The following is a 57,671-nucleotide window of genomic DNA, read 5'->3' as shown; positions in this document are numbered from 1 at the left end:
GTGTGAGAGTAGAAATCCGCGCCATAGCAACGTTTTCTCGGGGTCTCCCGAAGCTACTCTAAAGCTACTCTAACAATGTTAGAGTAGCTGGCCGGGTGCCAGAGTGCGGCTGCGCCGTCGTACCTTCTGCAAGAATAGAGCCATGGCAACAATCCCGCTCCTTCCCCTCAATTCCGGCCATTGGATTCCGCAACTGGGAATCGGAACCTACCGTATGGACGAGGCCACCGCGCGCCTGGCCGTGCGCGAGGCGCTCGCCATGGGCTACCGGCATATCGACACCGCGCAAATGTACGGCAACGAAGCCGCGGTCGGCCAGGCAATCGCGGAATCCGGCGTGGATCGCGAGGATATTTTCCTCGTCACGAAACTCGATAACCCCAATCACGCCCCGCGCGCCGTGCGGGAGACTTTCGCGCGTTCACTCGCGCAGCTCGGAACCGATTACGTTGATCTGTTCCTCATTCACTGGCCCATGCTCAGTGGAGATTACGTGGAGGCGTACCAGGTCATGGAGGAATTCGTGGCTGACGGCCGCGCTCGCGCGATCGGCGTGTCCAATTTCGAGCGCCACCATCTTGAGGCGCTGCGTTTCGCCGCTCATATCCAGCCCGCCGTCAACCAAATCGAAGCGCACCCCTATTTCCAGAACGCCGAGGTCACGCAGTACTGCATCGCCGCCGGGATTCGCGTGGAAGCGTGGGCGCCGCTGGCGCGCGGCGCTGTGAACGACGACGCCGTGCTTGCCGAGCTGGCGGCCGCTAAGGGATGTACCGTTGCCCAATTGGTATTGCTCTGGCACCTTTCGCGCGGGAGGATCGTCTTCCCCGGCGCCTCCTCCACCGCGCACCTGGCCGAAAACCTGGCCTGCCTAGATTTCACTCTTCTCAAAGAAGAAGCGGAGGAAATCGACAATATGGATCGTTTCGAAGCCGGGCGTACCGGGCGCCACCCCGATACCTTCCGCCGCAATGGGGAATAGCGGCTGAGCTGGGCTAATTGCCGAGACTTTGATGTCCAGCGCATAAAACGCCCCATAAATATGGCGTAGCCCTTCGCTAGCATAGAAGTGGTGAAAGGCAGGTCACGCCCCGGTGGGTTGGGGCGCAATATCAGGTGAACGTCACCGTGCCAGGAACCCGTAAGGAAAAGGAGCGGAATGTATTTTGCATACACCATCGCCGGGTCTGAAGCTACCGGCGGTGCTGGATTCCAAGTTGATTTGAAGACCTTCCAGCAGCTCGGGGTGTACGGCATGGGCACGCTCACGTGTATCGTGTCCTTCGACCCGAACAATAACTGGAACCATCGCTTCGTGCCCGTCCCTCCGGAAGTGATTAGCGCCCAGATGGAAGCGGCGCTGCGCTCCCAGAACATTCGCACCGCGAAGGTCGGCATGCTCGGCCACCCGGATACTATTGAGGCGGTGCGCGCCGGGCTCGCTTCCCAGGAATGGGACAATGTGGTGGTGGATCCGGTCCTCATCTGCAAGGGTCAGGAACCGGGCCAGGCACTGGATACCGATAATGCGCTGCGCACTAAGATTCTTCCCTTCGCCACCGTCACCACCCCAAATAATTTTGAGGCTCGTACCCTCTCCGGCTTGGATACGCTGGAAACTGAGGAGGATCTCATCGAAGCTGCCAAGCGCATCGGTGAGCTCGGCCCCAAGTACGTGGTGGTCAAGGGTGGGATTGATTTCCCGGGACCGGATGCCGTGGATGTGCTCTGGGATGGTGAGAAAGCCACCGTGTACCGCGCCCCGAAGATCGGTGAAGAGCGCGTATCGGGTGCCGGCTGCACCCTGGCCGCCGCCATCACCGCGGAACTGGCTAAGGGTGTGGAGATCCACGAAGCCGTGCAGCGTGCCAAGGATATGGTGACCGCCGGTATCAAGGCTCGCGTAGAAGCTAATACTCCCTTTGCCACCGTGTGGCAGGGTGCTTACCGGGATCAGGACTAGGCCATGTCCGGCATCGATCCGGCCGTTCCGGTCATTATTGTGCTGGGCGGCCGGATCGTGCACACCCGCCTGGGGTATCTACCCAGCGGTAGTTTGAAACGCCGCCTTGCACGGGCCCTGGCTGAATATCGCTACGCGTACTCGCGCGGGGCACGCCCCGCCCTCATCTGCTCGGGTGGGCGGGCCTCACCCGGAGTGCCCAGCGAAGCCCAGGTCATGGCCTCCTGGCTTGCCTCTCGTGGAGTGCCGCGCAGCGCGATCTTGGCAGAAAGCCACTCGCGCACCACCGAAGAAAATATGGGAGACTGCGCAGCGCTGCTCCGCCGGTACGATCCGGTTCCCGGGCTACTGCCCGATGGCACCATCGCCGCGGTCATCGTGACCTCCTGGCAGCACGTGCCCCGCGCCCGGTACTTCGCGGTGAAATTCGGATTTACCCCGGTCATGCGCGGGGCCAGCCTCGCGCCTTCCACCACCCCGAAAGCCCTTTTCTGGGAATTGGGCGCGGTGGGGATTTACCTGGCGCGGGTAGTGACGCGCCGGGTGCGTAAACGGCGTCGTCGTAGCACTTAAGTACGGAAGGGAGCTGGCACGGCGTGCCACAATAGAAACGTGACAACGAATCCGTATCTGCGCCCCGCCCTCGCGTTCCTGCGTCAGCACCTGGAAGGTGCCCCGGCCAGCCCGCGCGCCCGCCGCTATCGCTATGAACACTGTTTGCGGGTGGCGGCCATCGGGCGCGGAGTCGCGATGTCCGAAGGCCTCGCGGTAGATACCCTCGAAATTGCCTGCCTGCTGCACGATATCGGGAAATTTGATTCCACGCGGCCGGTGGATCACGGCCGGGCCGGCGCGCGAATCGTGCGCCCCTTTTTGGAAAGCCTGGGCATGCCGGAAGCGGAGGTCACGGAGATCTGCCAGGGCATCGCTATGCACACCGATGGCCGCAGTGAATATCCGGAAGATTCTCCCGAATATCGCGGCCAGCGCGAATATCCGGCGGAGGCCAGCGTGCTCGCGCGATCGGTCGGGGACTGCGATAACGTGGACCGTTTCAGCGTCTACCGCATCCACGACACCCTGCTGTATCACAATATGGACGCCATGCCACTGCCCGAGCAACTCGATTTTATTGACGGATACCTGGCGCGCCTGGGGCGCGAACGTAACTACCACTGCGCCACCCGCAGCGCGCAACGCCTCTGGATTGAAGCACTGGAATTTCAGGAGTATTACTTTTCCCGGATGCGTGAGCAGCTAGCCACCGCGCACCCGTATATGGACCTTGCCGAGGGAAAATCACTACCCTCGGCGCACTCAAGGAGGAATCCATGACAACATTCACGCAGGCGCGCGATTCCATTCACGGCTCCTACGCCCCGGAATTTGCACGGGTGGTGGACGCTTTCGCCGCCTCCATCGCCACCAACCAAGATCGCGGCGGGCAAATCGCGGTCCTCTGGCACGGCGAACCCGTGGTCAATATTTACGGGGGCTGGAACCCGCCCGCCGGTGCAAATACCGGGGGCGGCGTGGCCGATGGCGCCGTCGTTGAAGATCCGATCACAGAGCGCATACCCTACCCGGATAACGCGGTGCAGCTTATTTTCTCCCAAACGAAAGGCCTGACCGGGATTTGCTTCGCGGATTGCGTGGCACGCGGGCTTATCGATCCGGATGCCCGGGTAGCAGACTATTGGCCCGAATTTGCCGCCAATGGCAAAGAAGATATTCGGGTGAGTCAGCTGGCCAGCCACTCCGCCGGCCTGCCCGGTTTTGACCATATTCTGCCCGCGAGCGCGCTTTTCGACTGGGATCTTATTACGTCCGAGCTCGCCGCACAGGCCCCGCGCTGGGAGCCCGGAACGAAACACGGCTACCACGCACTCTCCATGGGCTATCTGGCCGGGGAGCTGGTGCGGCGGGTTTCTGGCCTCACCCCGAAGCACTACCTGGAAGAAAACTTCCGCGCGCCCCTCAACCTTTCTGTGTGGATCGGTTGCCCCGAATCTGAGCGGTCGCGCATCGCCAAGCATTTCTGGGGGCCTCGCACCCAGGGCTGGGGCGGGGCGCTGCGCCAGGCCCAGGCCGATCCGAAGTCCACAACCTCCTACGCCTACCAATCCCCGAAGGATACCGATTCGGCCATCACCGACCCGCATTTCCTCGATGCGGAAATGCCCTCTATTAACGGGCATGCTGATGCGCTCTCCTTGGCAACCCTCTACGCGATGTTCTGCGATGGGCGCTATGCGCGCTACGATGCCGAGCTCATTACCGCGGTATCGGCCACCCGTGCCGAAGGCTTCGACGAAGTCCTCTGCGATTCGACCTCCCGCTACGGGCTGGTCTTCCAGCTGGGTAGCCAGCGCGAACCCATGCTCTCCCGCGGCAGCTTCGGGCACAACGGGCGCGGCGGCTGCCTTTCCTTCGCGGACCCGGGCACCGGGATCTCCTTCTCCTACGTGGAAAACCAGCTTTCCTCCGAGCCACTGCCGCAGGCGCGCGTCTGCCGGCTCCTGGCCGCGGTACGGGACAGCCTCGAGTTAGCTTAGCTAACCCAGCGGCAGAGTGCCGATGGTAGAAAAAGTATTTTACGCGGGGGTGCGTTGCAGATCGGCAGCGGTACCCCCGCGATTTTGCTCCACAGGCTTAGTTTTCCGCGAGGTTCGCGAAACGCGCGTAATGGCCCTGGAAAGCCACTTCCACGGTGCCGGTAGGTCCGGAACGCTGCTTGCCAATAATGACTTCCGCCAGGCCGGCCTTCTCAGAATCCTGATGGTACATATCATCGCGGTGGATAAGAAGGACGACGTCGGCATCCTGCTCCAACGAACCCGATTCACGCAGGTCAGCCACCTGAGGGCGCTTATCATTACGCTTTTCCGAATCACGGTTGAGCTGCGCCACCGCAATAATAGGAATTTCCAATTCCTTAGCGAGCAACTTAATCGAACGTGAAAACTCCGAGACTTCCTGCTGGCGCGATTCGGGAACCTTCCCGGCCGAAGCCAAAAGCTGGAGGTAGTCAATCACGATCATCTGAATATCGTGCTGCTGCTTAAGCCGGCGTGATTTCGCGCGGATTTCCGGCAAGGTGAGATTCGGAGAATCATCCACAATGAGCGGCGCGGTAGAAATACGTTCGACGGCGCCGGCGACTTTGTCCCAATCCTGCTGTGTCATCTCACCTTTAATCATGCGATCTTGGAACACTCCCGCTTCGGCAGCGAGCAAACGCATCGACAACTCCGTACGGTTCATTTCCAGGGAGAAGTAGACCACCGGTTGGTGATTGTGGATGGCTGCCTGCCGGCAAAAATCCATCGCCAGAGTGGACTTACCCGCACCCGGGCGGGCCGCCACAATAATCATCTGCCCGGCGCGCAGGCCGTTGAGCTTGGCATCCAGGTCAATAAACCCGGTGGCCACACCTTCTAATTGACCCGCGCGTTCCGCGTTCTTCTCCAGCTCATCCAAAAGCCCGGGAACGATTTCCGCCATCGTGGCGTAATCCGTGGCCTCACGCGATTGCCCGAGGGAAAACACCTCCGATTGCGCCATATTAATGAGGCCCATAACATCCGCGCCGTCGGTAGTGTAGCCGAGCTGGGCGATGCGGGTGCCCACTTCCACCAAGCCGCGCAGCTGGGATTGTTCGCGCACAATATTCGCGTAATATCCGGCATTCGCAGCCGTGGGCACCGAAGCAACCAGGGTGTGCAGATACGGCAGCCCGCCGATACGCTCAAGATCCCCGCGTTTTTTGAGTTCCGCGCCCACGGTAATGGCATCTGCCGGCTCCCCGCGCCCGAAAAGCTCCAGGATGACCGTGAAGACCGTGGCGTTTGAGGGATGGTAAAAATCATCGGCGGTCAGTACGGTCACCACATCGGCAATGGCATCTTTGGAGAGCAGCATTCCACCCAACACAGATTGTTCCGCCGAGAGGTTTTGGGGAGGGGTACGTTCGAAAGATGACCCCTGCATCTTTGCACCGTTATTGACGACGGACATAGCTTCCCTTTCTCGGCGATAGATCTCCACTGGCTTTCGTAACCCGTTTACGAGGTGAATTTCAAGTTAATTCTCCTGCGCGGATGTGTAAACACGCCGGTGGATCCGTGCATAACCGGTGGACAAACTGTGGATAGCTTGGGGATTGTTCACCATTTGTACCCACAACTATCCACAACTGTGGATGGAGTGGGGGAAATCCCCGGTATCCCGTCCCCAAGTTTGTCCACAACTGTGGAAAGATATGACTTCGAGTTCTCCACACACATATGCGGTGATGTCGATCACGTTGAGGCTTTCCTCAAGTACTCATCGCCTTTGGTTGGTAGCACCGGTTCCGGACGACCCTCCCGGGCTCGGCTAAGCTTGCGGACGTGACGACACCCGAGAAGCATCCTGACGGCCCCGTTGGGGACCGCACAAACAGTGCCAACAAAGACGAGTCCTACACCACTGACTCCGGTACGACCAGCTCCAAGACCCCCACCACCAAGCACGCTATCGACCGCGAGATCGCGCGCCTGGCCCTACCCTCCCTCGGTTCTCTCCTGGTCGAACCACTCCTCGTCGCCACGGATACCGTTATGGTCGGCCACCTGGGTACCGGGCCGCTTGCCGGCCTCGCCCTCGCCTCCACAATTCTCACCACCCTCGTGGGGCTGTGCATTTTCCTGGCCTACGCCACCACCTCCGCCACCGCCCGCTACGTGGGAGCTGGCCGCATGAGAGCCGCCCTGTCCCAGGGCATGGATGGGCTCTGGCTGGCCGGTACCCTGGGCGTGCTGCTCGGAGCGATCCTGGCTATTTGGGCACCCCAGATTCTGGCGGTCTTCGGGGCGGAGGGAGTCGTTATCACCGAGGGGGCACGCTATTTGCGTTTCTCCGCCGCGGGGCTCCCCGGTATGCTCGTCGTCCTCGCCGCCACCGGAACCCTGCGCGGGCTCGGGAACACCACCACCCCCTTCAAGGTTTCGGTACTCGGCGCACTCGTCAATATTCCCCTCAACTTCGTTTTCATCTACCCGGCCGGGCTGGGCCTGGCCGGCGCCGGAATCGGTACCGCGGCGGCACAAACGGTCATGGGCGTGGTCCTTACCGGCGTCGTCGTACATCATGCGCGCGAGCACCACGCGCCGCTCGCACCGCGTGGAGTGGGTGTGCTCCGCGCCCTCCACGATTCCGTGCCCCTCATCGTGCGTTCCGCGGTGCTACGCGTGCTGATCCTGCTGCAAATAACCGGGGCGACCCAACTCGGCACCGAAGCGCTGGCCGCGAACCAGATCACCATGACCATCTGGAATTTCGCCTCCTACGGGCTGGACGCCCTCGCCATGGCCGCGCAAATCCTCGTGGGCCAAGCCTCCGGGGCCGGTGATGAATCGCGCCTGCGGGTAGTGCTCGGGCGCTGCCTGAGCCGCGGTATGAGCGTCGGTGCTGTACTGGGGGCCGCCACCGTTCTCACCTCACCTCTTATCGTGCGGATTATGAGCACCGCGGGGGACGTGCGCTGGCTGGCTTTCTGGGGCCTCCTCGTGATTGCGGTATTTTTCCCCATCGCCTCGGTGGCATTTATTCTCGACGGCGTCCTCATTGGCGCGGGTGATCTGACGACCCTGGCGTGGATGATGTTTATTCCCCTTGCCCTGTACGGGCCTATGGTGCTCGCTCTGCTGGAATGGACATCCGGACAGCCGGGATTCATCTGGCTGTGGATCGGCTATGCCGGGGTGTGCATGAGCGCCCGGGCCCTGCCCATGTACCTGCGGGTACGCGGGGAAAAGTGGGTGCAGCTCGGGAGCTCGAGCTAGGCCATGGCCCAGGGCCGGGGAGGTAGGGCGCCGGACCCGGTATGTGTTTTCCGGGGTGTACTGCGGATGTCGTACATACGAAGTACACCTCCGAAAAGACCTAGCACCCTCGCAGGTGCTGGTGTGATTTCTGAGGTTCGTGTGGACGGTGACTCGGGGCCCGTGATTCGTAGAGCCCGTGACGCGTGGCCCGTGACTCGTACTCGTGGAGACCGTGGGAGTGCGGACAGGTGTTGTACGGCAAGTGGCACGGTAGCAGCGGCGGCACGAAACTTGCCCGGGCAGCACAAAGGCGGGGGAGACCACATCCGGTTCTCCCCCGCCTTCGCGTGCTGATCAGCTAGCTATCAGCTATTACTTCTTGGGTGCGCGCAGCACATCCACCTGAAGGGATGCCGTGACATCCTCATGCACCCGCACCTTGGCGGTGTAGCTGCCCAGGGACTTGATCGGGGAAGCAAGCGTGATCCAACGCTTGTCCACCGGCTTGCCCACGGTTTCGGTGGCGGCTTCGGCGATGTCCTTGGAGGTCACCGCACCGAAGAGGCGGCCGTTTTCGCCGGCGGCCTTCTTCACCTGCACCACGGCTTCGTTAAGCGCATCGCGCAGCGCGTGCGCGGCTTCCAGATCGGTGATGGAGCGCTTGCGGCGCGCTTCGGCCATCTGGTCGATCTGCTTCTGGGCACCCTTGGTCCACGGAGTGGCGTAGCCGCGCGGCAGCAGGTAGTTACGGCCGTAGCCGTCCTTGACGGTGACAACGTCACCGGCGGTGCCGAGGCGTTCGACGTCGTGCGTAAGAATGAGCTTCATTATGTGCCTCCTTAGCGAGCGTTGCTCGAGTAGGGAAGCAGAGCCATCTCACGGGCGTTCTTAATCGCCTTGGCGATCTTGCGCTGCTCCTGAACGTTGACACCGGTCACGCGGCGGGCGCGGATCTTGCCGCGGTCCGAAATGAACTTGCGCAGCGTAGCGGTGTCCTTGTAGTCAATATTGCCAACCTTGATGGCCTTCACCGGAGCGGTCTTCCGCTTCAACGGCTTGCGAAGATGTCCCTTCGCCATAGTTTTCTCCTAATGTTGCTGCGACCCGGGCCTAGCGCAATTCCCGCGAATCCCGCGAATCCCGCGTGTCACACTGTGCGGCGCGCTGCGGGGCGGTAGCCCGAGTCAAAATGTCAATAACTGGTGTGTGCGTAGTCCCGAAAATCTAGAACGGAAATCTAGACGAAAATTTAGAACGGGGGCATATCGTCAAAGGCGGAACCGCCCTGCGGGGCTTGCGGCTGCTGGCTCCACGGATCGTAAGCCGAGCCGCCCTGCGGGGCGTTGTAGCTGGCCTGACCCCCGTAGGAGCCCTGCCCGCCCTGGCCGCTTGGCGCACCCTGACCGCCCGGGTTCTGGCCGTAGCCACCCTGGTTGCCGCGGTTGTAATTACCGCCGCCACTGGTTTTCGTGACCTGGGCCTTGGCGTAGCGCAGCGAGGGCCCGATTTCATCAACCTGAAGTTCCAGACCTTCGCGCTGTTCTCCGTTCTGGGTCTGGTAACGGTTGACCGTAAGTCGGCCCGTTACCAGCACGCGCATGCCCTTCGACAGCGATTCGGCGACGTTCTCCGCGTAGTCCCGCCACGCCGAGCACCGCACGAACATTGGTTCGCCATCTTCCCACTGGTCTGTTTGGGCATTGCGCTTGCGCGGGGTGGAAGCAACCGTGAAGCTCGCGACCGCCACACCACCTGACGTGAAACGCATTTCCGGATCGGCGGTGAGGTTACCGACGATCGTAATGACCGGTTCGTTTGCCATAATCGCTCCTATTACCCCGTTGTTTTCTCAGATTCGGTTCTTACGCTGGCGGTACGTTTACTTTGCTTCGCGACGCAGGAGCTTGATGCGGAGCACGTCCTCATTGAGGCCGAGCTGGCGGTCAAGTTCGCTTGCGGTTGCGGGAGTCGCCTTCATATCGACGACGACGTAAATGCCCTCCGAGTGCTTGTTAATGTCATAAGCAAGCTTCCGGCGGCCCCAAATATCGACCTTTTCCAGTTCGCCGCCCTCATTGGGGACAACCTGGAGCAGCTTCTGAACGTTGGTCGACAAATTACGTTCGTCAACGTTCGGAGAAAGGATGATCATCATCTCGTATTCACGCATGTCTACCCACCTCCTCTGGTCTAAACGGCCGCGGTCCGTCCGCGGCAGAAGGGTTATGCGTTGACCCGCCCATTCGCATGCTTAGGCCCGCGAACAGATAGGTCAGTCCCTCAGTCTAGCCGGTGCCAGCACTCTTTTCCAGATGGTTAAATATGGAGCGGCCCACGCCTTTTCGCCTGTATTTCCATGAGAATCCCGGCCCTGAACGCAGGGGGAACGGTAGACTTTCCCTAGGTCGCTCCACCGCGATTGTGGCGGCCTACCGGGCACAAAAACAGGAGCGAGCTATGAGTGAAGGTGAAGCACCCACCATGCAGGAAAAGCTGCTGGATGCGGCCCGTGCGCAGCTTGACCGCGCCGGTGCCGAACAGCTTTCTATGCGCGCGATTGCTCGCTCCCTTGAGCTTTCCCCGGGTGCTCCCTACCGCCACGTACGCTCTCGCGAAGAACTCCTCACCACCCTGGCGGCCGAAGCCTACCGCGACCTGGCCGGGTCAATGCGCCAGGCGGTGGACCAGAAGATGTCGGGGCGGGAACGCTGGGTGGCGGCCTGGCGTGCCGCCCACACCTGGGCCCTTGCTTACCCGAATCGTTTCTCGCTTATTTACGGTGCCAGCGCCATTGATTTTTCCAATCCGGAAATGACCACGGCCGCGGCCCTGCGCGTCCCCCTCGAATTGGCTCGCATCGCGAAAGGTGGGCGCAATAAGGCCCTGACCGGCCCGGAAACCCGCGCGCTCGGTGTGGATTTATGGCGAATTCGCATGACCTTCGGTTCCCTCGATGCGGAGCTGGCCGAGCTCCCGGACGGCCTCATCGTCTCCGTGATCCGCGCGTGGACGGAACTGGTAGGAACCATCACCCTGGAGATGACCGAAAGATACGCCGGCCTGTTCGACGACCACCTCGGCTACCTTGATACGGTCGCCAACCAGTGGGCGGGAACCCTTCAGCTCTAGGTCACCGTGCAGGAAGCCGAAAGGCCCAACTTGAGGCGCCCGGCGAGCTAGCTCTAGGCGAGTGGCAGTCCGGACTCCGCTCCGGTCACGCGCGCGTGCAGCTCGACCACCTCCGCGGCTCGCCCGGTGGGAGCGGGCCCGAACGCAGCAATGAAGCGCGTGGTGGCGTGGCCGGTGCGGGCGGCGTCGTACTGCGTCAACCACCGGAGCATTTCCTCGTGCGCAACCGGATCGCAGAGCGCCGACGACGCATCGTACTCGGGCCAGCGCACGCTGGGCGCCGCGATCCCAACTCGCCAAGGTTTGGCGGTGAGGCGCGCCCGGTACGATTCGTACACCCGGCACAGGCGCATATAGAGCGGGTCGGAACCGAGCTGGTTGAGGATCATCTGCGCTTCCCCGGAGTCCGCGGCAATACCTTCGACCGCCACGATGACGCGGAAACCTTTGAAGGTGCGGTAGACGAAAATCGGCCATGCTGCATTGAGCCGCGCGAAATGTTCAATCCGGTCAAAGGCAATGAGTTCAGCTTCGATCATGTACTGGCGTACCGGCGCCGTTTCGGTGATGAGCCCCGGGATGGAGGCGGGATCGGAGGCGGTGTTCGACACGGTAGTCGATGCCGGTTCCGGTGCGGGATCAAAAGCCGATCCGGCGGGCCGCTCCTGTTTCTGCGCGCCGAACCCGAAAAGTCGAGCGAAGAAACCGGGCTTCTTGGGGGATCCTGCCGCATGTTCCCCGGCTCGCCTACCGGCTCGTTTGCGGCCGCGGGCGCGGGCTGCTTCTTCTAATTCGGGAACGTCCACATCCGCGATGAGGATATCCGACGTATTGAGAACTTCGGCTCCGTAGCGGTTCCGCGTGACCGCACAGGTAGGAGTGCCGTTCTCCGTGCTGAGAACAGAAAGAATCTCTTCGCGCAGCGGGGTGCCCGGATAGTATTCCGCGCGCGCTTGGCGTTCGCGCGGAAAATGACCGAGTTCAGCAATGCGATCAACGAGGCGCTGCAGCCGCACCCTCGCGACTTTTTGCGCTTCTTCTTCCGAATTCGCGGACCAGCCCCATTGCGCCACCGTGGCCGGCCCCGAGGTGGTAGATACCGGGGCGCTCTCCCGCGCCCAGAAGGGATAGATCTTCATGACTCCAGTCTAAAACGCGGGTGGCTCACACTTCGAGAGCGTGGAGCGCACTAGCCCGCGCTTAACCAACCGCACCGGGAACGCCCTCACGTTCGGCCGGCTCTGTAGGCAGCGGGATCGTTTCCGTGGGCGGGGCGGGCATCCGGGTGGGCTGCAGCTCCGGGGGCACGGTCGCGCTCGGTTCAGGCTCCGGCGCCTCGGTGGCCGGCGCGGGCTGCTCGGTAGGCTCCGCGCTCGGTTCGGGCGTCGTCGTTACTTCTTCCACCGGTTCGGGGCGCGTGGGGCGGTAGCTGGGGCGCTTATCCCCAATAAGCTCCGGTTCGGGGAATTTCGGCAAATCCATACCGCCCGTAACGGCCTTCATGAAGTCCACCCACATATCCACCGGGTAGCCGTTCCCGCCGATACCCCACGGGTAAGCACCCCAGCCGCCCAGCGATTCTTCCTCACCGTTCGGCCCGATCTGGAACATATTCACCGTGGTAATAATCTTCGGGTTGTAGCCCACGAACCACGCGGATTTCAAATCCGTGGAAGTCCCGGTTTTCCCGGCCACCTGGAAGCCGAGCCGCCCGGCCCGATCCGCGGTCCCGCGCGGGCCGGTGGGCTCCTGGAGCAGTTCGTTGAGATTATCGGCAACACGCTGGTCGAGCACCCGCTTACCGGCCGTATCCGCGCGGTACACCACGGTTCCCTGCGCGTCACGCACCTCGCTGACCAGGTGGAGGGGCACACTCACCCCGCGGTTGGCGAACCCTGCGAAAGCCTGGGTGAGTTCCTTATTGGTGGGCGAAGCCGAACCGAGCACATTGGTGAGGGAATTATCCAGGCCCGGCGTGGTCTCCGGGATCCCGGCCTCAATCGCGGCGGCGCGGGTATTGCGCGGCCCCACTTCCTCGTTGAGCTGCGCATAGTACGTATTCACCGAGTTCGCGGTAGCTGTGCGCATATTGATATTGCCCATATTGGCGTCGTCGAAATTACTGATCGTGATATCGCCAATTTTTAGTTCCGCGGGGGAATTGTAATAGGTGCCGTCGATGGATTTGCCCTGCTTGAGGGCCGCGAGCGCGCCGAAGGGTTTGAATGTTGATCCGGCCTGAGCGCGATCCTGCGTGACGGTATTGCGCTGGCGTTCCTGATAGTCCGCGCCGGCGTACATCGCGTAAATACCGCCGGTGGAGGGGTCCGCGGAAAGCATGCCCACGTAGTTGTTCTCCGGGCGGTCCTTGGGGAGCGCATTGACGACATCGACCGCGGCCTGCTGCATGGTCGAGTCAAGTGTGGTGACAATCGTATAGCCACCCCGGTTGAGGCTGTCCTCGGTGAACTTTTCCGTGGCGATAAGTTCCTGCTGGGCGGCGGCCAGCAGGTAGCCGTTCGTTCCGCTGAATTGCTTGGCTGCAACATACTCGATGGTCGCGGGCATGGTGGCACCCGCGGCCTGGTCAGCGGTGATATAGCCGTCTTCGAGCATGCGGTTAATGACCCGGTCGAAACGTTGGGCAGCTCGCTCCGGATCAACCGCCGGGTCCCAGGCGGAGGGCGCCGGAATAACCGCGGTGAGGAGCGCGGCCTGGTCCAGGCTCAGCTGCGCGGCGGGAATCCCGAAGTAGTTCTGGGCCGCGCTTTCGATGCCGTAGGCGCCGCGCCCGAAGTAAATCGTATTGAGATAGTTTTCCAGAATGTCCTGCTTGGAGGAATTGCGATCCACCTTGACCGCGAGTACGGCTTCTTTCACTTTGCCGATGTAATCGGTGGTGGTGCCCAGGTAGTAGTTTTCCACGTACTGCTGGGTGAGGGTGGAGCCGCCCTGGCGCGCCCCGCCGCGGATATTATTGACGACGGCGCGCGCAATGCCACCCAGGTCAATCCCGGAATTGGAGTAGAAGGTGCGGTCTTCGGAAGCAACCACCGCATTCCCCACGTAATCCGGTAGGGATTCCAGGGGGACCGGGGTGCGGTTCACCTCGTACATGCTGCCCAATTCGGTGCTGCCATCGCGGTAGTAGAGAGTGGTTTTTTCCGCGGTCGCAATATCATCGGGGCTGGGGACAGGTAGGAAAATGTAGAGGGTCACCAGGGCAACCAGCCCGCCGAAGCCCAGGGTGAAGAACAGCCCGAGCACGAAACGCCACGAGGGAATCCAACGGTGAATCGGCCCCTTACCACGGCGCGGATAATTCCATACGGAGCGCTTGCGGCGCGCGCCAGCGCCCGGTCCGCCCCGGCGCGCTCCGGCACGACCCGCGGGAACTGCGCCGCGCCCAGCTTGCGTGCGCGTGCGCTCCTTCTGTGTCCGACCCGTTCGCGTTCCAGCCATCGTTACTCCCTACCGGCGCGCGGTCGCGCCGCGTATCTAGTCTGCCTCAGGTCACGCGCTCGTGGCTAACCCGCGTGGCCCAAGCTACCCGCAACGCCTGCGACCCGCCGCCCCGCACTGAACCGGAGTTGCGCGGCGCCGCAACCGCAGCTACCCGCGGATCCCTTTCTTACGACGCCGCGAAATCTTCCGCAGGTCCCGCATCTTGGTTCGCACCTCCGAATCCCGCGAGGTGAAATCACGATAAATTTCCCGCACCGGTTCATCAAGATCGTAAACGCCGCGATCGGCGCGCGTTTCCGCATTCGATTCGGGCACGAGGAAAGCCTCCACCCAGCGCGAACGCGAAGAAGAATCCACGAAAATCGCCTTGATAAACAGGGTGAGCGGAACAGCAAGAATAGTTCCGAGTGGCCCGAGCACCACCGCCCAGAACAGCAGCGACAGGAACGTGACGGTAGTGGATAGTCCCACCGCATCTCCCACGATCTTCGGCTGCAGCACGCCCTGAATCGTGACATTAAGGAAGGTGAAAATCACCAGAATCCACAGCGCGGTGGCCGGCCCACTATCCACCAGGCCCATGAGCGCCGGAGGGATCACACCGAGGATGAAACCAATATTCGGGATGTAATTCGTAACAAAGGTCCACAGCGCCCAGGCCAGTGCCAGCGGAATCCCCAGCCACATCATGACGAAATAATTGAGGGTGGATACCAGCAACCCGAAGAGGGTGGCCACCAGCCAGTATTGGCGCACCCGCCCCTCGAAGGAGGCCAGGGCACGGTAGAGATCCGGATCGTGATCGCGCACGATCCGGGCGCGCGCCGGCACGGACAGCGTGTCGATCGTGATGAAGAAAATCGCGAGCGCCAGCACAAACATGAGACTCCCCACGCTCATGAGTGCCCCGGACGCCTGGCTGAGCAGCGAAATAATCGTGTCCATATTGAGCACGTCAGCCAGGCGCTGGCTGAGCTGATCGGTGCTGAGCCCCAGGCTTTCCAGCCAGGTCATGGTGTCCTGGAAGAGCTTGGTGAATTTATCTTCGTAGCTCATGAGGGTGCGTGGCAGCCCGGCCAGGGACCACGCCGTCAAACCCACCACCGCGAGGAGCACCACCACAATAATGGAGACGGTCAGCGTTCCGGACAGCCACCGCGGCACGCGGTGGCGCAGCAGCAGGCGGTGTATCGGGCGCACCGTCAGCACCAGGGTGAGGGCCAGGAACACCGGCCCCACAAAATCGTGAATGAGGTAGAGACCCACGCAGACGATGGTGAGGAGCGCCGCCGCGTGCAGCAGCTTCACCCCGAAATCCCCGCCGCTACTCCCGTCCGCGCCGCGGCCGGCCTCCGAGTTCCCGGAGCCGCTTTGTTCACCGCTGCCGGAATTCTCCGCATCGCCTGCCCGTACTAAGGTCGACGACGCTGCCCCTCCGGCGCTCTCCTCACCGCCACTATCGCTACCCGCCCGGGAGCCAGCAACCTGGGTGGGCAGGGTGTTAATAGCCTGAGCGATACGATCACGTGGAATATCACCTGGTCGAGTGGCGGCCATAGGATCCTCCGTCCTGGTGGGAGTCCCGGTGGCGGATGCGCGCCGGGTCATTTACTTCTTATCTTGCCAGTTTTCCGCGCCCCGCACGGAGGTCCCGCGCCCCCAGAAAAGTACCGCGCGGGCCGCGGTGGCGTCGTCGTACCGAAAATGTGGCGCCCAGGGTGGAACCGCCGCGGTGCAGCCGAAGCGCTCCGGCTAGAGCTCGACCGGGGTGGGCCGCCCGCCGCTGGAACGCATGAACAGCGCGTAAGAGCCGGCCACGCACCAGACCATGACGATGAGGGCGAGCTGCACCTCGCGCGACCACCCCATGGTCGGTAGCACCAGGATCGCCACCCCGGCGGCGATGCATTCCGAGATATTGAATAGGACGTCGTAAATGGAGAAGGCGCGGCCGCGGAAAGCATCCGCGGTATCGGATTGCACGATGGTATCGACGGCGATTTTGGCGCCCTGCACCCCGATCCCGAAAATAAACAGCCCGACCATCACCCAGGTCAGGTTCGTGGTGACCGCGATGATCGCCTGCCCGGCGGTGCCGCCCACCAAGGCGCACACCACCCACCAGCTTGGGCTCATGCGTTCGTGGGCGAGGGGCGTGAGGATAATCGACATCCCGTGCCCCAGCACCATCATGCCCAGCAGCATGCCGAAGTAGGCGATGCCGGCATCGGCATTGGCCGGGTCGGCGTAGAGATTACGGCCGGCCAGCACGATGGTGATGAACTGCATTCCGTAAACGAAACGGTGCAGGGACATGGTGGCAAGAGCCGCGGCCGGGGTGCGCCGGGCAATAAGGTAGCGCAGCGCCGCCACCAGGTCACGCGCCGCCGCCACAAGTGCGGTGCCGAAAGAACCGCGCGGGCGGGTGTGTGGACCCAGCTCATCGCGCCCCAGCAGACTCGCTACCCCCGATCCGCCCAGGTAGAGCACCAGTGCGCACACCAGCGCCCCCACTTTTTGCATCGCTTCCCCGGGTAGCGCCAAACGCAGGAAGAACGCCAGAATCGCGCCCAGCGCGGTAGAGGCACCCCCGAGGGTCGGCACCAGGGAATTCGCCACGAGGAGCCGCTCGCGCGATTCCACCACGTTCGGCAGCCCCGCGCTCATGCACGCCAGCAGAATCCGGTTGAGCCCGAGGGTGACAAGAGCTAGCACATAGGTGAGCCACACGATATTGGCCAGGGTGGTGACCACCAGCGCCACCGTGAGCCCAGCCCGGATCTGGTTGCCGTACACCAGGATCTGACGGCGGCGCCACCGATCAATAAAAGGGCCGGTAAAAGGCCCGACCAGGGAGAAAGGCAACAGTAGCACCACGAGGGAGAGCGCCACCCCGTGCACATCCGCGCTCGCGGCCGGGTTGAAGAAGAAGAGCGAGGCCAAGCCGATTTGGAACATGCCGTCCCCGCATTGGGTGACGAGCCGAACCGAGAGCAGTTTGAGAAATCCCCGCGAACGGGCCAGGGAGCGCAGATCGCCAACGAGTTTCACTGAGCGTCCCACCATTCCAGCAGGCGCTTTTCGGCTTCCTCCACGCCCAGCGGGCCTTCGTCCAGGCGTAGGGAGAGCAGGTACTGGCGGGCTTTGCCCACCTGCGGGCCGGGCTCGAGGCCGAGCAGCTCCATAATGCGGGTGCCGTCAATATCGGGGCGCACCGCCTCGAGTTCCTCGCGTTCGCGCAGCTCGATAATGCGGCGTTCCAGTTCGTCATTCGCGGCGTGCAGGCGCGCCACCCGCCGCCGGTTCTGGGAGGTGATATCCGCGCGGATGAGGCGCAGCAGGCGCGGGAGGAGCTCCCCGGCATCGCGCACGAACCGCCGCACCGCGCTATCGGTCCAGTCGTGTTCGCCAAATCCGAAAGCCCGCAGGTGCAGCTCGACCAGCCGCGCCACGGCTTTCGTCGTCGTTTTATCAAAACGCAGTTCACGCATGCGCGCGCGCGTCATTTTCGCGCCCACCACATCGTGGTGGCGGAACGTGACCGAACCATCGCTTTCGAAACGGCGGGTGGCCGGTTTACCGATATCGTGGAACAGCGCGGCCAGGCGCAAAATAAGATCCGGCCCGGGCACCTCCTCATCCTCCAGCGCGATCGCGTTATCGACCACCTGGAGGGTGTGCTGGTACACGTCCTTGTGGCGGTGCTGGGCGTCCACGGTATCGGTGAGCGCCGCGATTTCGGGCAGCACGCGCTCAGCCACCCCGGTGTAGACCAGCAGCTCAATGCCGCGGCGCGGGGCGGGCGCGGTCATGAGGCGTTCCAGTTCGGCGCGGATGCGTTCCTGGGAGACGATCTCCAAGCGCTCGGCGTAATCGGCCATGGCCCGCAGCACATCGGGAGCCACATCGAAACGCAGCTGCGCGGCGAAGCGCGCGGCCCGCATAATCCGCAGCGGATCATCATCGAAGGACTGCGCCGCGGTCACGGGCGTGCGCAGCTGCCCGGCGAGGAGGTCATCCACCCCGCCGCACGGATCCACCAATTCGAGGCTGGGCAGGCGCACCGCCATCGCGTTGACGGTGAAATCGCGCCGGGTGAGGTCACCTTCGAGGTTGTCACCAAAATCCACATCGGGTTTGCGTGAACCGATGGTGTACGTATCGGAGCGGTACGTTGTTACTTCGACGACGACGCCACCGCGCCGCGCCCCCACCGTGCCAAATTCCCGCCCGATATCCCAGGTGGTTCCCCACTGGGCGAGGAGTTTTTCGGTGGTTTCCGGGCGGGCGGAGGTGGTGAGATCGAAGTCGTGAATGGGGGCGCCGAGGAAGGCATCGCGAACCGGCCCGCCCACGAGGGCCAATTCTTCTCCGTGATCTGAGAAGATAGAAGCTAGTTGCAAGATGTCGCCCGGGATATTCGCCAGGGCGCGCTGGCCTGCCAGGAGCAGGAGGGCGCGGCGCTGGCCCGGAGGCATATCGTCCGTTGTTGGAGTCTTCGGAGTCTGTTGAGAAGTGGTCACCCTTAAAGGTTGCCACATCTGGGGGCCCTGACCGTTAGTTGTAGTGTTAGAGGTATGTCGAAGTCAGCACCGTTGCCCTCCAAGTTCGGGGGCCGTAGATCCTGGAGGCGCGCCGCTGCCGTGCACCAGGCTTCTGCGCGGCGCCACTCTCTTCCGGTGGTGAACGAAACGAGTGCCGGGGGAATTGTGATCGGGGTGCGCGGCGGGAAGGCCTACGTGGCGGTGATCGCGCGGCGCAACCGCGGCGGGCGGCTGGAGTGGTGCCTGCCCAAGGGGCACCTGGAAGGTAATGAAACACCCGAAGAAGCCGCCGTGCGGGAAATCGCGGAGGAAACCGGGATTACCGGGCGGGTGCTCATGCATTTGGCCACCATTGATTACTGGTTCTCCGGTACCAACCACCGCGTCCATAAAGTTGTGCACCACTTTTTATTGGAGGGGATGTCCGGGCATATCACCGTTGATAACGACCCGGATCACGAAGCGGAAAAAGCCGAGTGGGTACGCCTGGATCGGGTGGCTTCCCGCCTCGCCTATCCCAATGAACGCCGTATCGTGGCCTCGGCCCGCGCGATTCTCGCGGGGGAGGAATGATGTGGCGGGGCGCGCTGGCCGGGGCCGTGGCGGCCTGGGTGCCGCTGGGTGCTGTTGGGTTGGCGGGTGCGCAAGGTCTAGCCGCGCAGGTGGGGCCCGCGCAGGTGGGGCCCGCGCAAAATTCGCCCGCGCATGTTCTTCCCGCGCGTCCGGCGGCCGTACCTAGCGTAGACATCGTGGACGTGGGTGCCCCGGTGCTCGGTAAGGACGCCACCCTCACCCTCACCGCCACCGTGACGAATTCCACCACGGAAACCCGCCATCTCAATTCGGTGTCGCTCTATATCCAGCGCTACGTGCCCTCCTCGCGCAGCGCGGTGCTCAGCTTCATGCGCGCGGAACCCGCCGGCCTGGCCCTGTATGACACCCTCACCCCCGATGCGGATATTGCACCGGGCACCTCCACCCGCGTCACATTTTCGATTCCGAGGGAGCGGATTCCCGCCGAGTGGGGGCCGCGCGGGGTCCAGGTGAGTGCCGTGGTGGACGGGGAAACTGCCACCGACCGTAGTTTTATTGTCACTGCTCCTGGCGACGACGCCGCTCCTGCCCCCATCAGCGCGATTGTGCCGGTTACGCGCTCCCTGAGCGATGTGGGCAGCGCCCCGGCTCTCGAAGAGCAGGTCTACACCAGCCTCACCGCACCCTCGGCCAGCCCGCAGCCGCCGGCTCCTGCGCCGGCTCCGGCTTCAGCTTCGGCAAGCACGCCCACGCCGAGTACTCCGGTCGGCACGCTCGCTTCTCCGCCGGCCGCCTCCGCCACCGCGGGAAGTTCCGCCGCGCCGAGCGCCACATCCGATGCAGACCCGGCAGCGAGCGCCGCGCCTTCCGCGCCGTCAGTTTCGCAGGGGGCGAGTTCCCCAGCTGCGCCGTCGGCCCCAAGTAAAACGCCCACGGCTTCGGCTCCCTCTTCGCCTTCGGGTTCCGCGGCGGAGGCCGGGCAGTTGCCCCACCGCTTGCAGACTTTGAACTATTTTGCGCACCCGGGGGTGAGCGCCGCGGTTGATCCGCTGCTCATCGCGGGTGATCCGGAACGGGCCGCGTTGCAAACTTTTGCGTCCGCGGCCGGGACCAGCGTGTTCTTCGGTTTGGGCGCGGACGTGGATGCCGCGGCGCTCACCCATGCCGCGCGTGCGGATAAGCTCGCTCTGGCGCGGCAGGATGCGGTGCAGGCGGCGCAAACTTCCGGATTTGCGGCGCGGTCCGATATTGCGGTCACGGCGCTGGGGGTGGATCGGGCCACCGCGCGGGCGCTGCGCGATGCCGGGGCCGCGGCGCTTATCACCACGGATGTGGATGCGGAGCACGCCTCCTGGCTCAGCCCGAGCGGGCGGGTGAATATTCCGCTCGCCGCGGACGGGAGTGATACATGTTCGCTCAGTGATGCTCGCGGTGATGTGGAGGATTCCGGGGCGAGTGCCGCGGGCGGCGCGAGTGCGGGCGGCGCGGGCGATGCAAACGAAACCGCCGGTGCTGATGGCGCCGGTGCTAATGAAGCCGCGGCGCTGCGCGCGGACGGCGTGCTCTCCGCCGTGGTGCAGGGCTATTTACCCAGTTCAGACGAGGCAAATATGCTGGCCTCCGGGGGTGGGGAAGGTTTGCCGGAAGCGGCCGGGAGCCGGCTCTCCGCCATCGACGCCCGCCAAACTGCCCTCGCGCTGTCGGCCGCCACCTACCGGGAACTGCCGGCCGCGCCGCGCGCCCAGGTGGTGCTGGTGGATCGGCCGGAAAGTGGAGCGCTGGCGCGGGCCGGAGCGTTGCCGGATCGCGATATTGGGGCCGCACTCGGGGCACTCACGAGCGCGCCGTGGTTGGCGCCCACCGGAGCTGGCGATCTTCTTGATAAGCCGGCCGCCGGGTGTGCCCAGCTTCCCGAGGAGCGCGTGCTGCCTGGCGAGATTTCCGCGGCAATGCTGGCCCGCGGCGATGCGCATGTCACCACCATTTCCACCACCGCTGCTCTTACCCCGGTGCCAGCTAGTATCACCGGGCCGGTCACCCATCACGCCGCGCAATTGGCCGGGGTGGCGCTCCGCGACCACCACGCGCAGCGCGAGGAGCTATCCGCTCAGCTCACGCAACTCGCCGAGGAGATGGCCGGGGCCGTCACGGTCCAGCCCTCCTCCACGATTAACATCATTTCGGAAAACGCGGATTTACCCGTGCACGTGCATAATTCGCTGCCTGTTCCGGTGGGCGCGGTGGTGGAATTGCGCGCCGAAGATTTCCGCATTGTGCCCTCCGATCCCGTTGCGGCAACCATCCCGCCGGCCGCCTCCGTCACGGTGGCGGTGCCGGTGCAGGCTTCCGGCTCGGGGAATGTTACGGTCACGGCTGCGGTCACCGATCCGGTGGGCACCGCGATCGGCGCGGTTCAGGATATTAATGTGCGGGTGCGCGCCGGCTGGGAAACCACGGGGACGTATATTATTGGCGCGCTCCTCGGGGTGCTCTTGCTCGGTGGGATCGCACGCAGCCTGCGCAGCGGGCGGCGTTCGGGCGGCGTCGACCCTGAAAAACATCTCCACAATTTACGTGAGGCTAGCGCGGCGGAAGAAGCCGGGCCGCGCGCCGTCGATAAACTGCGCGAGGAACACGAAATACCATAGGAGTAATGTGGCCGCGAGGCACGGCAAGGAGGAACTGTGAGCGCCATCGGAACCAGGGGCATGACTCTCGCCGGTCGCTACCGCCTGGAGAATTTGTACGAGGAGCAACTCGATATTGCGGGTACCGAGCAGTGGTACGCCGTGGATGACGCGCTCGGCACCGCGGTGCGGGTGCTGCTCATCGGGGATATTCCCACGCGCGCGGATGCTTTGGACGCGGCGCGGCGCACCGGGTTGCTCGATGACGCGCATATCGTGCGCACGCTCTCTGTTGGCGAAAATTTCGTGGTGAGCGAGATTCCGCTAGGCACCTCGCTGACCGGGTACGTGCACGGTGAGGGTTTTGCGCCCGAGCAGGCCAAGGCCGTGGTGTGCGAGCTCGCCGCGATTCTCACCCAGGTTTCCGGGCGCGGTATGCGGCATTTGCGCATTACACCCTCGCGCGTGCGGGTGGGCGATGCCGGCGACGTGTACCTGGACGGCATCGGTATTGACGCAGCTCTGGCCGGTGCGCGCACGGATGAATACGATCCGGCCAGCCTCAATAACGCCGAGGCCGCGGACCTGGTGCTGTTCCTGGCGACCCTGCTCGAGGGCGCCCAGGCGGATGAGACCACCCTCGAAGCGCTGGCCCGCGATGATTCGCTGCCCGACGATATTCGGGAGGTTTTCCGGCGCACCCTTTCCCCGGAGCGCTTGCTTTCCCCCGGGGAGGTATTGCGCAGCCTTGTGCCCTTCAACCGGCCTGACCTGCGGGAATTCCCCGATCCGGTACTGGTGGCGCCACAGCTGCCCGGCGGCGGGGATTCCCGTTTCGGTTTCGACCCGCTGGGCGGACACGTGCGCGGGGGCGCGATTGGCCGCGTCACCTTGGGCTCCAGTCACGTTTCCTTCGGCGCCGAAGATTCTGAGAACGACGACGCCGCAGCTGCCACCAGTGCATCTGGCGAGGCTTCCGAAACCGGCGAGCGATCCGATGATCCTGGTGAGCCAGTCGAAGCCGGCGAACGATCCGAAGCCGATGAAACATTGGAAGCTGATGCGACTCCCGTGGCGCCCTCCGCAGCATCGGCCTCCTCCGCTATTGGATCCCAGGAATTGGATCCCGAGGGCGTATACGGGGCGAATTTCGAGGGCGACGTTGATACTGAATTGGGTATTACCGCAGCTCCGGAGGTGGAGCTCCACCCGCAGTGGGTATCGCCGGAGGAATTCCGCGATGAGGAGGAAACCGAGAGTGGTTCGGAGAGTAGTTCTGAACTTGACTCCGAGAGTGGTTCCGAGGGCGATGTTGAGCCTGGTTCCGAGGCTAGCTCCGTGGCTGGATCCACGACCGGCTCTGAGCTTCACGGCGAGCAACTTCCGGCACAGGATTCCCCCATCGAGGAAACCGAAGTAAACACTGTTTACGCCCATCGTGGTGAAACCAAGACTGAGGAAACTCACCCCATCAACATTGATAGCCACAGTGGTCATGCTGCCGGTGGCGGCGTCGTCGCTCAAGATGCTGCAACGCCGCGGTTCCAGCCGCATTTCCCCTCGCTGCGCGAAGCGGAACGTGAGCTGGAAGAATGCGAACGCGAGGCGGCGGAACACGAAGCCGCTGCGCGTGCCGCTGCTGAACGCGAAGCCGCTCGGCACGAAAACGCAGAACGCGAAGCTGCCGCAGCGGAACGCGAGCGCGATTCCGCTCCCACGGTTGCGATAAACAGTGTTCACAGCAAGGCGAGCCCGCAGCGGCGTTCCATTATGAACGTCGGCGATGAGGAGGATGCGGGCCAATCTGAGCGGGCGAATATAACCACCGCGGCGGCCGGAGCTGCCGTTCCCGCAACCGCCACACCTGCGTCCACCGCTCCTCAGGCGGCACCCCGGATTCACCCGGTTTCGGCAGCCGCGCGCGCGAGCGCAGCTCCGGCGAAAGTCGCTGCCCGCACCCGCGGGGATCGCAAGCCGGCCACCCGGCCGCCCGCTCCTTCGCGTCCGATTATCGCCGATGAAGAAAACGGGCGGGCTCTCGGCTCGCGCATTTTTGATTCCTCCAAGCTCATTGTTGCGGGCGCAATCGGCCTGGTCGCAGTCGCTTTGTACTTCGCCGTGACAACCTTCTTCCGGCCCACGGATGTGTCCACCCGCCCGCCGGTGATTTCCGCCGCGCCTTCTGCCTCGGCCGATGCGCAAGGTTCGGAGGTCCAGGGCGCCCAGCCGGGTGCCAGTGCCGCGCCCTCGCCCAGCTCCGCAACGCCGCAGATCGTTTCGGCGAATCTTCTCAATCCGCAGAAGAGTGAGGCGGATGAGGATTATCCGAAGACGCTCCCGCTGGCCATTGACAAGAATCCGGCAACGGAATGGGCCAGTTGGGAATACCTGCGCAATCCGAAGTTTGGCCTGCTCAAGGATGGAGTCGGGATTGAGTTGCGCTTGGCGAAGCCGTCCACCGTCAAGGAAGTGACCTTGCAGCTAAACGGCCAGGGCGGGAATGTGCAGTGGCGTGACACCACCGCGGATCAGCCTAGCGGTGGCACTGTGGTAACCGAGGGCCCGATGAGCGCGAAAACAACGCTTACTGCACCAACACCAGTAAACAGTGATCACGTGGTGTTGTGGTTCACTGAATTGCCAAAGAATGCGGCCGGGCAGTTCAAGTTGCAGATTTCTGAGATCACCGTGAAGTAAACGGTGTTTACAGAAGGTGTTTACAGCCGGCGTTTATAGGCAGTGTTTACATCCGGTATTTACGGCCGGCCGGGAATAGCCATGTACCCCGGGACGTTGTACCCAATGATGTGCCCGATGGGGAGCGGTGTGCTCGCGCAACGCGGCACGCTCACTCACAAGAACACAGGAGAAATATGACCGAGAGCGATATTCGTGACGTCATCATTGTCGGATCGGGGCCGGCGGGCTGGACCGCCGCGCTGTACACCGCACGCGCGGGCCTGAAACCGCTGGTGATCGGCGGCGCCATCGATGCCGGCGGCGCACTCATGACCACCACCGAGGTGGAAAACTACCCCGGCTTCCCGGATGGAATTTTCGGGCCCGACCTCATGGCCAATATGCAGCAGCAGGCAGAAAAATTCGGTGCCGAAATGGAGTACGACGACGCCCTCTCCATGGACCTGAGCGGCGATGTCAAGATCGTGCGCACCGATGAATCCGAATTCCGGGCCCGCACGGTCATCCTGGCTCTCGGGTCGGCCTACAAGAAGCTCGGTCTGGATGGCGAAACCATGTTCGCCTCCCGCGGGGTTTCCTACTGCGCCACCTGCGATGGCTTCTTCTTTAAGGATCAGGAAATCGCCGTGGTGGGCGGCGGGGATAGCGCCGTCACGGACGCCCTCTTCCTCACCCGCTTCGCGACTAAGGTACACGTGATCCACCGGCGCGACGAACTGCGCGCCTCGAAGATCATGGCGGACCGCCTCCTGGCCGACCCCAAGATCGTCATGCACTGGAACAGCGAAGTCACCGATATTCGCGGGGAAGACGGCGGCTCCATGAACGCGCTCACCCTCCACAACAACGTGACCGGGGAAGATTCGAACCTCGATGTGACCGGCCTTTTCGTGGCCATCGGTCACCTCCCGCGTACGGAAATTCTTGGGGGGCAGCTTAAATTGGACGACGGCGGCTATATCGTCGTGAACCACCCGCACACCGAAACCTCAATTCCCGGAGTTTTCGCCTGCGGGGATGTCGTGGATCGGTACTACCGTCAGGCCATTTCCGCAGCTGGCACCGGGTGCCGGGCGGCTCTCGATGCAGAACGCTACCTGGAGAACCTCGCGGCCCAGCAGGCTGCCGCAGGTGGGAGCGCAGCGTAACTCAGCGCGGGGTACCGCTCATTTATATATGTGGAACCGGCGAGGTGAATATCTGATCCGCCTCGCCGGTTCGCGTTTAGGATGGTGGCTAAGGTTCCCACCCGCCGGCCGGAAGAAGGTGCCATGCCCACGTATCGACCCGAGGTTCCAACCTTGCTGCTCTTTACAGCTTCGTGGGTTCCCTATGATGGGCCAATGCGCGTGATTTTCGAGGAGAGCGTCGTCGACCTTCATCGTTTAGTATCGGACGTAAGCTTCGACGCGTGGTGCGTCAATCTGAACGTTCTCACCCAGCCACCCGTAAGCCCACGGCGCGGCTCCGAAACCACTGCTGCTACCGGAGCGGATGCCGAGATGCAGCACATTCTGCCCGGCGGCGCTCCAGAACATCGGATCGACTTTTCCGAGCTCTCCGCGGAAGTAACCCGCGCAATTCAACATGCTCTGGGCTATGGAGGTATCGATCCCGCGGAAGATGAGCCGGCCGCTGGTGACTTCGCTGATAGTAACCCCGCGAATAGTGATCCCATCGTTAGCGACCCCGCACATACCGATTCCGGCGACACTTGCGCCACAGATACTGGCACTTCCGATTCTGGTGCTTCGGATTCTCGCCCTGCGAATGGTGGCGTTCCAGAAATTCGCTCGGCAAATCCGTGGGAGGAAGTCGCTTCTTTTATCCCGCGGCTCGAGTGGCTGCCGACCCTGCTCCTTGTCTACCAGGGCAAGGAATATGCGCGGTTTGCGGGGCTGGTTCCCAAACTTGAAATCCGCGCTGAACTTATGGCCCAGCTCCCCGGCCTCGCGAGACTTGCGAAAGTCGGGAAACTCGGGAAACTCGCGGCTTCCGAATAAACGCGGTGCTGACACGGGCCTTTCTTTGCGGGTACGCTACTACCCCATAGGACTCACACGTCCGGGCCGGCGATAGTTCCGCGGTCGCGCCGCGGGAGCGCCGCGGTGGTCCCGTGATTGTCTCGTGGCAATACTGTGGTGCCTCGCGATTGAGTGACGCGCGAAGCACACCGGCGGACATTGTTTTATCGCAGCCCCGAGCGTGGCACACTTAGTGTGTTAAAAGAGAAGGAGAACGTATGGGCGAGCAGCACGCCGGTCCCGGATTTACCAGACTTGATCCATGGTACAATGTCTATGCTGATCGAGCTTTAGGAATGAAGCAATCTGAGGTTCGTCAGCTTTTCGCAGTTGCAAATCGCCCCGAAGTTGTATCTCTTGCAGGGGGAATGCCTAATATTAGCGGGCTACCTTTAGACTTCCTCGCGGATATGACCGCGCGACTCATCCGGAACAATGGCGCTAAAATGCTACAGTACGGCGGCGGTCAGGGCACCGAAGAGCTTCGCGAGATGATCGTGGAGGTCATGCGGCCCGAAGGTATCCGCGCCCATCCGGACGACATCAATATTACGACCGGTAGCCAGCAAGCCCTCGATCTCGTTTCCCAAATCTTCATTAACCCGGGCGATGTTGTTATTGCCGAAGCGCCTTCCTATGTTGGGGCGCTGGGAACTTTCCGGGCGTACCAAGCCCATGTGGTCCACGTGGAAATGGATGCCAACGGCCTGATTCCCGAACAGCTTGAGGAAACCATCAAAGATCTGGAAGCCGTCGGGAAGCCGATCAAGTTCCTGTACACCATCCCCAATTTCCACAACCCGGCCGGTGTGAGCCAATCCGAGGAACGCCGCCGGCGCATTGCCGAGATCTGCGATGAGCACCATGTTCTTATCGTGGAAGATAATCCCTATGGTCTGCTTGGTTTCGACGGCGATCCGATTCCGGCCATCCAGACCTTCAACCCGGATGGTGTTGTGTACCTGGGATCCTTCTCCAAGACCTTCGCGCCGGGATTCCGGGTGGGCTGGGCGTTGGCCCCGGCTGCACTGAGCGCGCGTCTCACCCTCGCCGCGGAAAATGCGATTCTGTGCCCGACCACCTTCGGCCAGCTCGCTATCGCGGAATATCTGCGCACCTATGACTGGTATCAGCAGGTCAAGGAATACCGCGGCATGTACGCCGAGCGTGGGCAGGCCATGCAGGCCGCGCTCGAAAAGTACATGCCCATGTGCACGTGGAACAAACCGCGCGGTGGCTTCTATACCTGGGTCAAACTACCCGGCGGCCTCAATGCGCATGAGATGCTTCCCCGCGCGGTGAAGAACCTCGTCGCGTATGTTTCCGGCACTGCTTTCTTCGCCGATGGCCAGGGTACTGACCATATGCGGCTGTCCTTCTGCTACCCCACCCCGGAACGCATTACCGAGGGCGTGCGCAGGCTTGGCGAAGTTATTAGCCAAGAAAATGACCTGGTCCAGATGTTCGGCGTGGATGATTCCTCGCCACAGGCAACGAAATAATTCGATTGCTATCGGTTCTCATCAGTGATGAGTAGAGTGAAGTCCGGAGGGAAAATGGACAATATTCTTACCGTTGCTATTCTTGCCGGTGGTCTCACGCACGAACGCGATGTGTCGCTAAGTTCGGGGCGTCGGGTCGCCACGCTCCTGCGGGAGGCGGGCGCGCAGGTCAAGGTTCTCGATGTTGATGCAACCCTGCTCCAGCGCCTCAGCTCCATGAATCCCACGGTGGTGTGGCCTTTGGTACACGGTGCGACCGGAGAAGACGGAGCTCTTCAAGATCTGCTCTCTCTCAGCGGGTACCGTTTTGTAGGGTCGACGGCGAACGCCGCCCGAATCGCCTCTAATAAAACGGTCGCACAATCGCTTTTGCGCCACGCCGGGCTTGCGGTGCCGTGGTCGGTCAGCTTCCCGGAAGCTCTTTTCCGTGAAGTCGGAGTGGCGCCAATTCTTGATCTCCTCGGAGAACGCTATGAATTCCCGCTGGTCGTGAAGCCGAATTTAGGTGGGTCAGCACTGGGAGTGACCATCGTTGACAAGCCGGGGGACCTTCCCCGCGCGATGGTCGATTGCTTCGCCTACGGGGAAGAAGCGCATGTCGAAACCTTTATCGACGGAACAGAAGTTTCCGTTTCGGTTATTGACGGGGCCGACGGGCCTATCGCGCTTCCCCCGGTCGAAATTGAAACCGATGGTCCTTATGATTACGACGCGCGCTACTTCGCCGGCCGAGCTAAGTACTATGTGCCCGCTCGTCTTTCTGACGAGGAAAAGGCGCGGGTTACCGAAGCTGCACTTACGGCACATACCACCCTCCGACTTCGCGATGTTTCCCGGATTGACCTCATCGTGAAGGACGGTACTCCGTATGTCATCGATGTGAATATTGCACCGGGAATGACGGAGACCTCGCTGCTTCCCCAAGCCGTTGAAGCATATGCGCGGGAGAATGGGACAAGTCCCGAATCACTCTACCTGCAAATCCTGCACCGGGCAGCGAATCGGGATGTCAGCGAGCCGGAAGACCTCCCCGAAATGGCGAAGTAGCAGCATAGGAACTCCAGGCAAGTCTCCACCCGGCGGGCAATGTTTCACGTGAAACATTGCCCGCTTTCGTTTTCGTAATGCTAGGCGCACGTTCAATCTGCGCGATTAGCTCCGTGGGAATTACACATTACCGCCGGCAAAATGCAAATTCGACCTACCCTTCGCGCAATGCAGTATTCGCTGTAGTAGTCACTCAAGCCGCGAGGACTCGAGCTACGTAGATGTGTGCGCCAGGATGTTTCGCGTGAAACATCCTCCGCAAAACTTCACCTATCCGATTCTTCTGTGTAAGCAGCGGTCGAAAAGTAGCCTAATTTCTACTGTCGGTAACAGCACCGCGAACCGCCGCTCCGATCACTCCCCAAACCCCGAAAACCAAAAAACCGGGTCACTAAAATTGCACGAGTCATGCGTGGTTTCTCCGTTAGTTTCCAGCCACACCTGACGGCATCGATCCCGCATAAAGGATCTCTGTTTAAATAAGGAAGCGGGGCAATGTTTCACGTGAAACATTGCCCCGCAATCAAAGGACCCGCTGTCTACTCTTTGTTACTGCCCTCTTCGGGAATTTCTACACCTGTAACATCCGGCGCCAGCACGCTCAAAATACGATTGAGATCCTCAAGTGAACCGAAGTCAATGCGCATGGTTCCCTTGGTTCGGCCCATATCGACCTTCACACGAGTATTGAGCCGGTCGCCCAATTGCGTTGCTACCGAACTCAATTCGTTTTCATAGCGCTTCACGCGCACTCGGCGAACCGAAGCCGGGGTCGATTCATCGCCAAGAGCAACGATCTCCTCAACAGCGCGGACAGATAATCCTTCTGCCACGATCCGCTGTGCCAGCCGCTCCATTGCACCAGCGTCGGCAAGACCGAGAAGTGCACGCGCATGCCCGGAAGATAGCACGCCCGCTGCTACTCTGCGCTGCACCAACGCCGGAAGTTTCAGAAGTCGCAAAGTGTTAGTGATTTGCGGGCGCGACCGTGCAATCCTCTTCGCCAGTTCGTCTTGCGTACATTGGAAGTCCTCAAGTAACTGCTGATAGGCAGCCGCCTCTTCCAAGGGATTGAGGTCAGCGCGGTGCAGATTCTCAAGAAGTGCATCACGGAGCAAATCTTCATCAGAGGTGCGCCGAATAATGGCAGGAATACGCGTCAAGCCCGCCCGCTGGGTCGCCCGCCAGCGCCGCTCGCCCATAATGAGTTCGTATCGAGCATCCGGATGGTTATCCAAAGGCTCACTAAGTGGGCGAATAACAATAGGCTGAAGAACGCCCACTTCCTTAATGGACTGTGCGAGCTCTTCTAAATCGTCATCATCGAAATTCGTACGCGGCTGCGCTCGATTGGGTACGATGACATTGACATCAATCTCGCCGTAGGTGGCACCCGGTACTGCAACAAGGTCATCTTCCGATGTTTCACGTGAAACATTGATCGCCTGCGCTGCATCCGTTTCCGCGACACCCTTAGACTCCGTCGTACTATCAGTCGCTTCAACAACGGAAGTTCCCTCGGTTACCGTAGTGTCCTTAAGACCCTCAACTTCACCAGCCTTCGCCTCGCTTATCACGGCCGGTGATTCGACTACACTACCCGGGATCTCGACAGCTCCATTACTGGCCTGAGTCTTCTTGCTAGCCACCTTCTTCTTAGATGCAGCGGCCGACGGCTTAGAAGCCGTACGCTGAGAACCACCCGATGTTTCACGTGAAACATTCTCACCCGCCGAGCCATATCCAAGATCGAGGGGATTAGCATCATCCTGCTGAGAATCGTCGTGCTGCCGTGAGCTCGCAGCCTCCCGCGAACCCGCATCCTCCGGCGAACCCGAATCCTTCTTCTTCACCGTACCGAAAAAGATATCAATTGGACTCTCGGTATTCTCTGCCTGTTCCGGTGGAATGAGGGCACCGAGCCCACTGCCTAAACCACGCCGTTTACGAGTTGCCACGATGGCTCCTAACTATGAGAGAGCTGAAAATTCTTTTGCCGCCGCAAGATAGGCAATAGCCGCCCGATTCCGGGGATCGTGGGTGAGCACACTCTTCCCAAAGGACGGCGCTTCCGCAGCAGCCACCGACCGAGGAATCTCCGTATGGAGCACTCGGTCACCAAAGTGCGAACGCACTTCCTCAGATACGTCCTTCGCCAGATTTGTGCGGGTATCCACCATCGTCACAATGAACGCCGAGATATGTAGCTTGTCATTGCGAGACGAGCGCACATCCTCAACCGTCTGTACTAATTGAGCCACACCCTGGAGAGCATAAAACTCCGCCTGAATCGGTACCAGCACCTCATCAGCAGCCACCAGCGCACTCACCGGTAACAAAGCCATGCTCGGCGGGCAATCAATAAACACAAAGTCAAAAGCCTTGCCCTGCGCCGCGAAACTATCCATTGTTTCCCGGATCGCGTCGCGCAGAATAGAGTACCGCCCCGGCACCTGGCCTAACTCAAAATCAACGGCTGCCAAAGTAATACTCGAGGGAGCCACATAGAGATTCGGAATATCCTCGAGTTGAATAAGAACATCCTCGAGCCGTGCTTCACCCTTAAAAACTTCGTAAACGTCGTTGCGTTCTTCCTGTGGGCTAATACCCAAACCGGTAGAAGCATTACCCTGCGCATCCGCATCAACAAGCAAGACCCGCATCCCATTGAGTGCCAGCGCAGCCGCCATATTCACGGCAGTGGTGGTTTTGCCGACGCCGCCCTTTTGATTCGTCACTGCAACAACGCGGGTATGTTCCGGCTTCTGGAATTTACTCGCCTTCACCTTCTTGAGGCGCTTAAAATCCTCTCGAAGTTCGCGGGCGATCGGAGTGTCCCGATCCTGTGGTGCAGGCGAAGGTGCCGAACTCGGCGCAGCACGACGTCCAACTTTTTTACGGGGATCACTCATAAATAACGCCCTCCTTACCTCAGAACATTCTAGCCGGTATCAGGCCGTCTCTGTGCCGCCGTCATCTGCATCACGCACGTTATCCACAAGCACCACCCACTACGAACACATGTTCGATACACGCGGCCAAACCAGACTGCGTCCCTTATAAAACCGGCACACTTCCTTTATGAAACCCGACCACAAAGCCGCACAACTAAGTCATGGAAAACCAAGTCCCGAGCAACCAAGTTCCGAAGCCCAGTAACTCAGTAACCCAGCAACCCAGCAACACGCCCGCCTGACTTACGAAGCCTTCTTGAGCACCTCGACCACCCGAGTAGCCTCGTCTGTTCCAAAGGGCACCACAGTATGAACCGCAACCTCCGCAACACCGTAACGCTGCAACTGCGCTGCGGCGTCGTCAATTTCTTGGGCGGCTCGCTCGCCCTTGAGCGCAACCAGGCGTCCGCCGGGTTTGACCAGCGGCATCGTCCACGGCAGTAGTTTCTTGAGTGCAGCCACCGCGCGGGCGGTCACGATATCCGCCGCGAACCGGCCTTTGAGTTGCTCAGCGCGGGCGGTCCGCACCTTGACGTTCCGCAAACCCAGCTCGCCCACCACATAGCGCAGCCATTCGGTGCGCCGCTCCATGGACTCAATCAACGTCACGGTCACGTCCGGCCGCGCAATCGCCAGCACAATTCCGGGGAAACCAGCGCCGGAACCCACATCGCCCACCGTGGCATTCGCCGGGATGAATTCCTCAATAGCGAGGGAATTGAGTAGGTGCCGGGACCATAAACGGCCCAGTTCGCGCGGCCCCACAAGCCCGCGCACCTCGCCCTCTTCTTCGAGCAGGCACGCAAAATGAAGCAAGGTTCCCCATGTCGCCGTGCCGAAATGCTCGGCACCGGCGGCAGGAGGAACCTCGATCATCGGATGTTCTTCCGCCATATATGCGTATTAATCCTCGCCTTAGTCTTCATCCGCGGGCTTGATAACCACGTGACGCCCGGCGCCCACGCCTTCGGAATCGGAAACGAGCCCGGCGGCAGCAGCGGCGTCGTGCACAACCTTGCGCTCGAAGGGATTCATGGGATCCAGCTCGATTTCATCGCCGGTTTCCTGCACCTCGCGGATGGCTTCCGCGGCGATTTCCTCAATCTTGGCGCGGCGTTCATCGCGATAGCCCGCGATATCCAGCATGAGCCGCGAGCGTTCCCCGGTCTTTTCCTGAACCGCGAGGCGGGTCAGATCCTGGAGCGCGTTGAGAGTGGCACCGTGCCGGCCCACCAGGCGGCGCAGCCGCTCATCGGCTTCACCCTCGGTGACAATGGCGATCGTGGCACGATCTTCGTCAATCGAGATATCAATATCGCCGTCGAGATCAGCAATATCCAGCAGTTCTTCGAGGTAGTCAGCCGCAATATCGCCTTCGCGATCAAGCTTCTTAATATCCTCAGACGTTTCGCTCATTCTTTCTCCTGGTATCCGGGGGATCCCCTTCTGGGGCTGCCAAGATTTTGCGCAACCCGTCCGTTCCTTTTCTTTGACTAAGTTTAGCTTGTTCTACGCCGGTCGCCGGGTGTTATTTCCCGCGGTTTTTCTTGTTCTTCTTGGCGCGGGCCCGGGCCCGTTCTGCCTGGCGGCGTTCGTAGCGCTTGCGGGCGCGTTCTTCATCCGTCAAACCATCTTTGCCGACGGCGGGCTTATCGTCCTCATCCTCATCTTCCGGGCGCGGCATATAAGCATCCGGACTCAGCCCGGCTTTCTTCGCGCGTTCCTTGCTCATCGGCTGGTAGCGCTGGCCGCCCTTCTGCTCCTGCTCTTCCAGTTCCGCAATTTCCTCATCGGTGAGCCCCTTGCGCTTGCGCTTTTCCAGGATCCGCTTTTCCCGCTCAATATAGGCCCGCGAACCGGGAGTCGGATTATGGCGAATGAACCAGCTCTGCTGACCCATATTCCACAGGTTGCCGGCGCACCAGTAGATGAGCACGCCCACCGGGAACACCGCGCCGGAGAACACATAGATCAGTGGCATGCCGTAGAGCATCATGCGCTGCATGCGCAGAGCAGCGTTATTCGGATCCTTTTGTTCCGGCATATTCTTCGTCATGAGCTGACGCTGCGTCCAGAACATGCTGAGGATCATGATGATCACCAGAACGACGGCGACAATCCGCACCTGCGTGGCATTGGCAAATTGGCCCGCGGTTGAAATGGTGGCCGACATGGGGGCGCCGAAGAACGTGGTCTCCTCGAAGGACTGCGCCACCGGCTGGGTGATCGGCCCGATGGGGCCACGCTTGCCATTAGCGATGGAGGGGAAATTAATCAGCACCCGGTACAGGGAGAAGAGAATCGGCATCTGCACCAGCATCGGCCAGCAGGATGCCATGGGGGAGGCCCCGTGTTTGCGGTAGAGCGCCTGCAGTTCTTCCTGCTGGCGCTGCATGGACACCTGGTCCCGCTTCCCCTTGTACTTCTTCTGCAACTTCTGAATATCGGGTTGCAGCACCTGCATTGCCCGCGAAGCACGAATCTGCCGGTTATACAGCGGCAAGATGAGCAGACGAACCACAATGGTCAGCCCGATAATGGCGCAGACCCACGCCGGCCCGGCGCCCTGGTTCATTCCCAGGAGTACGAGTCCTTCGTGGATGCCGTACATCACCCACGAGACCGCCCACATAAACGGAGCGAGAATTGTATCCACTTAGTTTCTCCTCACGCTGCTGGGTGTTCCCGCTGGGGATTACCCGTAGCGTTGTTCGTATCGTCTAAGGCGTCTTCTTTGGCGTAAAGCTCGAGAAGCTCATCTTGGTCCAATGGTTTGCTTGGCCACTGACCCGGCGGTGGCACTCTATCTACGCCGCCCTTCGTCAACGGGTTGCACCGTAGCAAGCGCCACACGGTTAAAAGTGTACCTTTGCCGGTCCCGTGAATCTGTATGGCTTGTATCGCATAGGCCGAACAGCTCGGTGCGTAGCGGCACCGCGGGGGGCGCGCGGCTGAGATCGTGCGTTGGTACCAGCGCACCGCCCGCACCAGCAGGCTTTCTTTGCCGTGCCGTTCCGGTTGCGCGCTTGCCGGCGTGTGCGTCATAACGCTTTCACCGCCCGCGTTTCTTGCGTGCCCGCTCTTTGCGTGTGCCCTGCTAGATCCGCACTTTGGTGCGTGCGCGCTTCGTGCGTCCGCGCTGCTTGCGCCCGTGCCTTGGCAAGCGCGCGGTCCAGGTCCTCACCGAGTTGCGCGCTGCTGCTTCCCGCCGCGGCGGGAAAAGCTCGAACGACGACGAGATCGCCGTCGTCGAAAAAACTTAGGCGCGCACGCATAAGATGGCGCAGTTGCCGGTATACCCGATGCCGCACCACGGAATTTCCCACAGCTTTGGATACGACAAAACCGACCCGCACAGGGTGAGGGCCGGTTAGGGTCGATTCCGACTGGGAGCCGAGGATGACTTGGACGCGCCGGGCAGAGCCGCGCGCTCCGGAAAAGGCCGAGTCGAAATCCGCCGAACTCCGCATGCGGTGAACGGCTGGAAGCATTTACTGAGCCGAAATCTTGGCGCGACCCTTGCGACGGCGAGCTGCCAGAACAGCGCGACCCGCGCGGGTCGACATGCGCTTGCGGAAACCGTGTACCTTAGCGCGACGGCGATTATTCGGCTGGAAAGTCCGCTTAACCACGGTGATCCCCTCCACTAGATATTGACGGGCTTATCCACAAGCGGTGGCGGCCCTTCTTGACAAATAACGCGCGGCTGAACCACGCATGGACTAGATGACTTTACGCGAGATCAGGCCGGTGAGTCAAAGGTTTTTAGCGCGCGGTGACCGTTATCTCAAGGATGATCACTGTGAGAAAACACGTACCAAAGCAATTTTTTCGGCCTATACACATCTGTGGAAAAATCTGAGGATAGGTTTTTAAGGCTCCACAGCGCGCAAGTGACCTGTGAATAACAGAGATGTAATTTCCACAGGTGTGGAGAAGCCTGTGGATAACTCGTTAGCGTGTTGCGCGTCATTCACCTACGATAGGCAGACAGATAGGGCATGGCCTCACCAGATACCGTGAAACTTACAGTCGTGATCATCAACGGCGCTCGGATCACCTGGCTGCGAGGCTCGCCCCCTTTTTTCTTGAAAGAGTCCTCAGGAGGATGTCATGGCGGAGATGAACCCCGCGCGCGATGCTTGGCTTGCCGCCTTGGAATTGCTGCGTATGCAGGGCGATCTCTCCGATTCGCAATCCGCTTTTGTGCGCATGGCCCACCCGCTGGCCACCGCCGAGGACATTTTTATGATCGTGGTGGGATCCGAGTTCGTGAAGAACTGGATCGAGGAGCACGTTGCCGATCTCATGACCGGGGCGCTCTCCAATATTCTGGGCCACAGCATTCGCCTGGTGATTTCCATTGATCCAAGCGTGAATGAATCCCCGCTTCCGGCTACTGAGCGCCGCGAATCCCGGCCCGTTGAGGCCGCTCCGGCTCCGCGCCGGGCGGAAACGCCCACCGCGCTTTCCCCGGATTCGGAATGGAATAAATCCGCGACCTACCGGGATTTCACCCTGGAGGAACCGGGAGCTTTTCCTGATGTGCCGGGCGAGCCGGTGGCTCCAGCTGCGCCGTCGGCCCTCACTGCCACCCACGCAACCGCGCCACATACACCGGCACCACATATAACCGCATCGCACGTACCGGCGCCACACGCGGCCGCGCCGGTCGAAACAACCGAACCGACCTCGCTCGCCACCCAAACGATGGCCTCCGGGGAAGAAAAGATTTACGGGAACTCGGCCGATCCGTCGTTTGCGGCGATGTCGACGGCCGCCGGGCTCAACCCGAAATATACTTTCGATAATTTCGTGATTGGGGATTCGAATCGTTTTCCCACCGCGACCTCGCTAGCGGTCTCGGAAGCGCCCGGGACTACCTATAATCCGTTGTTCCTCTACTCGGATTCCGGGATGGGGAAAACGCATCTTATGCACGCGATCGGGAATTATGCGATTTCGCTCTACCCGAATATTCACGTGCGCTATATCAGCGCCGAAGAATTCACCAACGCTTTTATTAACGCGGTGCGTGACGGGCGACAAAGCGAATTCAAGGATTCTTTCCGCAAGGTCGATATTTTGCTGATCGACGATATTCAGTTCATTGGCGGGCGCGATACCACCGTGGAGGAGTTCTTCCACACCTTCAACGCCCTGACGAATTCCAATAAGCAGATTGTTATTACCTCCGATGTGGCGCCGAATCTGCTCAACGGTTTTGAAGAGCGGATGCTCTCGCGTTTCAATTCCGGGGTGGTGGCCAGTATTGACCGCCCGAATCTGGAAACTCGTATCGCCATTCTGGAAAAGAAAGCGCACGTGGACGGCATTAGTGTGCCGCGCGAAGTGCATGAATATATCGCCACGCATATGACCACGAATGTGCGTGAAATGGAAGGGGCGCTGCGCCGGGTCACCGCCTTCGCGGATCTGTCCAAACAGCCGGTTTCGCTCACTCTTTCCGAGATGGTTCTCAAGGATCTCATCACTAATCCGGACTCGGTGGATATTAAGCCGAGCCTCATCATGGCGCAGACCGCGAATTACTTCTCCATCACCATTGACGACCTGACCAGCGCGGATCGTTCCCGAATCCCGGTGACCGCGCGGCAAATCGCCATGTACCTGTGCCGCGAAATGACGGATCTGTCCCTCCCGAAAATCGGTTCGCTTTTCGGCGGGCGCGACCACACCACCGTCATGCACGCGTATCGCAAAATCGATAAGCAGATGGCCGAGCGGCAGACCACCTACAACCAGGTCTCCGAGCTCTCCGTGCGTATTAAGCAAGCCGCCAGCCAGGCGGAGTAGCGCTGTAACGCCGTAGCTCGCGTTTAGTACGACGACGACGCCACCTGACTAAACGGACTCCACGCCTTCGAAGCGACTTTTCGGCTTATTCCCGCGCTTTCCCCATGCTTTCCTGTACCAATCCGGCGCGCCCGCCCGTTAAAATCTGACTAAATGAGCCAAGTCATGTTTCACCTCTGGCACCTCATCTGCCACGTGCGGCGCACAGCCCGCTCACAGCCCGCCTCACAAACCGCTCTGTTTCCTCACCCACATGACCTGCGCGAACGCTATCCACAGGGCTTGCGGATAAGCTGTGGACACGGGCGTAAATTAAGCGGATCGGCGAGATTTAGCGGTGGATAGCCGAAAGCCCAAAGTGTCTCATCCCCCGAAAACCCATATTATCCACAGCGCCGTCCACAGGCTCATCCACAGCCCAGATCCGCATGCTCACGCCGTTTCGAACACATTTCCACAGTGTCCACAGCACCTACTACTACCACTACCTATTAACACCCGCATGAACAACAAACGGTTGCCGAGGGCCGGTGCACCCGCGCACCGTAAATTACACTGGTGTAATTACAAAGCCGCTAAATTCTTTTCCTTCCGGGCCCTCCCTCGCGTAAAGTAGCCCTAGACGTTTCTTGTTATTGGGAGGAAGGTTCGCTGTGAAATTGCGGATTGAACACGATGTCTTCGCGGACGCCGTCTCGTGGACGGCACGCACTATCCCCACCCGCCCTTCGCTGCCCATCCTCTCCGGGATCAAAATCGAAGCCAAAGACACCGGCGTCATTGCGCTTTCCTCCTACGATCCTGATATTTCCTCCTACGCTGAAATCACCGGGGATGTGGAAGAAGCCGGAACCATTTTGGTGCACGGGCGCCTGCTGGCCGAATACGCCCGCGCGTTGCCCAATAAGCCCATTGACCTCACGGTTGAGGGCACCAAACTTGATCTGCAATGCGGTTCTTCGCGCATGGTGATGACTTCGATGCCGCTGGAAGATTACCCGGCAGCCCCGCCTCTCGATGGGGTTTCCGGCGTGGTGGACGGTGCTGCCTGGCAGCACGCGGTGGCCCAGGCCGTCACCGCCGCCTCCACCGATGACACCCTCCCGCTTCTCGTCTCGGTCTGCATCGAAATCAATGGCGAAAATATTGCTCTCATGGCAACGGACCGCTATCGCCTGGCCATCGCTAACCTTACCTGGGAACCGGAAGATCCGCAGATTTCCGCGCGTATCCTGGTGCGGGCCAGCCGCCTGTCCGATATTGCCAAGTCCCTCAGCTCGGTGGGTAATGTGCGTATGACCCTGGATACCAGCGGGCGTACCGGCCTCATCGGTTTCCGCGCCGCGGACCGCCAGAACGTAGCCCGCCTTATCGACGGGGATTACCCGCAGGTGCGGGCCCTTTTCCCGGATACCGTCAATGGGTACGCCGTGATTGATCGCCTCATGCTGCTCGATGCCATCAAGCGTGCGCGGCTCGTCGTCGAAAAAAATAGTGCGGTGCGCTTGAGTTTCAGCGAAGGCAGCGTGGTTTTGGACGCTGGTCAAAACGATTCGGCACAAACCAGCGAAGCCCTGCCGGCCACCCTTACCGGGGAAGATATTGCGATGGCTTTCAACCCGGCCTACCTGCAAGACGGCCTGACCGCGGTGGATACGCCTTTCGTGCGCCTGTCCTTCACCAGTCCCACGAAACCAGCGGTTATTACCGGCCAGCCCGAAGAAACCGGCTCCGATACGGATGAGTTCCGCCTCCTCCTCATGCCGATTCGCACCTACTCCTAAGGCGCGGGTGTGAGTGTACATCTCTGACTTAGCGCTGGCGGATTTTCGTAATTACCGGCGTGAAGTGGCTCGTTTCCGCCCCGGGGTGACCATCCTCGTGGGCGAAAATGGCCAGGGGAAAACCAATCTGGTGGAGGCCATTGGCTACCTGGCCACCCTCACCTCCCACCGGGTCTCCTCCGATAATGCGCTGATCCGCCAGGGTGCCGCCGCCGGCGTGGTGCAGGCCCGGGTGCTGCGCGGCGAATCGCCCACCACCGTGGAAGTGGAAATTTACGCCGGGCGCGCCAACCGAGCCCGCCTCAATCGCGGGAACGTGCGCCCGATAGAAATTCTGGGCACGATCCGCGCGGTGCTTTTCGCTCCCGAAGATTTGGCGCTTGTGCGCGGCGAACCCGCGGTCCGGCGCGCTTTCCTGGACGACCTCATGGTCCAGCTCCGCCCGCGTCTCGCTTCCGTAAAAAGCGAATACGAGCGGGTGATCCGCCAGCGCGCCGCCCTCCTCAAAACGGCCGGGGCTGCGCGCCGCCGCGGGAAAGCCGTGGACCACGCCGCGATTGATGTGTGGGACGAGCAACTAGCCGCGCTCGCCGCCCAGATCGTGGCCGCCCGCGCCGAATTGGTGGCGCGCCTGCGCCCGTACGTCACCGACATGTACAACGTGGTCTCCGGCAACCGCGGCCACGCCCGCCTCGATTACGCGGCGAATGCGTGGCGCGGTACCTTCACCCTGCCCGATGCCGCCGCGCTTTTAAACGACGACGACGCCAGCTGCCACGCCGTCACCGCCCAGGAAGAAGCACTGCGCGATGTGGAAACCGCCCGGGCTTTGCTGCGTTCCCAGCTGGATGAACGCCGGGATCAAGAAATTGAGCGGGGCGTGAACCTGGTGGGCCCGCATCGCGATGATCTGCGCTTATCTTTGGGGAGTCTGCCGGCCAAAGGCTATGCGAGCCACGGGGAAAGTTGGAGTTTCGCCCTCGCGCTGCGCCTGGCCTGCTGGAAATTACTGAGTGAGGATGGCGAACCTATCCTCCTCCTCGACGATGTTTTTGCCGAACTTGATGCCCGGCGCCGCGAACGCCTGGCCGAGCTGGTGGCCGGCGCGGAGCAGGTGATTGTGACCGCCGCGGTGGGTGATGACCTGCCCGAAAGCTTGCGCGGGGACCGCCTCCATATCGCGGCCGGCAGCATTACCGGGGAGGTTCGCGATGGTGCGGTGACTGAAGAGGCCTCCGCTAGCGTGATACCGGAAGAAGCCGCTGGCAGCGCGATTCCCAAGGAGGTGGGCGATGGCGCGTGATGCCGGCGATCTTTTCGCGCTCCACGCCCTGGATGCCGCCCGGGAAGCCGCGTTCCGGCGCGGAGATGTGCGCACCCGCCGCCCCGCTGCCGCACCCCGCTACCTCGCGGCGAGCGGCGCGGGAGCGCCCGGTGAAAATGGCGCGGCTGATCGCATCGGCGACCCGGTGGCCAGCCCCGGCCCGGGCTGGGGCGATGTGGGATCCGGGGCCAGGCCCTCCTGGCGCGACCCGCATCCGATCGGTGAACTCCTGGCCCGCACCATCCGCGACCGCGGCTGGCAAAGCCACCTCGATATCGCCTCCGTCTCCGCGCGCTGGGATGCGATTGTGGGACCGAATGTGGCGCGGCACTGCCGTATCGAAGATTTTTCCGACGACGGCGTTCTCACCCTGCGCGCCTCGTCCACCTCGTGGAAAACTCAGATGCGCGCGCTTCTCGCAACCCTTTCCGGGCGGATTGCCGCCGAAATAGGGGAGGGGATTGTCAAGGAGATTGTGATTTTGGGCCCGCATCGGCCCAGCTGGAAGCACGGGCCGCTCTCGGTTCCCGGCCGCGGACCCCGCGATACCTACGGATAGTACTGGATACTCACGGATAGCCCGGCCCGCTTATCCGTAGGCAAACCCGAACCGTCAGCCCCGATACCCACGGCCAGCCCGGCGCACCGATGCTGGCTATTCCCAGCCCAGGGCGTGCAGGGCGTCGTCGTTCAAACCGTAAAAATGCCCGACCTCGTGGATAATGGTGACCCCGATTTCCTCCACCAATTCTTCGCGCGTTTCGCACCAGCGCATGAGTGGGCCGCGGAAAATAAAGATGCGGTCGGGAAGTAAGCCGGCGTCGTCCCCGCGCTCGGTCAGCGCTACTCCGTCGTAAAAACCGAGTACCGCGGGCAGGCCGTCCTCATCGTAATCTTCCGGGCGGAGCATATCGGGCTCGGGTTCCTCCTCCACCAAAAACACCACATTGGGAAGGGAGGCGAGGAAAGCCTCGGGAAGCAGATCGATGGCATCGGCCACCGCCTCCTCGAATTCTTGCTCGGACATCTCCAGCACAGCGGTCCTCCGTCTCAGTTTCATAGCTGCTTATAGGCTAGAATAGACGAGGGACTCTCCAGCGTAGGTACCTACCAGAACGGCGGTCAACGCGGGAGAGGCCCATTTTTGAGAGTTAGCCTGAAGGAGTGTTCCGCGCGTGTCGGAAACAACGAGTCATCCCGAACCGGTGCAGCAGCCGGAACAAAACCCGGCCTCGCAGCCGGAGCAGAATCCGGCCCCGCAGGGCCCTGCGCATCACGTCGGCGAAGTATCCCCCGATCAGTCCTATGACGCATCGAATATTACCGTCCTCGAGGGCCTGGAGGCGGTGCGCAAGCGCCCCGGTATGTATATCGGCTCCACCGGGGAGCGCGGTCTGCACCACCTGGTCTACGAAGTTGTAGACAATTCGGTTGATGAGGCGCTGGCCGGCTACGCGGATACCATCACGGTGACCCTGCGTGAAGATGGCGGGGTGCGCGTGGAAGATAACGGGCGCGGTATTCCGGTGGATATGCATCCCACCGAAGGGCGCCCCGCGGTGGAAGTCGTCATGACCGTGCTGCACGCCGGCGGAAAATTCGGCCAGGGCGGCTACGCGGTGTCCGGCGGCCTACACGGCGTGGGTGTGTCTGTGGTGAATGCGCTGTCCACCCGGATGGAAACCATCGTCAAACGCGATGGCTATGTATGGCGCATCGCCTACGAAAACGGGGTACCCACCCGGGAACTGGAACGCGGGGAAGAAACCACCGAAACGGGAACCACCCAAACCTTCTGGGCTAATCCGGATATTTTCGAAACCACGGATTATGATTTCGAAACGCTGCGCAAGCGTTTCCACCAGATGGCCTTCCTCAATAAGAACCTGCGTATCAACCTCATTGATGAACGCTGCTCCGCCACCTCGGAAGGCGATGAAGTCACCGGGGCAGAAGGGGAAAGCGCCGCGGAGGTTCCGGCTAAGCGCGAAGTGTCCTATTGCTATTCCGGCGGGCTGCTTGACTACGTCAAGTTCCTCAACTCGATGAAGAAATCGGACATCATCAATAACGACATCATCTACTTCGAAGCTGAAGATGATGAGAAGCAGATCGAAGTGGAAGTGGCCATGCAGTGGACCTCGGCCTACTCCGAATCGGTCAATACCTTCGCGAATACCATTAACACCACCGAAGGCGGGATGCACGAAGAAGGCTTCCGCTCCGCCCTCACCTCGGTGATTAATAAGTACGCGCGCGAACACGGGCTCCTCAAAGATAAAGACCCGAATCTTTCCGGTGATGATGTGCGCGAAGGTCTTACCGCGGTGATCTCCGTGAAATTGGGCAACCCCCAATTCGAAGGGCAGACCAAAACCAAGCTTGGGAATACCGAAGCGCGCACTTTCGTGCAGCAGCAGATGTACACCCAGCTCAGCGATTGGCTTGATTCTCACCCGGCGGATGCCAAAGAAATTATCCGCAAGGGTACCCAAGCTTTTGCCGCGCGTGCCGCGGCCCGCAAAGCCCGGGAAGCCACCCGCCGTAAATCCGTGCTGGAATCGGCCTCTATGCCCGGCAAGCTCAAGGATTGCACCTCGAATAAACCCGAGGAATGCGAAATTTTCATCGTGGAGGGTGATTCCGCCGGTGGTAGCGCGGTGAACGGGCGCGATCCGGAACACCAGGCGATTATGCCCATCCGCGGCAAGATCCTCAACGTGGAAAAGGCTCGCCTGGATCGGGCGCTTTCCTCGGATACCATCCAATCGCTTATCACCGCTTTCGGCACCGGCATCGGCGATGAATTCGATATCGATAAGCTGCGCTACCACAAGATTATTTTCATGGCCGATGCGGATGTGGACGGCTCGCATATCGCGACCCTCCTGCTCACCCTGGTGTACCGCTATATGCGCCCGCTGATCGAAGCCGGGCACGTCTTCCTGGCCATGCCCCCGCTCTACCGCATCAAATGGACGAACGCCCCGCATTCTTACGTGTTCTCGGATCGGGAACGCGATGAGGTGCTCGAAGAAGGCAAAGAAAAGGGATGGCGGCTGCCCCGCGAAGAATCCCAGCGCATCCAGCGCTACAAGGGTCTGGGTGAAATGAACGCGGAAGAACTGTGGGATACCACCATGAATCCGGAATTCCGCACCCTCAAGCAGGTCTCCATCGGGGAGGCCGCCGCAACAGACGAAACCTTCAGCGTTCTCATGGGCGAAGATGTGGATTCTCGCCGCGGCTTCATTCAACGTAATGCGCACGACGTGCGCTTCCTCGATATCTAGGATTTGTCATCATTATGAGCGAAAGCGAAACGACGTCCACGTATAATCACGGCGCGATTATGGAGGTGGATCTCCAGCGCGAAATGGAGAGTTCCTACCTCGATTACGCCATGTCCGTTATTGTGGGTCGCGCGCTGCCGGACGTGCGCGACGGCCTCAAGCCCGTGCATCGGCGCGTTATCTACGCGATGTACGACGGCGGATACCGGCCAGATTCCTCCTTCTCCAAGTCAGCGAAAATCGTGGGCGATGTTATGGGGCACTACCACCCCCACGGCGACGCCGCGATTTATGACACGATGGTGCGCCTGGCCCAACCCTGGTCCATGCGCTACCCGCTGGTATCGGGCCAAGGAAACTTCGGTACCTCCGGTGATTTGGGGGCGGCCGCCCCGCGCTACACGGAAGCGCGTATGGCCCCCCTCGCCCTGGAAATGGTGCGGGATATCAAGGAAAATACGGTTGATTTCGAGCCGAATTACGATGGCTCGCTTATGGAACCGACCATCCTCACCTCCCGCTTCCCGAACCTGCTGGTCAACGGCTCCGAAGGTATCGCGGTGGGTATGGCCACCCGCATTCCCCCGCATAACCTGCGCGAAGTGAATGACGGCGTGCAGTGGTACCTCGCCCACCCGGATACTTCCCGGGAAGAACTCCTGGGTGAGCTCATGCGCCGCATCAAGGGCCCGGATTTCCCCACCGGGGCAACGATTCTAGGTACTCGCGGTATCGAGGATGCCTACCGGACCGGGCGCGGGTCTATCACCCAGCGCGCCGTGGTGGAAGTCGATGAAATCGGGGGCCGCACCTGCCTGGTTATCACCGATCTGCCCTACCAGGTCAATCCGGATCGGCTGCTGGACAAAATGGTGGAGGGCATTAAGGATGGCCGCCTCCCGGGCATTGCTGATATTCGCGATGAGACCTCCGGGCGGGCCGGCCAGCGGATCGTCGTCGTTCTCAAACGCGACGCGGTACCGAAGGTAGTCCTCAATAATCTCTACAAGCATACGCAACTGCAAAATAATTTCCCGGCGAATATGTTGGCGCTGGTGGACGGGGTGCCGCGTACGCTTTCCCTGGACGGTTTTGTGCGGCACTGGGTCGCGCACCAGATGGACGTGATTCGCCGGCGCACTGAATACCGCCTCAACGAAGCGCTCAAGCGCATGCATATTCTGGAGGGCTACCTCAAGGCTCTCGATGCTCTTGATGAAGTTATTGCGCTGATTCGGGCTTCGGCCACCGTGGATGTGGCCCGCACTGGCCTTATGGAGCTCCTCGATATTGATGAGGACCAGGCCAATGCGATTCTGGAAATGCAGCTGCGCCGCCTGGCCGCCCTGGAACGCCAGAAGATCCTGGACGAATACGAAGAAAAGCGGGCCCTCGTGGAGGATTACCGCGGGATTCTGGCCTCCGAGGATCGCCAGCGTTCCATTATTTCCGAAGAACTCCAGGCCATTACCGATAAGTACGGTGATGAGCGGCGCACCACCATTCTTCCCTACGACGGGGAAATGAGCGTGGAGGACCTCATCCCCGAAGAGGACGTGGTGGTCACGGTCACGCGCTCGGGCTACGTCAAGCGCACCAAGGTGAGCGAATACCGCGCTCAGCACCGCGGCGGCAAGGGGATTCGCGGGGCCTCGCTGCGCGTGGACGATGTGGTCGATCACTTCGGGATTGCCTCCACCCACGATTGGCATTTGTTCTTCACGAACCTCGGGCGGGTGTACCGCCTCAAGGGTTACGAGCTTCCCGAAGGTGGGCGCGATGCCAAGGGCCAGCACGTGGCGAATCTGCTGGCCTTCCAGCCCGGGGAAACGATTGCGGCGGTGCGTTCGATCCGCAGTTACGACGACGCGAAATACCTGGTGCTCGCCACGAAGTCCGGGCTGGTGAAGAAGACCCCGCTCCAGGATTACGATTCCCCGCGCTCGGGCGGTTTGATTGCGATTAAGCTGCGCGAGCTGGCCGATGGGTCCAGCGATGAGGTGGTGGCCGCTTCCCTCGTGGATGAGGCCGATGACCTGCTGCTCGTCTCCCGCCACGGGATGTCCTTGCGGTTCACCGCGGATGCGGAAGCGCTGCGGCCGATGGGACGGGCGGCTTCCGGGGTGACGGGTATGAAATTCCGCGGGGATGATTCGTTGCTGACCATGGACGTTGTGCATGATGACTCCCAGGTATTCGTGATGACCGAGCAGGGCTTTGCCAAGCGGACCAGCGCGGATGAATACCGGGTGCAGGGGCGTGCCGGCATGGGTATTAAGGTGGCGAAGCTGACCGAGGCCCGCGGGGATTTGGTGGGCGCGCTCATGGTGTCCAGCGGTGACGAGGTGCTCGCTATTATGGAATCGGGCAAGGTGATGCGCGCCGCGGTTGATGAAGTGTCGCTCACCGGCCGCAACACCCAGGGCGTTACTTTCGTGCGGCCCGATAAGGGTGACAGAATTATTGCTGTCGCGCGTAATGCTGAGGTGGAGATCGAAGAAGAGGTCCCCGCCGGAGGCGAGCAGCCGGCAGCGGAGGCATCCGCGGAATCTTCGGAAGCTGCTGAGGTGACGGAACCTACGGCAGCTGCGGAAGTTACGGAATCTACAGAACCGGCCGCTGAAACCTTGGAGAACTGAGATGACAGATACACAACACACTCCGGAACGCGGGCCCGGCCGCGGGCGTGAGGGCGCGGGGCTGGAGGCCACCCGGGTGCGCGGGGCCATGCCCGCGGCGGCGGAGGGCCACACCGGTCCGGCTGCTTCCACTGCTTCCGTGCCGGCGCATTCAGCTATGCAGTACGACGGCGCTGCTGGCGGCCCGGCACGGGCCACCAGCGGATCAGCTGGCCCGGCCGCGGGCGGGGCAGCCACCGGGCATCGAGCCAGCGCCTACCCGCGGGTTTCCGCCCCGGAAGGTGCTGCCCCCGCGAAGCAAACCGTGGGCATTCGCCGGATCCGGATGACCATCGCCAAGGTGGAGCCGATGTCCGCCATGAAAATCGGCTTCCTGCTGTCCGTGGCGATTGGCGTGATGATCGTGATCGCGATGATGCTCATCTGGTTCGTGCTGGACGGCATGCACGTGTTCTCGCAGATGTCGGATCTATTTGAGACCCTCGGCAATGAAGAATTGCTGCGGGTGGGCGAATACATGGAATTTGGCCGCTGGATGGCTTTCGCCGTGCTGGTGGGGATTATTCATATTGTGCTTCTGACCGCGCTCTCCGCGATCGCGGCGCTGATCTACAACCTCTTCGCGGCTCTGGTGGGAGGACTGCGCTTGACAGTCACCGATGAGTAGGGCGCGCGCCCCGTGGTGGCTGTGGGTTATCCGCTACCTGGTGCTGGCCCTGGGCCTGTTCATTATGGGCTTCGGTATCCAGCTGGCTATTGCCTCCGACCTGGGGACCTCCCCAATTTCTTCCCTCCCCTACGTGGTTTCGCGCATGACGCCGATCTCGGTGGGCACCCTGACCGGGTGCATGCACGTGGTCTTCATCGTGATCCAGCTGGCTTTGCTGCGCCGCGAATTCCCGCCGCTGGAATTCCTGCAATTACCGATGGCCCTGCTCATGGCCACCGGTATCGACGCAGCCGGCGCGATCCTCGGGCCGATCACGTATTCGAGCTACACCCAGCAGTGGCTGCTGTGCCTGGGCGGGGTGGCGGTGCTCGCGGTGGGTATCTGCGTGGAGGTGAGCTCCGGGGCGGTCGTTAACGCCGGTGAAGGCGTGGTCATCGCGATCTACCGGAAAACAGTGCGCCGCTTCGGCGTGCATCGTTGGACTAATTTCGGCGCCATCAAGGTCTATAACGACGCCGCCCTGGTTGCTCTGGCCACCACATTGTCCTTCGCGGTGCTCGGGGAGCTCGTGGGCGTGCGGGAGGGCACCCTGGCGGCGGCCGTGCTTACCGGCCCGGCCATCCGCCTGGTGACTCCCTGGCTCGGGGTGCCGCTGCGCCGTCTGCTGCGGCTGAGCTAACAAGTGTGACGCGAACCGCAAGCGAAACGATTTGGAAACGGCGGCTCGCCGGTGTAAACTCATGTGGTCACCGGGCCTATAGCTCAGTTGGTTAGAGCGCAGTCCTGATAAGACTGAGGTCGATGGTTCGAGTCCATCTAGGCCCACGGTTACGAGGAGGGTTATGAAACGGGTTGGTTTCTTCCTCGGCTCGCTTGCTGCTGGATGTTGTGCTGTCGCTGCCCTGGTGCACGTGATGGATGAGCATTCTCGTTGGCACCACGTTCCGGATCCCGCGCCGGAATCTTAGGGGCTATGGCGCAATTGGTAGCGCACCTGCTTTGCAAGCAGGGGGTTAGGGGTTCGAGTCCCCTTAGCTCCACCAGATTTTCCTTTGATATCAAGCTTTTGTATGTGATGCGCTCAGTCCCGCTGGGCACGAAATAAGTGGTGATTCTGGCACGTAGAATGTGATGGACGGGGAGGTGCGTCATGGCTGGAGTTGGTAGTCACGTTGCGGCGATGGTGCGCGCCTACGGGGCCGGCGATGATGAAAACTTTTATTCTGTTGCGCTGCAAGTTGCTGCCCGGGAGGCGAAAGCAGGTCACCACGTGCTTGCCGGAGATATCAAGAAAGCGGTTGATTCTTCTCGTGAACGCCAACCGCTGAGCAATGTTACTTTCATCAGGCGGCCGGCGGGCGATGTTGCCGAATTGGTGGATACCAGTGCGCCGCAGGTGAAGCTGCAGGATTTGGTTGTTAATCCGGCGTTGCTGGCGCAGATAAAACAGGTGCTATCGGAACAGCGGCAAAGAAAAACTCTGCTGGATCACGGTTTTACGCCGGTGCATCGGCTTTTATTTGAGGGGCCTCCGGGAACCGGTAAAACCATGACGGCCGCGGTATTAGCCAGTGAACTCAGTCTTCCGCTGGTCTCGGTGCGTTTGGACAGCTTGCTGAGTAAGTACATGGGTGAAACAGCCGCGAAGCTGCGGCTGGTTTTCGATGAAGTTGCGCGGGTTCGCGCGGTGTATCTTTTCGACGAATGTGATGCTCTGGGTGCGGATCGCAGCGGTAATGACGTGGGCGAGGCGCGGAGGATTCTCAACTCTTTCCTTGTTTTTCTGGAGGAAGCTAGCTCGCAGTCGCTGGTCATTGCTGCTACGAATGATCGGGCCATTCTTGATCGGGCACTTTTCCGGCGTTTCGACGCGGTTCTCACCTATGAACTTCCGGATGCCCGGCAGGCGGTGTCCGTGATGAAGGCTCGGTTGGGAAGTCTTGTTACGGGAGTGAGTATGGCGAAGCTGGGTGAGTACACCACCGGGTTGAGCCACGCCGAGATTGTGAAAGCCGCTGAATCCGCCGCGAAAACAGTGCTGTTACGCGGGGAAAGTCGGGTTAGCCGGGAGGACCTCATCGCGGCGTTGGTAGCGAGGAAGGCTGCGAGCTTTGAGTGAGAAAATGGCGAACTGGGATCATCTTTCCATAGATAGATGTGTACGGACAGAGAGATTTAATAGAACAGGAGGCGGAAGACCACACGTTCGAGATGTTGATCGTGGTACGCATGGTAAGAAGCTTCTGAGATCGGCCGAGCAGGCCTTTGCTGAATTTGATCATAAGGCCACGTCCATGTTCCCCAACGACGAGGAACTACGTGCCACTGGAGCAGTGGTGGTTCTTGAGGGAGCGGAATCTTGCTATCCCCTCAAAATCGATTCCTTGACCGCACGAAGCGGTGGGAAACGCAGTGAAATGAAATGGATGGTGCTGTCTGTACAGGAAGGTCATGACAGCCAACCTGAAAAAGTCACGGTATGGGTATCTCACCGGTATCGAAAAGAGTTTCTTCAGTTATTTGAAGACTATCTCACCAAAGAAAGCGCTAAAGGGAAGCCGAAGAATAACAATCTTGTTGCGAATATGTCACGTATTCGGAATGCATTTCTTCAAGACCTGTGGACATCGGACCAGGAGCCTGATCGTGACGGCCCGCAGTGGTGGGAAATCTGGCTAGATTCGCAGCGGTTTGATGCTAAGCAATGGGATCGGTTTGTAATAGCTTTTCGGCTGCACGAACGTTCATGGCGAATGCAATTCAATATTCACGTTGTCGCATGGATCAAGGCGAAATGGAATGATTTAGAGAATTTGCCATTTAGCTGGGTGCCCGTCACTGAGATACGCTACCCTACTCTGATTGACGGGGTTAGAGATCTCTGCGTTGCCGAGCGAACGGACTATGTCCAAGAACTGAGCTCGCGAATTACGTGCGCTTCAGAAGATGCTCCTGCTGTTTGTCATCTGGATACGGGCGTGCTTCGCACGCATCTGCTTCTCAAAGATTCTCTTTCAGCTTCGGATCATCATTCTATTTTGGGAGGTTCTGGAACTGATCTACACGAGGGTGGGCATGGTACCGCGATGGCAGGGCTCGCCCTTTACGGTAACTTGGATCCGTTATTCTGCGGTACAGATGATATTTTGCTTCACCATAGACTGGAATCGGTTCGAATTTTCTCAGAGGATAACGCCAAGCGGCTCGACCCACTTGATTACGGAACTGCAACCGTTCAGGCTGTGGCACTTCCGGAAATCGCTCGACCTGACCGAAAGCGCGTTTTCTGTTTAACATTGACGGCACGCCCTGATAACCCGGGTGAGCCAACGTTATGGTCGTCTGCGGTGGATGCTCTTGCAGTGGGTACAGAGATTGTCCAGACCGAAGGGGAAATTAAACTCCTCTCCGCGCCGCAAGACGATATTAAGCGTCTGATTCTCGCTGCCGCTGGCAACGTGAATTTATACAAGGATGACTATGTGGCCAATTCTCGCAACCATCCTATTGAGGATCCGGCACAATCCTGGAATGCGCTTACAGTGGGCGCGTATACGAACATGACCGATGTTCCATCCACACCGGAATACGACAATGGATGGTATGCCGTCGCTACAGCGGGAGATATTTCACCGCATACCAGGACATCAACTGGATTTGATCACAACCGATGGCCAATCAAACCCGATATTTGTATGGAGGGTGGAAACACGCTGAGTGACGGTAGTGGCCTCTGCGAGACCCGCGTCAAATCATTATCCCTGTGTTCTACAGGTAAAGCTTCCGATGTTTCGCTGGTATCCGCAGAGGCGACGAGTGCAGCAACTGCACAGGCTGCCAGATTAGCGGCGTTGATCATGAGCCGTTATCCGGATTACTGGCCGGAAACTGTACGTGGATTACTCACTCACTCGGCAGAGTGGACGGATACCATGAAGCACAGGCTGGAGGAAAAGCAGAGTAAGGGTGATCGCCAGTCACTTCTTCGTGAATTTGGTTGGGGTGTTCCAACTGAGTACACGGTTTTGAATTCAAACGCTCATTCCGTCACTTTAGTGGTGCAGGATAGTTTCGTTCCCTTTCAGGGGGAGCGCTTCATGATGCCTTCTTTGAGGTTACATCAGCTGCCCTGGCCGGTGGAGGCACTTAGAGCTTTGGGAGAACAAGAAGTACGTTTGCGAGTAACTCTTTCTTATTTTATTGAGCCATCTGCTTCTCGTCGCGGTTGGAGAAATAAGTATTCCTACTCTTCATACGGCCTTCGTTTTGATTTGCAAGGTTCAACGGAAACCCCTGATGACTTTATCCGGAGGGTTAATCGTCAGGCTAATGACGAAGATCGCCCGAGTGATAGTAACAATTCCCAGCGGTGGTTTTTAGGTGAACAAGCTCGAAGCCGTGGTTCATTGCATCAGGACGACTGGCTAGGTGCGGGAGTGGAGTTAGCGCATTGCAAGAATATTGCCGTATATCCCGTGGGCGGTTGGTGGAAGAATAACAATCGTAAAGATCGCCGTGATCTAGCGGTTCGATATGCTCTCATCGTTTCATTGAAGACAAGTGAGCAGGGGGTAGATCTATACACGCCGATAGCTAATCAATTGAGCATTCCGGTAGAAACGTGGGTATCAACACCGATTTCTATATAACTTGCTTGCGATACAGGGATGTAGCGTGTGGTTCAGTGGTAGACGTAACCCCGGCGATTCAGCCGAGGCTGGTGATCGTTCCGGGGTCTTCGCGAGCGATCCTACGGGAAATCCGAGCAAAGTCAACAGTAGGATTTACCTCCGTTGTCGCTTACGACGGTGCAAACGGCTGAATCGCATAAATAGGAACTTGTTGTACACATATCACCCGCGGTTTCTTACTTCTCATCTCGTCGGTTCCGGAGTTTCCAGTAAACGAGATCGGAGATTTCTTTGATGATCTGGTTGCGCCGGTGTGAGCTTTCAAAGAACTTCTCCATGATGACGTTCTGGGTATCTTGATGGTCGAGCACTGCGTTGGTGACTGCGGTTTCGATTGTTTGAGACTCTCGGAATTGTTCTTTGGTATTCGCGTTAACCTGGTCCTTGATTTCATCGTTTTGCACAAGGATCGTGACCACGCCTTGAACCCAGGATTCCACTGAACCGGGATCGAAGTCTTCATCCTCAAACAGTGCGTTGATATTGTTGAGGATCTCTTGCCACGCAACCATGTGCGGATCGCGCGAGCGCCCGCCACCAACCCCCATGGGCTTGAGCTTGTCGCCTTCGCCGACGAGCGGGATAGCTCCTTCGCTCTTTCGAGTCTGCTTGATGTGCGTCAGCTCGATGTTGGTGAAGTCAATCTCTTCTGGAGTTTTACGTCCAGTCAAACGCGGCTTGAGCAGGCGAAGGAATAGTGCGAGTTTCGCCAGGTCGGTGTCTTGGTAGTCAACGATCTGCGACAAGAAATCGTACAGGCGCACAAAAGAGCCAACGTCTTTGCGGAACAGGTCGAGTTCATCAATCTCAGCTTTGTTCTTATCCATTACCGCAGCCACATAACGGTCATTGAATCTGTCAGCTGCCTGCTTCAGTGGCGCAGTGTGTTTTCCGTGTGCTTTGTCGATGACGAACGCCTGGGCGAACGCATCGACTTCATCGCCGGTGTAGATCCCCGCAGTTTCAAGTTTTCGTGATAGGTCGTGTACCAGATCCGGGTCGGTGGTCTCAACGATTTCGGCGGTCCGGTAGTACGGCAGGAAAGCCTGCAAGATGGTTTCGGCGTCGTTGACGAAATCAAGGATGAACGTGGTGTCCTTGCCTTTAGCTGGCAAGGTGCGGTTGAGCCGGGATAGGGTCTGGACGGCCTCAATACCGTCGAGCCGCTTGTCGACATACATCGCGCACAGCAATGGCTGGTCGAAGCCGGTCTGGTACTTGTTTGCTACGATCAATACTTGGTATTGGCCGCCAGCGAAGGCTTGTGGAATGCCTCGCCCGCGCAAGCCGGGGTTCATAGTCACCTCGGTATATGGCTCTTGTACTCCGGGTACGGTGTCGTCAATCTGCTTGGAAGTAAGGCTGCCGGAGAAAGCAACGAGGGTGCCGAGCTGATAGTCATGTTTATCGATGTAGGCATCAATCGCTATTTTGTATTTCAACGCTGCAGCACGACTCGACGTGACCACCATTGCCTTGGCATACCCATCAAGCAGATGGGCGACATTTTCGCGGAAATGCTCAACGATGATCTGTACTTTTTGGGCGATGTTTGTTGGGTGCAGGCTCACCCAGCGCATGAGTCCTTTCGTAGCGGTGGACTCATCTACCAGTTCATCTTCGCTCTTCACATCCCCAGTTTTCTGCGCGAGCTGGAAGGCTGTCTTGTACGTGGTGTAGTTGCGCAGCACGTCTAAAATGAAGGCTTCTTCGATGGCCTGCTGCATGGTGTAAACGTGGAAAGGTTCCGGTTTACCGTCCGGGCCGGGCCGGCCAAACATTTCCAGGGTTTTGCCCTTTGGTGTGGCGGTAAATGCGTAGAAGGAAATGTTATGGGCGGTGGCACGCGCCGCCATCTCAGCGGCAAGCACGTCCTCCACGCTGACTTCTCCGCCATCTTCGAGGGCTTCCACTTCTGCTTGGGAGAGCACTTGGCGTAGCTTCTGCGCACTCGTGCCAGTCTGCGAAGAATGGGCTTCATCCGCGATCACCGCGAACTTTCGATCTGCGAGCCCACCCTGTTCCGCTAGAGCGTCGAGCACGAACGGGAAGGTCTGCAACGTGACAATAATGATGAGCTTGCCGCCAGTGAGTTCCTGAGCAAGGAGTGCAGACTTCGAGGAAGCCGAGGCTTTGCGTACTTCATCGGCATTGATAGTGCCGACGACTCCTTTCGTGCCCTCGATAGACTTAATAGCTTTCTGAAGCTGGTCATCAAGCACGGTGCGGTCAGTAACCACAATGACAGAGTCGAAGGTTTTCGAGTTGTCAGCGTTGTGGAGGTTTGCCAGTCCATGTGCCAGCCACGCAATCGAGTTCGTCTTGCCAGAACCCGCAGAATGCTGGATCAGATACTTGTGCCCGGCTCCTTCCTTCTGGGTTGTTTTCAGCAGACTGGTTACGGCTTCCCACTGGTGGAAACGCGGGAAGATGATTTGCTTACTGCGCGTGCGGGCACCCGTAATCGGATCAACTTTCTCGGTGATCTGCAGATTCACAAACCTCTCTAGAATCTGCAACCAGTTATCGCGCTGCAGCACCCGCTCCCACAGATATGAGGTTGTGGCCCCATTCGGGTTCACGGGATTACCGGCAGCGCCATCGTTGCCTAGGTTGAACGGCAAGAACACGGTGTTTGCACCGTCAAGTTTTGTAGTCATCTGCACTTCGTCAGTTGAGACTGCGAAATGTACGAGTGCTCGGGAACCGAACTTCAACAGGGGTTCGCCCTGGGGTAGGCGATCCTTGCGGTACTGGCGTACCGCGTCATTTACGCTCTGGGTGTTATCGGTTTTCAACTCGGCTGTGGCTACTGGCAGGCCGTTGACGAAAAAGACTAAATCAATGGAGTCGTGTGGGCGTTTTGTGGAGTGATGTACCTGCCGCACCACCCGCAACTGGTTGAGCGCGTAATGCTGCTGCACAACCGGATTCATTGAGGTAGCGGGCCGAAACGCGCACATGTCGAACTTCGCTGGTGTTTTTCTGAACCCACCGCGCAGAACAGCCAACGTGCCACCCCCGTGCTCGAGGGGCTGTTCAAGGGACTTCACAAGTCGATCAAGCAAGAGGTGTTTAGCTAACTGCGCTTCTACCGGTGAGGCATCTGCTGGTACCACGCGCGCCCATTGCTCTGGTTGGGTGGCCTGCAACCACGCAAATACATCCTCCGGGATCAGCGCCAGCTCTTGGTCATAACCGGAAAAACCTTCCTCATAGAGCCAGCCATGCGCGCCGAGATACTCGCAGATCTCGGTCTCGAAACTCTTCTCGTGCTGAACACCCATGCTCTATCTTCCTAAACCTCGATCTGACCTGTCACCGCCGCAGTAATCAATGCTGAGCGCCGCTCCTGTGCGAGTTCGATATGACGCTCGACGATGTTGATAAGCTCATCTCTGTGCTTATGTATCTTTCTAACCTCTTGCACAATCTCCTCTTGATCCTCTTTCGGAGGAATCGGCACCGGTAAGTTGTCCAGATCGATCTGCTGGATTCGTCGATCAAAAGTCGTGCTGGCACGCTCAAACAATTTCGACTGGTGTCTATAGCTAACACTGCGTAAAATTTCATGCGCGTAGCTAGGTAGCAACTGATCTGCTATGGCGAAAACACGATAATCAGGGCTTACTGCGCCTGCACGCTCAGAGACGCCGATTGCTCCACCCGTCAGCCACATAGGGTTTACAACTAAATCACCCGAGGACACTGCAAGATATTTCGGAATAGATGCTTCGCTTGGTTCTTGGCTCTGCCTAGTTTCAGATCGGGGCACAACGGCTCCAGTTTGGCGCAGCGAAAGCATTTCCAATACTAGATCAGTGTTTCGTTCATCCTTGCGAGTGAAGACCCACTTAAAACGCTGTACGTCCCACGTCTTGGGTAGAGTAGCCAGCCGACGTTCGAGTGCCAAACTCGAGATGTTCCGTGGATAATAAGATCGCTTGATGATCTCCGACTCCTGATCCGTTTCAATTCTTTGCCCCCAGATTGACGCTTCGATATCAGCATCGGCTCTTTCCTTCGTGAGATCAATCAGTTCTTGTTGTTTGGTGATGAGGAGGTCAATCTTCGCCGTCTCAACATCAAGATACTCGGCAATGCGCTCCTGTTGCACCTCGGATATTACTGGAACTCGAAGTTCCTTATACCGAGAAGCGGAGAAGTTTTCGATTGTTGATTGAACCGCTGTAGACCTTACCTGGTCTATAAAATGGAGGGACTGCGTCCAATATGATAGAAAGCGTCCTTCTCTAATTGATTTAGGTCTTACTCGAGTCAGGAAGCCCGCGTAGCAGGCAGGATTATGACTCATATACAGGACGCTTTTCCCGATAGAAGCTCCCGCTGATACAAGCAGAAGATCGCCGTATTTGACAGAAGCTTTCCTAGCGATATCAGCTGGTTGCGAGACGAATGTGTCATCTTTCAGTGTCGTTGGACTCGCAATATCAGTCGTTCTTATGTACCTCGGATCCAACGGCTCAGCATTATTTCCGGGAAGACCTAGTCCATTAGCGATTGGCACTGTGCTCAGCCTTCGCAAGGCTACTGTTCTCATTCGGTCACCTCGTTGAGGAGATCGAGGATTTCGCGGGTCGCCTCGTGGAGTTCTGCGTCGATGTCTTCGAGTGGGCGGGGTGGTTGATAGCGGTAGAAGTAGCGGGTGAAGGGGATCTCGTAGCCTATTTTGGTTTTCTTCTCGTCAATCCAAGCGTCGGGGACGTATGGTTTCACTTCTGCCTCGAAATACGCCTGGATGGTTTCGTTACGTCCGGCGTCGGCGTGGGTGTTGCCGTTATACGTGAATGGCACGCGTTCGGTATCCCTTAAGCTTGCATCTGGTTGTTTCTTACCGCGAGCGTTAGTGATAATCTCGCCATTATCATCGCGCCTCGGGCGCTCAACGGTGATGCTCCAGTAGGCGAATTCTTCGATGGGCACAATCTTGCAGTGCCCGGTCTCTACATAGTTGGCGTAGAGCTGCACGATTGTGGTGCGGTTAGCTTCGGTAAGTTCACGGCCCTTATCGCCGAGTTTTTTGCGCATTTTGGCGTAGAACTCGGTCGCGTCGATGAGTGAGAGTGTCTAATGGTTTGTGTGTGAGGGTGAAAACCACCTAGGAGATAAACCAGAATGACTACCGTGAAACAAGAC

The 57,671-nt window shown here is 60.0% G+C and carries 47 protein-coding genes and 2 tRNA genes; 27 read left to right on the top strand and 22 right to left on the bottom strand.

The window, feature by feature from the left end; all coding sequences use genetic code 11:
• The first annotated feature begins 142 nt into the window (after nt 1-142).
• From ACRQDJ_RS03495 to ACRQDJ_RS03475, 5 genes are all read left to right on the top strand, one after another.
• A complete protein-coding gene (locus tag ACRQDJ_RS03495) occupies nt 143-982 on the top strand; it encodes an aldo/keto reductase (RefSeq protein ID WP_320757416.1) in 840 nt (279 codons plus the stop codon).
• 177 nt (nt 983-1,159) lie between these two features.
• Nucleotides 1,160-1,963, top strand: coding sequence for a bifunctional hydroxymethylpyrimidine kinase/phosphomethylpyrimidine kinase (thiD, locus tag ACRQDJ_RS03490; RefSeq protein ID WP_284901747.1), 804 nt, complete (start codon nt 1,160-1,162; stop codon nt 1,961-1,963).
• 3 nt (nt 1,964-1,966) lie between these two features.
• Nucleotides 1,967-2,536, top strand: a complete 570-nt coding sequence (locus tag ACRQDJ_RS03485) for a YdcF family protein (RefSeq protein WP_435717781.1) — start codon at nt 1,967-1,969, stop codon at nt 2,534-2,536.
• Between the two features lie 39 nt (nt 2,537-2,575).
• Entirely contained in the window at nt 2,576-3,298 is a 723-nt protein-coding gene (locus ACRQDJ_RS03480; protein WP_320757414.1) for an HD domain-containing protein, read from the top strand.
• The gene (locus tag ACRQDJ_RS03475; protein WP_320757413.1) at nt 3,295-4,518 is read left to right on the top strand and encodes a serine hydrolase domain-containing protein; all 1,224 of its coding nucleotides are present in this window, start codon (nt 3,295-3,297) and stop codon (nt 4,516-4,518) included. The genes ACRQDJ_RS03480 and ACRQDJ_RS03475 overlap by 4 nt, the downstream gene beginning before the upstream one ends.
• 97 nt (nt 4,519-4,615) lie before the next feature.
• On the opposite strand, the gene dnaB is transcribed toward ACRQDJ_RS03475, so the two are convergent.
• A complete protein-coding gene (gene dnaB / locus ACRQDJ_RS03470) occupies nt 4,616-5,980 on the bottom strand; it encodes a replicative DNA helicase (protein ID WP_274732598.1) in 1,365 nt (454 codons plus the stop codon).
• Nucleotides 5,981-6,354: 374 nt separating this feature from the next.
• Here dnaB and ACRQDJ_RS03465 point away from each other — a divergent pair, with 374 nt between their 5' ends.
• Entirely contained in the window at nt 6,355-7,788 is a 1,434-nt protein-coding gene (locus ACRQDJ_RS03465) for an MATE family efflux transporter (protein ID WP_435717780.1), read from the top strand.
• Nucleotides 7,789-8,142: 354 nt separating this feature from the next.
• On the opposite strand, the gene rplI is transcribed toward ACRQDJ_RS03465, so the two are convergent.
• The 4 genes from rplI to rpsF all read right to left on the bottom strand — a co-directional run bounded on the left by rplI (nt 8,143) and on the right by rpsF (nt 9,940).
• Nucleotides 8,143-8,598: a 50S ribosomal protein L9 gene (gene rplI, locus ACRQDJ_RS03460; protein WP_016442030.1), complete on the bottom strand. Its 456-nt coding sequence runs from the start codon at nt 8,596-8,598 to the stop codon at nt 8,143-8,145.
• 11 nt (nt 8,599-8,609) lie between these two features.
• Nucleotides 8,610-8,849, bottom strand: coding sequence for a 30S ribosomal protein S18 (gene rpsR / locus ACRQDJ_RS03455; RefSeq protein WP_016442031.1), 240 nt, complete (start codon nt 8,847-8,849; stop codon nt 8,610-8,612).
• A gap of 170 nt (nt 8,850-9,019) precedes the next feature.
• Complete coding sequence (locus tag ACRQDJ_RS03450; RefSeq protein ID WP_016442032.1) at nt 9,020-9,592, bottom strand: single-stranded DNA-binding protein; 573 nt, start codon at nt 9,590-9,592, stop codon at nt 9,020-9,022.
• 57 nt (nt 9,593-9,649) lie between these two features.
• The gene (rpsF, locus tag ACRQDJ_RS03445; RefSeq protein ID WP_016442033.1) at nt 9,650-9,940 is read right to left on the bottom strand and encodes a 30S ribosomal protein S6; all 291 of its coding nucleotides are present in this window, start codon (nt 9,938-9,940) and stop codon (nt 9,650-9,652) included.
• A gap of 287 nt (nt 9,941-10,227) precedes the next feature.
• On the opposite strand from rpsF, the gene ACRQDJ_RS03440 reads away from it, so the two are divergent.
• The gene (locus tag ACRQDJ_RS03440; RefSeq protein ID WP_435717779.1) at nt 10,228-10,899 is read left to right on the top strand and encodes a TetR/AcrR family transcriptional regulator; all 672 of its coding nucleotides are present in this window, start codon (nt 10,228-10,230) and stop codon (nt 10,897-10,899) included.
• A gap of 53 nt (nt 10,900-10,952) precedes the next feature.
• Here ACRQDJ_RS03440 and ACRQDJ_RS03435 read toward each other — a convergent pair whose 3' ends face one another.
• From ACRQDJ_RS03435 to ACRQDJ_RS03415, 5 genes are all read right to left on the bottom strand, one after another.
• Nucleotides 10,953-12,038 carry a hypothetical protein gene (locus tag ACRQDJ_RS03435; protein WP_320757412.1) on the bottom strand — a complete coding sequence of 362 codons (1,086 nt, stop codon included), beginning with the start codon at nt 12,036-12,038 and terminating at the stop codon, nt 10,953-10,955.
• 61 nt (nt 12,039-12,099) lie between these two features.
• Nucleotides 12,100-14,361, bottom strand: coding sequence for a transglycosylase domain-containing protein (locus ACRQDJ_RS03430; protein WP_320757411.1), 2,262 nt, complete (start codon nt 14,359-14,361; stop codon nt 12,100-12,102).
• Nucleotides 14,362-14,511: 150 nt separating this feature from the next.
• Complete coding sequence (locus tag ACRQDJ_RS03425) at nt 14,512-15,921, bottom strand: AI-2E family transporter (RefSeq protein ID WP_320757410.1); 1,410 nt, start codon at nt 15,919-15,921, stop codon at nt 14,512-14,514.
• Nucleotides 15,922-16,116: 195 nt separating this feature from the next.
• Nucleotides 16,117-17,415 (bottom strand): MFS transporter, encoded by a 1,299-nt coding sequence (locus ACRQDJ_RS03420; RefSeq protein ID WP_320757409.1) that lies wholly within the window; start codon nt 17,413-17,415, stop codon nt 16,117-16,119.
• The gene (locus tag ACRQDJ_RS03415; RefSeq protein WP_407707001.1) at nt 17,412-18,905 is read right to left on the bottom strand and encodes a CCA tRNA nucleotidyltransferase; all 1,494 of its coding nucleotides are present in this window, start codon (nt 18,903-18,905) and stop codon (nt 17,412-17,414) included. The genes ACRQDJ_RS03420 and ACRQDJ_RS03415 overlap by 4 nt, the downstream gene beginning before the upstream one ends.
• 36 nt (nt 18,906-18,941) lie before the next feature.
• Here ACRQDJ_RS03415 and ACRQDJ_RS03410 point away from each other — a divergent pair, with 36 nt between their 5' ends.
• The 7 genes from ACRQDJ_RS03410 (at nt 18,942) to ACRQDJ_RS03380 (ending at nt 29,342) form a co-directional block, all read left to right on the top strand.
• Complete coding sequence (locus ACRQDJ_RS03410) at nt 18,942-19,481, top strand: NUDIX hydrolase (protein ID WP_026428902.1); 540 nt, start codon at nt 18,942-18,944, stop codon at nt 19,479-19,481.
• On the top strand, nt 19,478-22,090 hold the full coding sequence (locus tag ACRQDJ_RS03405) for a DUF6049 family protein (RefSeq protein ID WP_301575038.1): 2,613 nt from the start codon (nt 19,478-19,480) through the stop codon (nt 22,088-22,090). Before ACRQDJ_RS03410 ends, ACRQDJ_RS03405 begins: the two co-directional genes overlap by 4 nt.
• A 36-nt stretch (nt 22,091-22,126) precedes the next feature.
• Nucleotides 22,127-24,766 (top strand): protein kinase family protein, encoded by a 2,640-nt coding sequence (locus tag ACRQDJ_RS03400; protein ID WP_284889893.1) that lies wholly within the window; start codon nt 22,127-22,129, stop codon nt 24,764-24,766.
• Nucleotides 24,767-24,942: 176 nt separating this feature from the next.
• Nucleotides 24,943-25,917, top strand: coding sequence for a thioredoxin-disulfide reductase (gene trxB / locus ACRQDJ_RS03395; RefSeq protein ID WP_284889892.1), 975 nt, complete (start codon nt 24,943-24,945; stop codon nt 25,915-25,917).
• 123 nt (nt 25,918-26,040) lie between these two features.
• The gene (locus ACRQDJ_RS03390) at nt 26,041-26,772 is read left to right on the top strand and encodes a YbbN family protein (RefSeq protein WP_284889891.1); all 732 of its coding nucleotides are present in this window, start codon (nt 26,041-26,043) and stop codon (nt 26,770-26,772) included.
• A gap of 239 nt (nt 26,773-27,011) precedes the next feature.
• A complete protein-coding gene (locus ACRQDJ_RS03385) occupies nt 27,012-28,295 on the top strand; it encodes an aminotransferase-like domain-containing protein (protein ID WP_026428907.1) in 1,284 nt (427 codons plus the stop codon).
• Nucleotides 28,296-28,322: 27 nt separating this feature from the next.
• Nucleotides 28,323-29,342, top strand: coding sequence for a D-alanine--D-alanine ligase family protein (locus tag ACRQDJ_RS03380; RefSeq protein ID WP_284889890.1), 1,020 nt, complete (start codon nt 28,323-28,325; stop codon nt 29,340-29,342).
• Nucleotides 29,343-29,881: 539 nt separating this feature from the next.
• On the opposite strand, the gene ACRQDJ_RS03375 is transcribed toward ACRQDJ_RS03380, so the two are convergent.
• From ACRQDJ_RS03375 to rpmH, 8 genes are all read right to left on the bottom strand, one after another.
• Complete coding sequence (locus ACRQDJ_RS03375) at nt 29,882-31,300, bottom strand: ParB/RepB/Spo0J family partition protein (RefSeq protein ID WP_284889889.1); 1,419 nt, start codon at nt 31,298-31,300, stop codon at nt 29,882-29,884.
• Between the two features lie 12 nt (nt 31,301-31,312).
• A complete protein-coding gene (locus ACRQDJ_RS03370; RefSeq protein WP_284889888.1) occupies nt 31,313-32,254 on the bottom strand; it encodes a ParA family protein in 942 nt (313 codons plus the stop codon).
• A gap of 285 nt (nt 32,255-32,539) precedes the next feature.
• Nucleotides 32,540-33,190: a 16S rRNA (guanine(527)-N(7))-methyltransferase RsmG gene (gene rsmG, locus ACRQDJ_RS03365; RefSeq protein ID WP_284889887.1), complete on the bottom strand. Its 651-nt coding sequence runs from the start codon at nt 33,188-33,190 to the stop codon at nt 32,540-32,542.
• A gap of 21 nt (nt 33,191-33,211) precedes the next feature.
• Entirely contained in the window at nt 33,212-33,712 is a 501-nt protein-coding gene (locus ACRQDJ_RS03360; protein WP_016442050.1) for a Jag family protein, read from the bottom strand.
• Nucleotides 33,713-33,824: 112 nt separating this feature from the next.
• A complete protein-coding gene (gene yidC / locus ACRQDJ_RS03355) occupies nt 33,825-34,952 on the bottom strand; it encodes a membrane protein insertase YidC (RefSeq protein ID WP_284889886.1) in 1,128 nt (375 codons plus the stop codon).
• An 11-nt stretch (nt 34,953-34,963) separates the two neighbouring features.
• Nucleotides 34,964-35,341 (bottom strand): membrane protein insertion efficiency factor YidD, encoded by a 378-nt coding sequence (gene yidD, locus ACRQDJ_RS03350; RefSeq protein WP_284889885.1) that lies wholly within the window; start codon nt 35,339-35,341, stop codon nt 34,964-34,966.
• Nucleotides 35,338-35,766: a ribonuclease P protein component gene (gene rnpA / locus ACRQDJ_RS03345; RefSeq protein ID WP_284889979.1), complete on the bottom strand. Its 429-nt coding sequence runs from the start codon at nt 35,764-35,766 to the stop codon at nt 35,338-35,340. The genes yidD and rnpA overlap by 4 nt, the downstream gene beginning before the upstream one ends.
• A 21-nt stretch (nt 35,767-35,787) precedes the next feature.
• Entirely contained in the window at nt 35,788-35,928 is a 141-nt protein-coding gene (gene rpmH / locus ACRQDJ_RS03340) for a 50S ribosomal protein L34 (RefSeq protein ID WP_039898524.1), read from the bottom strand.
• 481 nt (nt 35,929-36,409) lie between these two features.
• Here rpmH and dnaA point away from each other — a divergent pair, with 481 nt between their 5' ends.
• The 4 genes from dnaA to ACRQDJ_RS03320 all read left to right on the top strand — a co-directional run bounded on the left by dnaA (nt 36,410) and on the right by ACRQDJ_RS03320 (nt 41,780).
• Nucleotides 36,410-38,113 (top strand): chromosomal replication initiator protein DnaA, encoded by a 1,704-nt coding sequence (gene dnaA / locus ACRQDJ_RS03335; RefSeq protein WP_284889884.1) that lies wholly within the window; start codon nt 36,410-36,412, stop codon nt 38,111-38,113.
• Between the two features lie 653 nt (nt 38,114-38,766).
• A complete protein-coding gene (dnaN, locus tag ACRQDJ_RS03330; RefSeq protein WP_284889883.1) occupies nt 38,767-39,897 on the top strand; it encodes a DNA polymerase III subunit beta in 1,131 nt (376 codons plus the stop codon).
• A 13-nt stretch (nt 39,898-39,910) separates the two neighbouring features.
• Nucleotides 39,911-41,200 (top strand): DNA replication/repair protein RecF, encoded by a 1,290-nt coding sequence (gene recF, locus ACRQDJ_RS03325; protein ID WP_284889882.1) that lies wholly within the window; start codon nt 39,911-39,913, stop codon nt 41,198-41,200.
• A complete protein-coding gene (locus ACRQDJ_RS03320; protein WP_284889881.1) occupies nt 41,190-41,780 on the top strand; it encodes a DciA family protein in 591 nt (196 codons plus the stop codon). Before recF ends, ACRQDJ_RS03320 begins: the two co-directional genes overlap by 11 nt.
• 96 nt (nt 41,781-41,876) lie before the next feature.
• On the opposite strand, the gene ACRQDJ_RS03315 is transcribed toward ACRQDJ_RS03320, so the two are convergent.
• Complete coding sequence (locus tag ACRQDJ_RS03315; RefSeq protein ID WP_284889978.1) at nt 41,877-42,248, bottom strand: metallopeptidase family protein; 372 nt, start codon at nt 42,246-42,248, stop codon at nt 41,877-41,879.
• Nucleotides 42,249-42,396: 148 nt separating this feature from the next.
• Between ACRQDJ_RS03315 and gyrB the strand changes: the two genes are divergently transcribed.
• From gyrB to ACRQDJ_RS03270, 9 genes are all read left to right on the top strand, one after another.
• Nucleotides 42,397-44,514: a DNA topoisomerase (ATP-hydrolyzing) subunit B gene (gene gyrB / locus ACRQDJ_RS03310; protein WP_284889880.1), complete on the top strand. Its 2,118-nt coding sequence runs from the start codon at nt 42,397-42,399 to the stop codon at nt 44,512-44,514.
• A 14-nt stretch (nt 44,515-44,528) separates the two neighbouring features.
• Nucleotides 44,529-47,153 (top strand): DNA gyrase subunit A, encoded by a 2,625-nt coding sequence (gyrA, locus tag ACRQDJ_RS03305; protein WP_284896843.1) that lies wholly within the window; start codon nt 44,529-44,531, stop codon nt 47,151-47,153.
• Between the two features lies 1 nt (nt 47,154).
• The gene (locus ACRQDJ_RS03300) at nt 47,155-47,820 is read left to right on the top strand and encodes a DUF3566 domain-containing protein (RefSeq protein ID WP_284896844.1); all 666 of its coding nucleotides are present in this window, start codon (nt 47,155-47,157) and stop codon (nt 47,818-47,820) included.
• On the top strand, nt 47,813-48,502 hold the full coding sequence (locus ACRQDJ_RS03295; RefSeq protein WP_284896845.1) for a YczE/YyaS/YitT family protein: 690 nt from the start codon (nt 47,813-47,815) through the stop codon (nt 48,500-48,502). Before ACRQDJ_RS03300 ends, ACRQDJ_RS03295 begins: the two co-directional genes overlap by 8 nt.
• A gap of 72 nt (nt 48,503-48,574) precedes the next feature.
• A tRNA-Ile gene (locus ACRQDJ_RS03290) sits at nt 48,575-48,648 on the top strand.
• Between the two features lie 17 nt (nt 48,649-48,665).
• The gene (locus ACRQDJ_RS03285; protein ID WP_257960159.1) at nt 48,666-48,791 is read left to right on the top strand and encodes a hypothetical protein; all 126 of its coding nucleotides are present in this window, start codon (nt 48,666-48,668) and stop codon (nt 48,789-48,791) included.
• Nucleotides 48,791-48,866, top strand: a tRNA-Ala gene (locus tag ACRQDJ_RS03280). Before ACRQDJ_RS03285 ends, ACRQDJ_RS03280 begins: the two co-directional genes overlap by 1 nt.
• A 107-nt stretch (nt 48,867-48,973) precedes the next feature.
• Entirely contained in the window at nt 48,974-49,942 is a 969-nt protein-coding gene (locus tag ACRQDJ_RS03275) for an AAA family ATPase (RefSeq protein ID WP_320753651.1), read from the top strand.
• Nucleotides 49,935-52,472 (top strand): S8 family peptidase, encoded by a 2,538-nt coding sequence (locus ACRQDJ_RS03270; protein ID WP_284896847.1) that lies wholly within the window; start codon nt 49,935-49,937, stop codon nt 52,470-52,472. Before ACRQDJ_RS03275 ends, ACRQDJ_RS03270 begins: the two co-directional genes overlap by 8 nt.
• A 218-nt stretch (nt 52,473-52,690) precedes the next feature.
• Here ACRQDJ_RS03270 and ACRQDJ_RS03265 read toward each other — a convergent pair whose 3' ends face one another.
• The 3 genes from ACRQDJ_RS03265 to ACRQDJ_RS03255 are packed head-to-tail and all read right to left on the bottom strand — an operon-like array spanning nt 52,691 to nt 57,563.
• Nucleotides 52,691-55,801 carry a type I restriction endonuclease subunit R gene (locus ACRQDJ_RS03265; protein ID WP_284896848.1) on the bottom strand — a complete coding sequence of 1,037 codons (3,111 nt, stop codon included), beginning with the start codon at nt 55,799-55,801 and terminating at the stop codon, nt 52,691-52,693.
• A gap of 11 nt (nt 55,802-55,812) precedes the next feature.
• The gene (locus tag ACRQDJ_RS03260; protein WP_410374593.1) at nt 55,813-57,075 is read right to left on the bottom strand and encodes a restriction endonuclease subunit S; all 1,263 of its coding nucleotides are present in this window, start codon (nt 57,073-57,075) and stop codon (nt 55,813-55,815) included.
• Nucleotides 57,072-57,563: a hypothetical protein gene (locus ACRQDJ_RS03255; protein ID WP_284897624.1), complete on the bottom strand. Its 492-nt coding sequence runs from the start codon at nt 57,561-57,563 to the stop codon at nt 57,072-57,074. Before ACRQDJ_RS03255 ends, ACRQDJ_RS03260 begins: the two co-directional genes overlap by 4 nt.
• Nucleotides 57,564-57,671 lie beyond the last annotated feature (108 nt).

The sequence above is a fragment of the Actinotignum urematis genome (assembly GCF_051264595.1).
Taxonomy (GTDB): domain Bacteria; phylum Actinomycetota; class Actinomycetes; order Actinomycetales; family Actinomycetaceae; genus Actinotignum; species Actinotignum timonense_A.
The sequence above is the reverse complement of the archived record's forward strand: the minus strand, read 5'-3'. Positions and strand labels throughout refer to the sequence as shown.

Bases quoted from the DNA above. Each gene is read 5' to 3' on its own strand.
- ACRQDJ_RS03495 (WP_320757416.1), top strand. From the start codon at position 143: ATGGCAACAATCCCGCTCCTTCCCCTCAATTCCGGCCATTGGATTCCG.
- thiD (WP_284901747.1), top strand. From the start codon at position 1,160: ATGTATTTTGCATACACCATCGCCGGGTCTGAAGCTACCGGCGGTGCT.
- ACRQDJ_RS03485 (WP_435717781.1), top strand. From the start codon at position 1,967: ATGTCCGGCATCGATCCGGCCGTTCCGGTCATTATTGTGCTGGGCGGC.
- ACRQDJ_RS03475 (WP_320757413.1), top strand. From the start codon at position 3,295: ATGACAACATTCACGCAGGCGCGCGATTCCATTCACGGCTCCTACGCC.
- dnaB (WP_274732598.1), bottom strand. From the start codon at position 5,980: ATGTCCGTCGTCAATAACGGTGCAAAGATGCAGGGGTCATCTTTCGAA.
- rplI (WP_016442030.1), bottom strand. From the start codon at position 8,598: ATGAAGCTCATTCTTACGCACGACGTCGAACGCCTCGGCACCGCCGGT.
- rpsR (WP_016442031.1), bottom strand. From the start codon at position 8,849: ATGGCGAAGGGACATCTTCGCAAGCCGTTGAAGCGGAAGACCGCTCCG.
- ACRQDJ_RS03450 (WP_016442032.1), bottom strand. From the start codon at position 9,592: ATGGCAAACGAACCGGTCATTACGATCGTCGGTAACCTCACCGCCGAT.
- rpsF (WP_016442033.1), bottom strand. From the start codon at position 9,940: ATGCGTGAATACGAGATGATGATCATCCTTTCTCCGAACGTTGACGAA.
- ACRQDJ_RS03440 (WP_435717779.1), top strand. From the start codon at position 10,228: ATGAGTGAAGGTGAAGCACCCACCATGCAGGAAAAGCTGCTGGATGCG.
- ACRQDJ_RS03435 (WP_320757412.1), bottom strand. From the start codon at position 12,038: ATGAAGATCTATCCCTTCTGGGCGCGGGAGAGCGCCCCGGTATCTACC.
- ACRQDJ_RS03430 (WP_320757411.1), bottom strand. From the start codon at position 14,361: ATGGCTGGAACGCGAACGGGTCGGACACAGAAGGAGCGCACGCGCACG.
- ACRQDJ_RS03425 (WP_320757410.1), bottom strand. From the start codon at position 15,921: ATGGCCGCCACTCGACCAGGTGATATTCCACGTGATCGTATCGCTCAG.
- ACRQDJ_RS03415 (WP_407707001.1), bottom strand. From the start codon at position 18,905: ATGTGGCAACCTTTAAGGGTGACCACTTCTCAACAGACTCCGAAGACT.
- ACRQDJ_RS03410 (WP_026428902.1), top strand. From the start codon at position 18,942: ATGTCGAAGTCAGCACCGTTGCCCTCCAAGTTCGGGGGCCGTAGATCC.
- ACRQDJ_RS03405 (WP_301575038.1), top strand. From the start codon at position 19,478: ATGATGTGGCGGGGCGCGCTGGCCGGGGCCGTGGCGGCCTGGGTGCCG.
- trxB (WP_284889892.1), top strand. From the start codon at position 24,943: ATGACCGAGAGCGATATTCGTGACGTCATCATTGTCGGATCGGGGCCG.
- ACRQDJ_RS03390 (WP_284889891.1), top strand. From the start codon at position 26,041: ATGCCCACGTATCGACCCGAGGTTCCAACCTTGCTGCTCTTTACAGCT.
- ACRQDJ_RS03385 (WP_026428907.1), top strand. From the start codon at position 27,012: ATGGGCGAGCAGCACGCCGGTCCCGGATTTACCAGACTTGATCCATGG.
- ACRQDJ_RS03380 (WP_284889890.1), top strand. From the start codon at position 28,323: ATGAGTAGAGTGAAGTCCGGAGGGAAAATGGACAATATTCTTACCGTT.
- ACRQDJ_RS03370 (WP_284889888.1), bottom strand. From the start codon at position 32,254: ATGAGTGATCCCCGTAAAAAAGTTGGACGTCGTGCTGCGCCGAGTTCG.
- rsmG (WP_284889887.1), bottom strand. From the start codon at position 33,190: ATGGCGGAAGAACATCCGATGATCGAGGTTCCTCCTGCCGCCGGTGCC.
- ACRQDJ_RS03360 (WP_016442050.1), bottom strand. From the start codon at position 33,712: ATGAGCGAAACGTCTGAGGATATTAAGAAGCTTGATCGCGAAGGCGAT.
- yidD (WP_284889885.1), bottom strand. From the start codon at position 35,341: ATGACGCACACGCCGGCAAGCGCGCAACCGGAACGGCACGGCAAAGAA.
- rnpA (WP_284889979.1), bottom strand. From the start codon at position 35,766: ATGCGGAGTTCGGCGGATTTCGACTCGGCCTTTTCCGGAGCGCGCGGC.
- dnaA (WP_284889884.1), top strand. From the start codon at position 36,410: ATGGCGGAGATGAACCCCGCGCGCGATGCTTGGCTTGCCGCCTTGGAA.
- ACRQDJ_RS03320 (WP_284889881.1), top strand. From the start codon at position 41,190: ATGGCGCGTGATGCCGGCGATCTTTTCGCGCTCCACGCCCTGGATGCC.
- ACRQDJ_RS03315 (WP_284889978.1), bottom strand. From the start codon at position 42,248: ATGTCCGAGCAAGAATTCGAGGAGGCGGTGGCCGATGCCATCGATCTG.
- gyrA (WP_284896843.1), top strand. From the start codon at position 44,529: ATGAGCGAAAGCGAAACGACGTCCACGTATAATCACGGCGCGATTATG.
- ACRQDJ_RS03300 (WP_284896844.1), top strand. From the start codon at position 47,155: ATGACAGATACACAACACACTCCGGAACGCGGGCCCGGCCGCGGGCGT.
- ACRQDJ_RS03295 (WP_284896845.1), top strand. From the start codon at position 47,813: ATGAGTAGGGCGCGCGCCCCGTGGTGGCTGTGGGTTATCCGCTACCTG.
- ACRQDJ_RS03285 (WP_257960159.1), top strand. From the start codon at position 48,666: ATGAAACGGGTTGGTTTCTTCCTCGGCTCGCTTGCTGCTGGATGTTGT.
- ACRQDJ_RS03275 (WP_320753651.1), top strand. From the start codon at position 48,974: ATGGCTGGAGTTGGTAGTCACGTTGCGGCGATGGTGCGCGCCTACGGG.
- ACRQDJ_RS03265 (WP_284896848.1), bottom strand. From the start codon at position 55,801: ATGGGTGTTCAGCACGAGAAGAGTTTCGAGACCGAGATCTGCGAGTAT.
- ACRQDJ_RS03260 (WP_410374593.1), bottom strand. From the start codon at position 57,075: ATGAGAACAGTAGCCTTGCGAAGGCTGAGCACAGTGCCAATCGCTAAT.
- ACRQDJ_RS03255 (WP_284897624.1), bottom strand. From the start codon at position 57,563: ATGCGCAAAAAACTCGGCGATAAGGGCCGTGAACTTACCGAAGCTAAC.